This is a genomic window from Streptomyces chengmaiensis, from assembly GCF_029846775.1.
GTDB lineage: Bacteria > Actinomycetota > Actinomycetes > Streptomycetales > Streptomycetaceae > Streptomyces > Streptomyces chengmaiensis.
This window is the reverse complement of record NZ_JARWBG010000048.1, coordinates 1-50924: the sequence shown is the minus strand read 5'-3', so window position 1 is coordinate 50924 and position 50924 is coordinate 1. Positions and strand designations below refer to the sequence as shown.

Genomic DNA, 50924 nt, shown 5'->3' with positions numbered 1-50924 from the left:
CCGACGCCGCAGGCCGCCGCCTCCGAGCGCGGCCGGGCCGCCGCCGTCCGCGCCGCAGGGCCGGGCCGCGGCCGGGGCCGCCGGCGGTTCAGGTCTCGTCGTGGGCCACGATGTCGCCGTATGCCTCGACGAGCCGCTCGCGGGAGTCGTCGAGATACTCGATCAGCAGACGTTCCGCGGCTGTGGGCTCACCGGCGCGCAGAGCCTCCAGGATTGCCCTGTTTCGAACCAGAAAAGGCTGGTGCAGTCGACGGGGATCGTCCACGACGTGGAAGGCGAGCCGCAGTTCCGCGAGGACCCCGCGCATCAGCTCGTCGGTGCGGGCGCTCCCTGCCAGCGCGACCAGTTCGCGGTGGAAGTGGATATTGGCGGTCGAGACGCCTTTCCAGTCGCGCTCCCGCGCCGACCGCTCGCCGTCCGCGACGGCCGCGTCGAGTTCGTCCAGCACGTACGGAGGTTCGCCGAGGCCCTGGACGACGGCGCACTCGACAAGACGCCTCGTCCGGTAGATGTCCTCCACGTCCTGGACCGCGAGCATGCGGACGAACACGCCGCGGTTGAGTTCGTGCACCAGCAGCCGCTCGTGGGTGAGCAGGCGGAACGCCTCGCGCAGGGTGTTGCGCGAGACGCCGAGGGCCTTGCCGATGGCGTCCTCGGACAGCCGCTCGCCGGGCGGGAAGTAGCCCTCGGCGATCCGTGTGCGCAGGATGTCCGCGACGCGTTCCGCGGTGCTGGTGCGGCCCAGCAGCGGCCGGTCGTCCGCCAGCCCGCCGATACCCGACTCTGTCGCCCCCACAGCGTCCTCTCTCCCTCGTCGGCCGCTGCCGCCGCCGACGTGTGCAGGTACTCGGCAGGAATCCTAGAAGCCGCCGACGAGCAGACGCGTGGAACGTCTTTCCACAGCCCTTGTCGGATCGTTCAACAATCCTCTACCTTGGCGAATCCGCACGGTCTCAGCGGCACCCCTCCCCTTCGACTGCGAGGTGCAGATGAGTACGACCCGGACCCAGGCCGACCACGGCCGACTGCCGGACGACACAGGCGCGTTCGCGTGGCTGCGGGCCCTCGGACCGCGAGGGCGGCGCGCCTTCGCGGGGGCGTTCGGCGGATTCGCCCTCGACTCCTACGACTACTTCACCCTGCCGCTGAGCATGGTGGCGATCTCGGCGTATTTCAGCCTGGACAACGGCCAGACGGGCCTGCTGACCACCGTCACGCTGGTCGTCTCCGCCATCGGCGGCGCGCTCGCCGGGATCCTGGCCGACCGGATCGGCCGGGTGAAAGCCCTGATGGTCACGGTGACCACCTATGCGGTGTTCACCGTCGCGTGCGGATTCGCCCCCAACTACGAGACCCTGCTGGTCTTCCGCGCCCTCCAGGGACTCGGCTTCGGCGGCGAGTGGGCGGTGGGCGCGATCCTGGTCGCCGAGTACGCCACCGCCAAGCACCGCGGCCGGACTCTCGGAGCAGTGCAGAGTTCCTGGGCGGCCGGCTGGGCGCTCGCCGTCATCGTCTACACCGTGGTGTTCCACTTCCTGGACCCGGACACCGCCTGGCGTGTGATGTTCTGGACGGGCGCCCTGCCCGCCCTGCTGATCGTCTACGTCCGACGGAACGTCAGCGACGCACCCGAGGCGGAGAAGCGCCGCGCCTCCAGCGGCGAACGGGGCTCCTTCTCCATGATCTTCCGGGGCGAACTGCTGCGCGTCACCGTCTTCGCCACACTGCTCTCCACCGGAGTGCAGGGCGGCTACTACACCCTGGCGACCTGGGTGCCGACCTATCTGAAGACCGAGCGCGGTCTGACCGTCGTCGGCACGGGCGGCTACCTCGCCTTCCTGATCTCGGGCGCGTTCATCGGATATCTCACGGGCGGCTACCTCACGGACCGAATAGGCCGAAAGCGGAACATCACGCTCTTCGCGGCGCTGTCGGCGGCCGGAATCCTGGCGTACACCAACATCCCGGAGGGGTCGAACGGGCTGCTGCTCGTCCTCGGCTTCCCACTCGGTTTCTGCATGTCGGCCATCTTCAGCGGGTTCGGCTCCTTCCTCAGCGAGCTCTACCCGGCCGCGGTGCGCGGGACGGGCCAGGGATTCACCTACAACAGCGGACGCGCGGTCGGCGCTTTCCTGCCGACGCTCGTGGGGTTCCTCTCCGACAGCTGGGGAGTGGGCGGAGCGCTGGTCTTCGGAGCGGCGGGGTACGGACTTGCGGCGGCGGCTCTGTCCGGGCTGCCCGAGACACGTGGCAGGGAGCTGCTGTGACACCGGTCTCCATCGATCTCAACGCCGACCTCGGCGAAGGCTTCGGCCGCTGGCGGCTGACCGATGACGACCAGCTGCTGTCGGTCGTCACCAGCGCCAATGTGGCGTGCGGCTTCCACGCCGGGGACGCGGCCACCATGCGCCGGGTCTGCGGCGCCGCAGCCGAGCGGGGGGTGCGGATCGGCGCCCAGGTGGCGTACCGGGACCTGGCCGGCTTCGGGCGGCGCGCGATGGATGTGCCGCGGGACGAGCTGGCCGCCGAAGTCGCCTATCAGATAGGGGCGCTGGAGGTGTTCGCTCGGGCCGCCGGGTCCGCCGTCTCCTATGTCAAACCGCATGGCGCGCTCTACAACCGCGTCGTCCATGACGAGCAGCAGGCCGCTGCCGTCGTCGAGGGGGTCGAACTGACCGGCCTGCGACTGCCGCTGCTCTGTCTGCCCGGATCGGCGCTGCACGCCCTGGCGGAGAAGGCCGGTCTTCCCGTCGTCGCCGAGGCGTTCACCGACCGCGCCTACACGGCCGAGGGCACGCTCGTCCCCAGGGCATCGGACGGTGCGGTCATCCACGACCCGGCGGAGGTCGTGGAGCGCTCCGTCTCGCTGGCCCGCTTCAAGGTCCTCACCTCCCACTGCGGCCGGCCGGTCTCGATCCGGGCACGCTCGCTGTGCCTCCACGGCGACACCCCGGGCGCGGTCGGACTCGCCCGGCTTATACGGGCCAGGCTGGAGGGCGCGGGCGTGCGGGTGGAGGCGTTCGCATGAAGGTGCTGCCCGTGGGGGACCGGGCTCTGCTCGTCGAGTTGGCGGACGCCCCGGAGGCTCAGGCCCTCCACGCCGAGCTGCTGCGCCGGCGCGCCGCCGGATCGCTGCCTCCCGTGCGCGAGATCGTGCCAGCGGCGCGGACCGTCCTGCTCGACGGCCTCGACGCCCCCGCCGCGCTGGCGCGGCAGCTCCCCCAGTGGACGGTTCCGCCGCTTCCGCCACGCGCCCAGGACGTGATCGAGATCCCCGTCCGCTACGACGGGCCGGATCTGGCCGAGGTCGCGGCGCACTGGCGGACGTCCGAGGAGGAGGCGGTACGCATCCACACGGCCACCGAGTACCGGGTCGCGTTCTGTGGATTCGCACCGGGCTTTGGCTATCTGACCGGGCTGCCCGAGCAGTTCGCAGTCGAGCGCCGCGCCTCCCCGCGCACTTCCGTCCCGCAGGGCTCACTGGCCCTCGCCGGTCCGTACACAGGGCTGTATCCGCGCTCCTCCCCCGGCGGATGGCAGCTGATCGGGACGACGGACACGGTGCTGTGGGACGCGACGCGGGAGCCTGCCGCCCTGCTCACGCCGGGCGCCCGGGTGCGGTTCACGGTGGAGCGCCGATGACCGACCGGGCCCTCGCCGTCGTACGGGCAGGGGCGCTGACCACCGTGCAGGACCTGGGGCGGCCCGGCCACGCACACCTCGGAGTGCCGCGTTCCGGCGCTCTGGACCCGTCGGCGGCCCGTCTCGTCAACCGCCTCGTGGGCAACGCGGACGGCACGGCCGTGCTGGAAACCACGCTCAGCGGGTGTGCGGTGCGGCCCCGTTGCGCGGTGACGGCAGTCGTGGGCGGCGCGCCCTGTGCCGTGACCGTCGACGGACGGCCGGCGGCCTGGGGCGCGCCGGTGCACGTCCCCGCGGGTTCGGTGCTGGAGGCGGGGCCCGCCGTCAGCGGCCTGCGGAGCTATCTGGGCTTCGCCGGGGGGATCGCGGTCGACGCGGTGCTGGGCAGCCGCTCGGCCGATCTGCTGTCAGGGCTCGGGCCGCCGCCGCTGACCGAGGGCATGGTGCTGCCGCTCGGCGGGCCGCAAGGCCCGCTGCCCGCGCAGCCGGTCGCGGCCCCCTGGCCGCGGCCGCCGGCCGAGCTGGTGCTGCGGATCCGATTCGGGCCGCGCGACGACTGGTTCACGCCCGAAGCCCCGGCGACGCTCGCCTCAGGGGCGTACCGCGTCTCGTCGGCGAGCAACCGCATCGGGCTGCGCCTCGAAGGCCCCCCGCTGCGGCGGGCGGTCACGGCGGAGCTGCCCAGCGAGGGGATGGTGCTGGGGGCGGTGCAGGTGCCGCCGGACGGCCGGCCGGCGGTGTTTCTGGCCGACCATCCCACGACCGGCGGCTATCCGGTCGTGGCGGTGGTCGACGAGCGCGATCTCCCGGCAGCGGCCCAGGCGCTGCCCGGCACCCCGGTGCGGTTTGCGCCGGCGGGGCGGCCGGGGCAGGGCTCCGGCCCGACTACGGCTCCGGAGTGCCGTAACCCCCGCCGCCCGGGGTGGTGATGACCAGGACGTCTCCCGTGCCGACCTCCGCCGTGTCGACACCGAGCAGTTCGTCGACGGCGCCGTCGGCGCGCTCCACGCGGTTGCCGCCGAGTGCGCCGGCTGCGCCGCCCGCCATGCCGTACGGCGGGATGCGACGGTGTCCGGTGAGCAGGGCCGCCGTCATCGGCTCGAGGAACCGGATGCGGCGGACGACGCCGCAGCCGCCGCGCCAGCGGCCGCGCCCGCCGCTGCCTTCCCGGATCGCGAAGGCGTCCACGCGCACCGGGTAGCGCCACTCGAGCACTTCGGGGTCGGTGAGGCGGGAGTTGGTCATATGGGTCTGCACGGCATCCGCTCCGTCGAAGCCGTCGCCCGCGCCCGAGCCGCTGGCGACGGTCTCGTAGTACTGGACGCGGTCGTTGCCGAAGGTGACGTTGTTCATCGTGCCGGAGCCCTCCGCCTGCACGCCCAGGGCCGAGTACAGGGCGCCGGTGACGGCCTGCGAGGTCTCCACATTGCCGGCGACCGTGGCCGCGGGATACACGGGCGCGAGCATCGAGCCGTCCGGCACTCGCACCTCCAGGGGTTCGAGGCAGCCGCTGTTGAGCGGGATGTCGTCGGCGACGAGCGTCCGGAAGACGTAGAGGACGGCGGCCATGACGACGGACTTGGGGGCGTTGAAGTTCCCCGGCTGCTGCGGCGAGGTGCCGCTGAAGTCCAGTACGGCGCTGCGGGCCTCGCGGTTCACCCGCAGCGCGACCTGGATCACGGCCCCGGCGTCTGTCTCGTAGCGGCAGTCGCCGTCGTGGAGTTCGGCGAGGATGCGGCGGACCGACTCCTCCGCGTTGTCGCGGACGTGGCCCATATAGGCCTGTACGACGTCCAGTCCGAACTGGTCGGTCATCCGGGCCAGTTCGGCGATGCCCTTCTCATTGGCGGCGATCTGGGCGCGCAGGTCGGCGATGTTGACGTCGGGGGCCCTGGAGGGGTGGCGTGCGGCAGTGAGCAGTTCGCGGGTCTCCTTCTCCCGCAGCCGGCCGTCGCGCACCAGAAGCCAGTTGTCGAAGAGGACGCCTTCCTCGTCGATCGTCCGGCTGAAGGCCGGCATGGAGCCCGGGGTGATGCCGCCGATCTCGGCGTGGTGGCCGCGGGAGGCGACCAGGAAGCGCAGTTCCCCTCCCTCGTAGACGGGGGTCACCACCGTCACGTCCGGCAGATGGGTGCCGCCGTGGTACGGGTCGTTGACCGCGTAGACGTCGCCCGGGCGCATCCTGCCTTCGTTGCGGCGCAGCACCTCCTTGATCGATTCGCCCATGGAGCCCAGGTGTACGGGGATGTGGGGCGCGTTGGCGATGAGGTTGCCCGTGGAGTCGAACAGGGCGCAGGAGAAGTCGAGCCGCTCCTTGATGTTGACGGAGTGGGCGGTGTTCTCCAGCCGGACGCCCATCTGCTCGGCGATGGACATGAAGAGGTTGTTGAAGACCTCCAGCAGGACGGGGTCGACATCGGTGCCGACGGCGATGCGGCTCGGTCGGGGACGTACCCGTGTCAGCAGCAGATGCCCGCCGTCGCCGGCCGCCGCGCTCCAGCCGGGGTCGACGACGGTGGTCGCGTCGGCCTCGGCGATGACGGCGGGGCCTTCGACGGTGTCCCCCGGGCGCAGGTCGCCGCGGTGGTGCAGCGGGGTGTCGTGCCGCTCCCCGTCCACGAACATCTGCACGACGGCGCGGGGGGTCAGCCGGGCGCCCGCGCTCCGGGCCGTGCCGCCGGGGGCGGCGTCGTCGGCGATGACCGGGCCGAGGGGACCCGCCCGGCCCACCGCCTCCACCGAGACCGCCTCCGCGACGACCGGCTTGTCCATGGTGAAGGCGTAGCGTGCGCGATGGGCCGACTCGAAGGCCTTCCGCATCGCGGCAACGCCGTCCAGCGAGACCGCAAGGCTCGCGTCGGTTCCCGCGTAGCGCAGCAGCACCCGGGCATGGGTGGTGATCGCGTCGTCCGGCACTGCGTCGGCGCGCAGCTCGGCGCGGGTGCGGGCGGCGAGGTCGGCGCACAGCTCGTGGACCCGCCGCCCCGTGGTCTCGTTCAGCTCCGCCTCGACGGACTGCTCCCGCATGGCGGTGGCGTCGGCAAGTCCGATGCCGTACGCGGAGAGCACTCCGGCCAGCGGCGGCACGATCACCGTGTCGACGCCGAGGGCGTCGGCGACGGCGCAGGCGTGCTGTCCGCCCGCGCCGCCGAACGAGGTGAGAGCGTAGCGGGTGACGTCGTGTCCGCGCTGTACGGAGATCTTCTTCACGGCGTTGGCCATGTTGAGGACGGCGATCTCCAGGAAACCGGCCGCGACCTGTTCGGGTGTGCGGTCGACTCCGCTCTCCACGCGGACGCGTTCGGCCAGCTCCGCGAAGCGGTCGGCGACGGTACGGGCGTCCAGCGGCTGGTCGCCGCCGGGCCCGAAGACGGCCGGGAACCAGTCGGGCTGGATGCGGCCGAGCATCACATTGGCGTCGGTGACCGTCAGGGGGCCGCCGCCCCGGTAGCAGGCGGGCCCGGGTTCGGCGCCCGCGGAGTCGGGTCCCACCCGGTAGCGGCGGCCGTCGAAGTGGAGGACGGAGCCGCCGCCGGCCGCGACGGTGTGGATGTTCATCATGGGGGCGCGCATGCGCACGCCCGCGACCTGGGTGCCCAGTTCCCGCTCGAACTCTCCCGCGTAGTGGGAGACGTCGGTGGAGGTGCCGCCCATGTCGAAGCCGATGACCCGGTCGTGGCCGGCCTGTTCGGAGGTGCGGGCCATGCCGACGACGCCGCCCGCGGGCCCGGACAGGACGGCGTCCTTGCCGCGGAAGTGGGCGGCTTCGCGCAGTCCGCCGTTGGACTGCATGAACATCAGCCGGATGCCGTCGAGTTCGCCGGCCACCTCCTCCACGTAGCGGCGCAGGATCGGCGAGAGGTAGGCGTCCACGACGGTGGTGTCGCCGCGGGGCACGAGTTTGATCAGGGGGCTGACCTCGTGCGAACAGCTCACTTGCATGAATCCGGCACTGCGGGCGGCCTCGGCGACGGCCTTCTCGTGGTCGGGATGGCGGTAGCCGTGCATCAGCACCACGGCGGCGCTGCGGAAGCCGTCCTCGTACGCCGCCTGCAACTGCTCCGCCACGGCGTCGGATTCCAGGGGGCGCACCATCTCGCCGTGCGCGCCGATCCGCTCGGGGACCTCGATGACGCGGTCGTACACCGCTTCGGGCAGGACGATGTGGCGGTCGAAGATCCGGGGCCGGTTCTGGTAGGCGATGCGCAGGGCGTCGCGGAAGCCTTCGGTGATGACGAGGACGGTCGGCTCGCCGCGCCGCTCCAGCAGGGCGTTGGTGGCGACGGTGGTGCCCATCTTGACGCAGGCGACGCGCTGCGCGGGCACCGGTTCGTCCGGACCGAGGCCGAGCAGCAGCCGGATGCCGGCCACGGCGGCGTCCCGGTAGCGGTCGGGGTTGTGGGACAGCAGTTTGCGGGTGGCGAGCCGTCCGTCGGGCCTGCGGCCCACGATGTCGGTGAAGGTGCCGCCACGGTCGATCCAGAACTCCCAGCGCCCGCTCATTCCCCCATTCTGGCAAGAGGAGCGTCCAGGGACACGGCGGCGAGGGCGGCGGACAGCGCGTGTTCGGCGCTGCGGTCCAGGCGGGGGCTGGTGCCCCGCGCCCAGTGGCGTACCTCGGATCCGGCCAGCCGCAGCAGCTGCGGCAGCAGATCGGTGCAGCGGCGTGCGACCCAGCCGGTGCCCGCGGTGGCGAGCCACAGGGCGGTGTCGGCGCGAGTGGGGGCGGGCTGGTCCGGCGTCAGGGAGGGGGCGGGCCCGTGGGCCAGTCCGCGCTGGGCGAGCAGTTCATGGAAGCGCAGCGCGATCGTCCGGTGCCCGCGCTCCGAGGGGTGCAGCCGGTCGGCGCTCCACATGGCGCGGTCGGCTGTCCACGCGGCGTCGGCGGCGTGCAGATGGACCGCCCCGTAACGCGCGGAGACCGCGTGCACGACGGCGTTGACGGCCCGCTGACGTCTCGCCAGGGGGCGGGCGAGCGGCGCGGGGAGCGCCAGCATGCTGCCGGGGTCGGGGAGGCAGGCGGTGAGGACGACGGCGCCGGCCGCCGTGAGCTGCTCGCATACGGCGTCGAGCCGGCGGGCCAGCGCCGCGATGTCGAAGGTCCGGCGGAGTGTGTCGTTGACTCCGACGAGTACGGAGGCGACATCGGGGCGGCAGGCGAGGGCCTCGGGGGTCTGGTGCTCGGCGACGTCCCCGCTGAGCGCCCCGCTGACGGCGAGGTTCCGGAAGTCGGCGGGTGCGCCGGACCGCCCCAGGCCTTCGGCGAGCAGCGCGGCCCAGCCGCGCCAGCCGTCTCCGACGCGATCGCCGACGCCTTCGGTGAGCGAGTCGCCGAGCGCGACGAACCGCAGCGGGCGGCGGTGCGGTTCGGGTTCGCCCGGGCGTCGGCCGAGCCGGTGGTGTGCGCCGCCGGCGGTGGCGCCCCCGCAGCGGCCGTGGCTCTGTCGGTGCGGGTGAACAGCGGCTGCGCGGCCGACGGCTGCCTCAGCGGTGCGGTCCGGCTGACGCCGGGCCTCCGGGGCGCTGCCCCACACCTCTTGTGCCGCCTCCGGTCGAGCGGCTGCGGCCGACGACACGGCCGGTGCGGTCCCTGGGCCGGGTGCGTCGGGGGCTCCCGTGCGCATCGGACAGTCCGCGCCGTGGCCAGGGCCGCGCGGCTCGGGAGTACGTCTGCCGTCGGCCCCGGCGGCGTTCGAGCGTCCTCGACCCGGCGCGCAGGTCATGTCGTCACCTCCGAGGGAGACGTCGCAGCGGGCCGGCGCCCGGCAGGCCGTGCTTCAGCGGGGGGCGCCCCGGCCGGCGGCCTCCCGGCTCCGGGCGGGGACGCGTCGGCATGGGTTTCGGCGCGCCGGGCCTGGACGAGATGGGCCTGGACGAGATGGGCCTGGGCGAGATGAGCTTGGGCGGGGCGGACCCCAGCCGGGCCGGCCTCAACCGGGCCGGCCTCAACCGGGCCGGCGTCTACCCGGCAGACCTCAACAGGGCCGGCCTCAACCGGGCCGGCGTCTACCCGGCGGGACTCGGCAGACCCGGCCGTGACCGCAGCAGCATCCGCGCGGCGGGGCTGAGCCAGGCGAGCCCCGGCGGAGCGCGGCTCGGCGGGGCGGACCGGCGGGGCGTCGTGGGCGGCGAGGAACGCGGCCACCGAATGCTGCCAGTCGAAGAGTTCGGCCCGCGCCCGCGCCGCCGCGCGCCGCGCCCGCTCCGGCCGGGCGAGCAGGCCCTGCACGGCGTCTGCGAAGTCCTCGGCGGTGTCGGCAGCGGCCGCGCCCGCGTCGCCGATGATCTCGGGCAGGGCCGAGGAGGCACTGGCGACGACGGGTGTGCCGCAGGCGAGCGCCTCCAGGGCGGACAGGCCGAACGTCTCCGCGGGCCCCGGCGCGAGACACAGGTCCGCCGCGGCCTGCAGGTCGGCCACCGTCTCGCGGTCGGAGACATGGCCGAGGAACTCCACCGGCAGCCGCTCCGCAAGCGCCCGGCGGATCAGCGAGAGCTTGAGCGGACCTTCGCCCGCGACGACGAGCGCGGCCTTCACCCCCCGCTCCCGCAGCTCGGCGAGTGCGTCCAGTGCCATGCCGGGGCGCTTCTCCACGGAGAGACGGGAGCACATCAGCAGCAGCACCCGCGCGCCCGCGGCGTGCTTGGCACGCAGCACCGTGCTGCGCCGGCCCGGACGGCAGCGCTCCAGATCGACCCCGAGCGGCGCGCGCACCACATTGCGCGCGCCGATCCGGACGAACTCGCGCTCGGCCCACTCGGTGGTGCACACGATGCGCGAATACGACCAGGCGCTGCGCCGGTTGAGTCGGTCGGCGGCGCGCTCCGCGGCCTTCGCGGGCACCCCCCAGGTCCGCAGCACTCCGTCCGCCGTCTCGTGCGAGACCATGATCGACGGAATGCGGCGGCGGCGCGCCCACTCGCCGGTCCAGCGCAGCGTGGTGCGGTCGGACACCTCGAGCCGGTCGGGATCGAGGCTCTCCAGCACCTCCCGCAGCCGCCGCCGCGCGGCGAGCACCCGGTATCCGCCGGTGCCGGGGATCTCGGGTCCGGGCAATGTGATGATCCGCCCCTGCGGGGTCTGCCGGTCGCTTTCCAGGTCGCCGGGGACGATGAGCACGGGTTCATGGCCCGCTGCCAGGTATCCCGCGCCGAGCTCGCGCAGCGCCGTGCGCAGTCCGCCGGAGGACGGCGTGACGAAGTTCGCCAGCCGTACGATGCGCAGGCTCCGGTCGTCGTGCGCGCCGGTCATGCCGCCACCGCCGTCGTGCGCGCGCCCAGCACCTCGGCGTAGTGGTCGATCAGCAGATCTCCGATGACGGCCCAGGTCCTGCCCTCGACGGCGGTCCGCGCGGCCCGTCCGTACGCGGCCCTCAGAGCCGGGTCGGCGGCGAGCCGGCGCACCGCGTCGCGCACCGCGTCCGCGTCGCCCGGTGGTACGAGCAGCCCGGTGCGCCCGTGGTCGACCAGGTCGAGGGGGCCGCCCGCGGCGGGCGCGACGACCGGCACTCCGCCGGCCATGGCCTCCTGCACTGTCTGGCAGAACGTCTCGTACGGGCCGGTGTGGGCGAACACGTCCAGCGATGCGAAGACACGGGCGAGGTCGTCGCCCGTTCTGCGTCCCAGGAACGCGGCCTTGGGCAGCGCCGTGCGCAGGGCCGCCTCGCTGGGCCCGTCGCCGACGACCACGACCCGTACGCCGGGGAGCTCGCAGACGCCGGACAGCAGTTCCACATGCTTCTCGGGGGCGAGCCGTCCGACGTAGCCGACGATCACTTCGCCGCCGGGGGCGAGCTCGCGCCGCAGCGCCTCGTCGCGCAGGTCGGGGCGGAAGCGGGCCGTGTCGACGCCGCGCGGCCACAGCCGCACCCGCTCCACGCCGTGCTGCTCCAGGTCGTGCAGGGCGGCGGTCGAAGGGGCGAGCGTGCGGTCCGCGGCGCTGTGCACCGCCCGGATGCGCCGCCAGGCCGCCCCCTCGCCCGCGCCCACGTATGTGCGGGCGTATCCGGCCAGATCCGTCTGGTAGACGGCGACGGCCGGCAGTCCGAGCCGGGCCGCCGCCGCCATGCCGCGCACACCCAGCACGAAGGGGCTGGCGAGGTGGACCAGGTCGGCCCGGTGGGCGGTGATGGCCGCCGCGACCCGGCGGCTCGGCAGAGCCACCCGGACCTGCGGATATCCGGGCAGCGGAAGCGAGGGGACGCGTACGACGGGACACGGCGCGGTCCGGTCGCAGTCATCTGCCGCGGTCGCGGTCGGCGCTATGACGAGCGGTTCATGACCGCGTACGGCCAGGTGCCGGGCGGTCTGCAGGGCGCAGTGCGCCACACCATTGACGTCTGGCGGGAAGGATTCGGTGACGATGACGACACGCATATCCGTGTTCTCGTCGCGCCCGGGGTGGCTGTGCCTACGTGGATCTTTCCGCCCGTGAAACGTCCCATGAGCGTTTGTCGCCGCTGCTGGCCCATCTCAAGACGAATGGCCACACAGCGGCCACCCGAGCCACAACCACCACAAGGGACACGAAGATCGCAGGCGCGTCAGAGGGCCGGTGTGTCGGGGCCGATTCTGCTCCGTACGGCGGTCTGCACCTCGGCCTCCTCGACGGGGTCGGCGGCGAGTCTGCGCAGACGCTCGGCGACGCGCACATCGCCGGTCTCGGCGTGCAGCGCGGCGACCTCGCGTGTCGTCTCCTCGCAGTCCCACAGGCACTCCACGGCGAACCCCGTGGGGAACGAGGGATCGGTGGCGGCCAGGGCACGGGCTGCGCGGCCGCGCAGCTGCGAGGAGGCGGTCTCCCGGTACACGTGGCGCAGCACGGGCGCGGCGCATTCGATGCCGAGGCGGCCCGCGCCGTCGACGAGTGACCACAGCAGGGGTGCGTCGGGGCCTTCGGCGCGCACGGTCTCGCGGAGCGCGCCGAGGACGAGGCCGGCGTCGCGGGCCTCACCTCGGCAGGCGAGGACTCCGGCGGCGGACCCACCGAGGGCGTCGGGGCGGTGGACCCAGCGGCGGGCGCGCTCCACCGCGTCGTCGCCGCACATCCGCTCGAAGGCGGAGACGGCGGCTTCGGCGACCGTGCGGGAGGGGCTGAGCGCGGCCGCCTCGACGAGGTCGAGGACGACGGGGTCGCGGGATTCGGCGAGATAGTGCAGGGCCGCGCAGCGTGCGCCGTCCGGGCCGGAGCGCGCGGCCTCGACGATGGCGGGGCGGTCCTCGGGCCCGGCGACGGCCGTGAGGCAGCGGGCGGCGGGCACATGGAGGACGCTGCCGCGCTGGAGGCCCCGCTCGGCCCAGTCGAAGACGGCCTGCACGCTCCATCCGGGGCGCGGCCCGGCGGGGCGCAGCTGGCGCTGCCAGCGGTCGAACGAGCCGGCTTCCCGGGCGGCGCGGACCCGTGCGCCGATGGCGTGGCGCTGGTCCTCGGCCCACAGCCGCCAGGGGCGGGGCTCGAAGGCGTTGCGCATGGCGAGGGCGAGTTCGGCGTCGCCCTCCGGGGTGGCGGGGAAGCGGGCGAGGACGGAGGCGGCGAGCGAGCGCAGCCCGGCGTCGGTGTCGCGCAGGGCCAGCTCGTCCAGGGCCCAGGCCCAGTTCGACCCGGCGGCCGCGTAGCGGCGCAGCAGGGCGAGGGCGTCGCCTCTGCCGTACGAGGCGAGGTGGCCGAGCACCGCGAGCGCGAGGCCGGTCCTGGCCTCGTCGGTGTCGAGGAGGTCGTCGGCGTCGCACAGGTGGCGCTCGATCTCCTCGAGGCTGCCGTGGAGATCCAGATAGAGGCGTGCGTAGAAGAGGGAGCGGTTCTCGACCTGCCAGTCGTGGCGGGGGTCGTGGAGCACGCAGTGGTTGAGGGCGGCGAGCGCTTCGGCGCGTGGGGCGGCGAGCGCGTGCAGGGTGCCGTCGCCGCGCCCTCTCTGCAGCAGGCCGAGGAGCGTGCCGCTCGGCGCTATGACTGGATCGAACATGGAAAGAGCCTCACATCAAGCTGTCGACGCGACCGGGGGTGGGGATGCCAAGGGGGCACTAGCCGCTAGGCCGCGCGGCAACATGCTGGGCCGCCCGTCGTCTTCCGCTTGGTGTAGACCATCTTCCTGCCTCTCGTCGGTGGCCCCAGGGGGACGCCCGGATGAAGTCCGGGGTAGGGCCCGACGTCATGATGACCCACCCATATCGCCACCGCGACCACATTTACGGCAGCCCCCTCGCCGCGGTGACGTGGACTTTCCCGGAAACTGCCGCACGGCGTCCCAACTGCCGTTCAGCGATTGCCGAACAGTTCCAGAAGGTCTGTCTTCCCAAACATCCGCGCTGTATCCATCGCGGACGGAGTACCTGCCTCCGGATCGGCGCCGCCGGCCAGCAGGGCGTGGATCACCGCGTCCTCGCCCTTGAAGACGGCCCCGGCGAGCGGGGTCTGGCCCCGGTCGTTGGGCCGGTCCGGCTCGGCGCCGCGCTCGAGGAGGGACCGCACGGCGTCGGCGTGCCCGTGGTAGGCGGCGAGCATGACGAGCGTGTCGCCCTTGTCGTTGGCGAGGTTCGCCGGGACACCCGCGTCGACGTAGGCGGCGAGCGCCTCCGCCTCCCCCCTGCGCGCCAGGTCGAAGACCTTGGCCGCGAGCTCGATCACCTCGGGGTCGGGTGCTTCGCTCATCAGGGGACCGCCTTTCAACCGCTTCACATGCCGACTGGAGTGAACCGACAGGGTACTGCCCGCGCGCCGCCTTGACGATCAACGAGCCGACCGTCTGCCAGCCGAGTGAAACCCATGATTTTTCACCCATTCGCACCTTTTGTCGCATAGATACTTGCTGTGAGCCTGGAACAACTCATGGTGACTGTCCCCACAACCAGGAGAACACTCATGATTCTGTCGATCTCCGGTGTCGTGCTGCTCGGCATCATCGTCTTCCTGTTCTTCCGAAAGGACGGGCTCAAGGCGTCCCACGCCCTGGTCTGCGCGCTCTTCGGCTTCTATCTGGCGGGCACCGCGATCGCCCCGAGCATCACGGCGGGCGGCGCGAGTCTGGCCAGCCTGCTGGGCGGAATCCAGTTCTGACGTGGCACGTCGAACGCTCTCCCGCGCCCTTGGCTTCCGGTTCCCCGGCAACCGGATCCTCGGCAGCCGCATCGTCAGCGGCGGCAGTGCGCAGATCGCCCGCAGCCGGGAGATCGCGCGCACTGCCGCGGACGGCGCGGCGGATGTGCTCCACCCGCTGATCACGATCAGTCGCGGGCTGCGCCGGCTGGCCGGGACGGCGCGCCGGCGATGGGCCGACACCCCGACGGAGCGGCGTGGTCCCGCCCTGTTCCTGGCCGCCGGCAGCCTGCTGCTGATCGCGCTCATCCCGTACGGGCCGCTTCTCGCGCTGGTCTCGGTGATGGGCGCGGCCGCATGGCAGGGCCGGGAGCTCACTGCGGCGCCGAGCGGCCCCGACCCCGCTGAGAGCCGCAGGCTGCAGGCGTTGTACGAGGCCCTGGTGCCGTACTTCTCGGCGGCCGAGGACCCCGCTCCGCTGTTCCGGCACGGCGGGGAGTGGAGCGCCGCGTTCAGCGAGTGCGCCTTTGACGCGGACGGGCGGCTGACCAGGCTGCGGGTGAACTACCCCGCGTACTTCACAGACGGCGAGCCGCAGGCACGCACCCGTATCGAGCAACTGCTGCACGCCAAGTCGGGACGCGGCTGCGAGCACCTCTTCACCTGGGAGGAGGAGGCCAATGAAATGCTGATGACCGCGCTCCCCGCGCTGCCGGCCACGATCTCCGCACAGCGGTTCGTCACCGTCCCCGGGGAGACCGTGCTCGGCTTCACCGATCCGGACGCGGTACAGCGCACGGTGCCGGTGACCGATGCCGAGGGGGCGACACGGGACGCGCCGCCGGTCGTCTGGCGCACGGGGGCGCGGTCGACCGAGCCGCATCTGCTGGCCGTCGGGACGCCCGGCAGCGGCACCTCCACACTGCTCCGATCCATCGCGCTGCAGGCGCTCCAGCACGGGGACGTACTCATCATCGAGGGCGGAGGCACCGGCGAGTACGCGTGTCTGACCGGGCGCAAGGGCGTGCTGGCGGTGGAGTGCGGGCTGGCCGGCGCGCTGGCAGGCCTGGAGTGGGCGGCACATGAGACGGAACGCCGGCTGATCGCGGCGAACCGTTCACGGCAGACGGGGCATCCCACGCCCGAGGACGTTCGCCGCCCGCTGTGGATCCTGCTCGACCGACCGAGCGTCCTCGGTCATCTCGCGGCGGCCGAGGGGCGCACCGACCCTCAGCAACTGCTCTCCGTGCCGCTGCGACACGGCAGGGCGGCGCAGGTGACGGTGGCCGTGGCAGAGCAGTTCGACGGGCTGGAGTCACTGGCCGAGGCGGTGCGCACGCATACGCGTGCGCGGGTGGTCCTCGGGCCGGTCTCCTGCGAGGAGGCAACGTCCGTGCTCGGCGTCCCGCCGCACACGACACCGGTCCCGGCAGTGCCGCCCGGCCGGGGGTACGCCCGGCTGGGTGCGGCGCCCGTGGTCCGGCTGCAGGTGCCCTCGACGCCGGACCCGTACGACGACGCCACGGCCGAATCCCACCGGCGGGCGGTGCTGGCGCTGCTGCCGGAGCGGGAGGACCACGGGGCGCCGGACCCGGTGCGGGAGGACCACGGGGCGCCGGACCCGGTGCGGGAGGACCACGGGGTGCCGGACCCGGTGCGGGAGGACGTCGGGGCGACGGAGCCGGTGCGGGACGCGGTCAAGGCGGACGGCTGACGTGCGCGGCCGACGGCTCTCCCCCTCCCCGTCTCCTCCCGAAACCGGGCCTGACCCCGGCCCCCTCGCCCGGTAGCCGCCGGAGGCGGACGGCCGCTGTCCAGCGGGCCGTTCGCCCGGGCGCTCGCCCGACCCGCTGGACCGCGAGGGCACGGACGGCGCGCCCGGCGGCTCAGGCGACGAAGGTGCGCGGAGACTCCGCACCCGTCGTCGCGCCCGTCTCGACCAGGCGGGCCGCGGCGGCAAGACGGGTGGCCGCCTCGTCGGCGACGGGGCCGCCGACGGTGAAGGGGAGGCGGACGTACCCCTCGAACGCGCCGTCGACTCCGAAGCGCGGTCCCGAGGGGACGCGGACGCCCACGCGTTCCCCGGCCTCGGCGAGGCGGGAGCCGGAGAGTCCCCCGGTGCGGACCCAGAGGGTCAGCCCTCCGCGGGGCACCCGGAACTCCCAGCCAGGCAGCTCCCTGCGCACCGCGGCGACCAGCGCGTCGCGGTTCTCCCGTGCCTGGGTCCGGCGCACCGCGACCGCCTGCTCCCAGCCGCCCGTCCGCATCAGCCAGTTGACGCCGAGCTGCTCCAGCACGGGCGTGCCGAGGTCCGCGTAGGCGCGGGCCGCCACCAGGGAGCGGATCACGTCGGGCGCGGCCCGGACCCAGCCGATCCGCATGCCCGCCCAGAACGCCTTGCTGGCCGACCCCACCGTGAGGACCGTGCTGCCCGCCGGGTCGAACGCGCAGACCGGCCGGGGCATGTCGATGTCATCGTCGAGGTGGAGCTCCGACATGGTCTCGTCGACGACGAGCACCGTCCCGGCCGAACGTGCCGCGTCCACCATCGCCCGCCGCTGGTCCTCGTCGGCCAGCGCACCCGTGGGGTTGTGGAAGTCGGCGACCACATACGCCAGCCGCGGCGCCGCCTCCCGCAGCACCTGCCGCCAGCGCGGCAGATCCCAGCCCGCCAGCCCCTCGGCCATGGCGACCGGCACCAGCCTGGCCCCGGCCTCGCGCATCAGCTGGAGGATGTTGGCGTAGGAGGGCGACTCGACGGCGATGCGCTCGCCGCGCCCGGCGAACAGATGACAGATCGCGTCGATCGCCCCCATGGCGCCCGTGGTGACCATGAGCTGCTCAGGCATGGTCGGAATGCCCCGCTCGGTGTAACGGTCCGCCAGCATCCGCCGCAGGGCGGGCAGTCCCGCCGGATAGTCGCCGTGGGTGTGCGCATACGGGGGAAGCTCCTCCAACGCCCCCTGGATGGCGCGGGTCAGCCATGGTTCGGGCGCGGGCAGCGCCGCACAGCCCAGGTCGATCATCGAGCCGAGGGACTCCGGCGGCAGCGGCTCCAGGCCGCGGGCGGGCAGCGGGTTGCCGGCGGGGACGGCCGTCCAGCTCCCGGCGCCCCTCCTCGACTCGAGGAAGCCCTCGCCACGCAGTGCCTCGTACGCGGCGGCGACCGTCGTGCGGCTCACCGAGAGGGCCAGCGCCAGCTCCCGCTCGGCGGGCAGGCGGGCGGCGACGGGCACCCTGCCTTCGAGGACGAGCAGTCTGATCCCGTCGGCCAGCGCACGGTACGCGGGGAGCTTGCGCGCTCCCGGTCCACCCGGCCGCGGCTGCTGGGCGCCGAGCTGACGGGCGAGCTGCGCCGCCCCCACCGCCGAGGTCCACTGCGTCATGGAAGTCAGTCCACCTTCCGTAAATTGGCCATGGCTGGCATTCATTCCATGGCCACAGGGTGTCATGCATCAGTCCACGACGACACCCTGGGGGGTCACACATGTCTTCTGCCTCTGCCCATCTGCCGCGCCGGCTGCTGCAGCTGTACGCCGGTTTGACGCTGTACGGGGCGAGTTCGGCGCTGCTGGTGCGTGCGGGGCTCGGGCTGGAGCCCTGGAACGTGCTCCATCAGGGTCTTGCGGAGCTGACCGGCCTGACCATCGGCGTGGTGTCGATCATCGTGGGCGCCGCGGTGCTGCTGGCCTGGATTCCGCTGCGGCAGCGCCCGGGGCTCGGCACGGTCTCCAATGTCTTCGTCGTCGGCCTCGCCATGGACGCGACGCTGGCGGTCGTGCCGGACGCCCGCACGCTCCCCGTGCAGATCCTCGTGATGACCACGGGGATCGTGCTGAACGGCGCGGCGACCGGACTGTACATCGCGGCCCGATTCGGACCGGGGCCGCGCGACGGCCTGATGACCGGACTGCACCGGCGGACCGGCCGTTCGATCCGGCTGATGCGCACCCTGATCGAGGTGGCGGTGGTGGCCACGGGATTCCTGCTCGGCGGGTCGCTGGGCATCGGCACGGTGGCGTACGCGCTGGCGATCGGCCCGCTCGCCCAGCTGTTCCTGCGCGTCTTCGCCATCTGCGGACCAGGCGAATGCAGTACGGCGGTCGCCGGGCGGACACCGGGGCGGGTGATACTGCCGAGGTGACACGCGTACGCCATCCCTATCTGGACCATCCGGCCACGCTCGCCTTCGCGCACCGGGGCGGGGCGGCCGACGGGCTCGAGAACACCGCCGCCGCCTTCCGCCGCGCCGCCGAGGCCGGCTACCGCTACTTCGAGACGGACGTGCACACCACCGCCGACGGCAGGCTCGTCGCCTTCCACGACACGACGCTGGACCGGGTGACGGACACGCGCGGCCGGATCGCCGACCTCCCCTGGAGCGAGGTGCGCCGGGCGCGGGTGGCGGGCCGGGAGCCGCTGCCGCTCTTCGAGGAACTGCTGGAGGAGTTCCCGGAGGCGCGCTGGAACGTCGACATAAAGGCGGAGTCGGCACTGGCGCCGCTGGTCGATCTGATCCGGGGGACCGGCGCCTGGGACCGCGTCTGCGTGGGCTCCTTCTCGGAGGGGAGGGTGGCCAGGGCCGCCCGTCTCGCCGGGCCGCGGCTGGCGACGTCGTACGGCGTGCGCGGGGTGCTGGGGCTGCGGATGCGCTCGCTGGGCATTCCGGCGGCGGTGCGGATGGGCGCGGTGTGCGCGCAGGTCCCGCAGTCCCAGAACGGCATCCCTGTGGTGGACCGCCGCTTCGTCCGCGAGGCGCACGCCCGCGGGCTTCAGGTGCACGTCTGGACGGTGAACGACGCGGATCGGATGGCGGCGCTGCTGGACCTCGGGGTGGATGGCATCATGACCGATCATCTGGAGACGCTGCGCACGGTGCTGACCGACCGGGGAGTCTGGATCTGACCCCCGGCCCTTCCGCCCCGCACGTCTGACGGCGGACGAGCGAGAGGGCGCGGCGTGACTGCGGACACCGCGGACCGGGCGGCCGGCCCGCACGGTCCAGGCCATCCGGAAGACCGGATACGCGAGCAGCGGGGCTGGTACTTCTACGACTTCGCCTGTTCGGTCTACTCGACGAGCGTGCTCACCGTCTTCCTCGGGCCGTATCTGACGTCCGTGGCCAAGGCCGCGGCGGACGCCGATGGGTTTGTCCACCCGCTGGGCGTCCCGGTGCGGGCCGGGGCGGTGTTCCCGTACGCGGTGTCGGTGTCCGTGGTGCTGGCGGTGCTGGTGATGCCACTGGCGGGTGCGGCGGCCGACCGTTCGGGGCGAAAGAAGCCTCTGCTGGCGGCTGCCGCGTACCTCGGGGCGGCGGCGACCACGGGCATGTTCTTCCTGGACGGCGACCGCTATCTGCTGGGCGCGCTGCTGCTGATCGTCGCCAACGCCTCCCTCGCGGTGTCGATGGTCCTCTACAACGCGTATCTGCCGCAGATCGCGAAGCCCGACGAGCGGGACGCGGTCTCGTCGCGTGGCTGGGCGTTCGGCTATACGTCGGGCGCGCTGGTGCTCCTGCTCAATCTCGCCCTCTACACGGGGCATGACTCCTTCGGCCTGTCGGAGGCCGAGGCGGTGCGGATCTGTCTGGCGTCGGCCGGTCTGTGGTGGGGGGCGTTCACCCTGGTGCCGCTGCGCCGACTGCGTGACCGGCGGGCTGCGCCGGACGGCGAGGGGGCGGTGGGCTCCGGCTGGCGGCAGCTCCTGGCGACGCTCCGGGACATGCGGCGCCATCCGCTCACCCTCTCCTTCCTGCTGGCGTATCTCGTCTACAACGACGGGGTCCAGACGGTGATCTCCCAGGCGTCGATCTACGGCTCCGAGGAGCTGGGGCTCGACCAGACCACGCTGATCACCGCGGTGCTGCTGGTGCAGGTGCTGGCGGTGGCGGGCGCGCTGGCGATGGGACGGCTGGCCCGGAGCTACGGGGCGAAGCACACGATCCTGGGGTCTCTGGGGGTGTGGACGCTGATCCTCGCCGTCGGCTACTTCCTGCCTGCGGGGCGGCCGATGTGGTTCTTCGTCCTCGCCGGTGCGATCGGGCTCGTCCTCGGCGGCAGCCAGGCGCTGTCGCGTTCGCTCTTCTCGCATCTGGTGCCGCGCGGCAAGGAGGCGGAGTACTTCTCCGCGTACGAGATGAGCGATCGCGGACTGAGCTGGCTGGGGCCTCTGGTCTTTGGCCTGGCGTACCAGCTGACCGGCAGCTACCGGGACGCGATCATCTCCCTGGTGGCGTTCTTCGCCCTCGGGTTCCTGCTGCTGGCGCGGGTGCCGGTACGGGAGGCGGCGGCCGCCGCGGGCAATCCGGTGCCCGACCGGATTTAGACGTTGAAGTGAAAGGGCGGTAGTGTACGCCTTTGGCCTGCCAGGCGGACCGTTACTGCGCGCGGAAGAAGTGAAATCACGGGGTGACACTTTCTGTCAGATGTGACAAACCGGGCACTGGTGGGTACCCCCATACATTGGGAAAGCAGCGGCACGACGGGCGACGCATGACCCGGAACGGGAATCTTTACCGCCGACCGGACGTTGACCGGATGACGACGACAGCGACACCTGTCCTGTGGGCGACAAGCCCGGGAGGCACGATTCATGAGTGAGCGAGCTCTCCGCGGCACGCGGCTCGTGGTTACCAGCTACGAGACGGACCGCGGCATCGATCTGGCCCCGCGCCAGGCCGTGGAGTACGCATGCCAGAACGGACATCGTTTCGAGATGCCGTTCTCGGTTGAGGCGGAGATTCCGCCGGAGTGGGAGTGCAAGGCGTGCGGCGCCCAGGCACTCCTGGTGGACGGGGACGGCCCCGAGGAGAAGAAGGGCAAGCCGGCGCGGACGCACTGGGACATGCTCATGGAGAGGCGCACCCGTGAGGAACTGGAGGAGGTGCTGGCCGAGAGGCTGGCGGTCCTGCGGTCAGGGGCGATGAACATCGCGGTGCATCCGCGGGACAGCCGGAAGTCCGCGTGATCGTGTGATCGCGTAGCTTCGAGTCACCGCGAGCCGCGGGGGCGGACCACATCAGGTGGTCCGCCCCCGCGGCTTTGCCGTGCTCGGGCAGGTGTGCGGGGCGTCACTTCGTCAGGGGCGGGCGGGGAGGGTCCTCGTCCTCGCTCCGGGGCGGGTCGTCGCGGATGACCTCGCCCTGGACGACCTTGCCGTCCGGTCGGCGCATCCGGGCCTGCTCGTACGCGTCACCGAGCGGGCCCGGCACGGCCGCCCGCCGCACACGCCGGCTCAGGCTCTTCCGCAGCGGCGGGATCAGCAGCAGCAGCCCCGCCGCGTCGGAGATCAGCCCGGGCAGCATCAGCAGCAGCCCGGCAAGCATCAGAAAGCCGTTGCCCGGGTTGCCGCCGGGCTGCGGCGCCACCGCCGAAGACGGGGACTGCAGCGTCTCCGTCAGCGCCGTGAACGCCCTGCGGCCCGCCCGCTTCATGACCGCCGCGCCCAGCACCGCCCCGCCGACCAGCAGCAGGAGCACCGTGAGCCCGCCGGCTACCCGGCCGACGACCATCAGCAGCCAGATCTCCAGCACCAGCCAGGCGGCGATGGCGAGAGGAAGCAGGGAGCGGGGGCGGGAACGCTTCTGGGCCGTCGGTGTCGGTGCGCCGGTCGTCATGCTCCCAGTGTGCCTGGGAGCGGGGCGAAGCGACGATCAGCCCCTGCCGCGGCCGAGGAGACGATTCGCCCGACCCGCCACACCCCACGCGGTGACCCGCCACAGCGCCTCGACGACGATGTCCCGGCTCATCTTGGAGTCGCCGAGCTCGCGCTCGACGAAGGTGATCGGGACCTCCACCACGTGGTATCCCGCCGCGACGGCCCGCCGGGCGAGATCGACCTGGAAGCAGTAGCCCTGGGAGGCCACGTCACCGAGACCGAGACCCTTCAGGGTGTCGGCGTGGAAGGCCCGGAATCCGCCCGTGACGTCCCGGATCGGAACCCCGAGCAGCAGCCGCGAGTAGGTGCTGCCGCCGCGGGAGAGGAACTCCCGGTACTTGGGCCAGTTGACGACCCGTCCGCCCGGCACCCAGCGCGACCCGAGGACCAGGTCCGCCCCCTTGAGAGCGGTGAGCAGCCGGGGCAGTTCCTCGGGCTGGTGGGAGCCGTCCGCGTCCATCTCGACCAGCACGTCGTAGCCGTGCTCGATGCCCCACGCGAACCCGGCGAGGTACGCCGCGCCGAGCCCTTCCTTGCCCTTGCGGTGCAGCACATGGACATGCTCGTCCTCGGCGGAGAGCTCATCGGCGAACTTGCCGGTGCCGTCGGGGCTGTTGTCGTCGGCGACGAGGACGTCCGCGTCGGGCACTGCGGCGCGCACCCGGGCGACGATCGGCCCGATGTTCTCCGCCTCGTTGTAGGTCGGGATGATCACCAAGGCCCTGCCGAGCGGCGCATACCGCCTTACCTGGGCTTCTCCCCCGGGAACCCCACCACCGTTTGTCACTGCTGCCCCTTTGTTTCGTACGCAGAGACCAACCATAGCGAGCGCCTGCGCCCGGCCTGCGGACCAGGACCCGGCGTCCTTCGGGCCGACCTGGTACCCGCTGGCTGCGGATCGACCGAGAGCCGTTGTCTACTGAACGCCGGGCCCCACCCGAGTCACACCTGCCGACCGGCTGAAACCTTCCCTCGCCCCCGAGGCGCGGTCGCTGAACCTGGCTCCCAGCGGCAGTGCCCGGTGCGGTGCGCTGCCCCATGGCCCAGCGGCGTTCGACGACTGCGTGGGGGTCTGCCGGCCGGACGTCCCGTGGTGGACTCGGCCGAACCTACCCGCCGGTGGGCGCTGGCTGTCAACACTCCCCCGACCTGCGGTGTTGCACCTCGTCACCAGGTCAGCGACGAAGATCCGCAGGTCGCGGGGCGAGCGTGGGCCCCCAGTCGGCGACCGCGCGAAATGTCCGCACGTCACTCATTCGGCCGGTCGAAGACCGTTTGTCCGAAGACAACGGTGCGCAGGCAGACGGGGAGGTCGGCGCCAGGGCTGAGATCGGGCAGCCCCGGGGTGCCCGAGCGGGGATCGGTCGACCAGCGGGCCACGCGGTCGTCGGGGGCCTGAACCACGAGTTCCGCGGTGCGCCAGACCGCGTAGTCGGCAGGGGCTCCGGGGACCAGGACGCCGGCGTCGTCCCGGCCGACGGCCCGCCAGCCGCCGCGCGTATGGGCGGTGAACGCGGCACGCACGGAGATCCGGTGCTCCGGGGTGCGGTGGAACGCCGCGGCGCGGACGGCACCCCACGGATCCAGCGGCGTGACCGGACTGTCGGAGCCGAAGGCGAGCGGGACTCCGGCGCGCAGCAGCGCCGCGTACGGGTTGAGGGTGCGGGCCCGCTCCACGCCCAGACGCTGTGCGTACATGCCGGAGTCGCCGCCCCAGGCCGCGTCGAAGGCGGGCTGAACGGAGGCGGTGAGACCGAGCTCCGCGAAGGCGGCGACGGTCTCGGGGGTGAGTGCCTCCGCGTGCTCGACGCGGTGCCTGGCGGCGCGGACCCGGGCGAGGCCCAGTCGCTCGGACGCGGTCCGCACTCCCTCGACGACGGCGCTGAGCGCGGCGTCGCCGATGGCGTGGAAGCCGGCCTGCAGCCCGGCCTCGGTGCAGGCCGTCACATGCGCGGCCACGGCCGCCGCGTCGAGGTATGCGGCGCCGGTGTGCGGGGCGTCGGCGTACGGCTCGTGCAGCCAGGCCGTGTGGGAGCCGAGGGCGCCGTCGACGAAGAGGTCTCCCGCCGCGCCGATCGCACCGAGTTCGCGAATGCGCCGGGCGTCCTCCGCGGATGCGACCTCCTGGGCCCAGTAGCCGAGGACGCGCGGGCCGGGCTCCGCCGCCGCGAGGTTCAACAGGGCGGTGAAGTCGTCCTCGTCGCTGATGGCCGGGCCCGCGCACTCGTGGACGGCGCCGATGCCGAGGGAGGCCGCGCGGGCGAGGGCCGCCCGCTGGGCGGCGGCGCGCTGCGCCGGGGTGACCGCGGCGTGGGCGGCGGCCCGCACGGCGTGGTGGGCGGCGCGGGTGAGCGGACCCTCGGGGTGGTATCCGTCGAGGTCGGTGACGTCGGGGACGAGGTCCAGCAGTGCGCTTGTGACGACCGCCGAGTGGACGTCCACGCGGGGCAGGTAGGCGGGCCTTCCGCCGGCGGCCTGGTCGAGTTCGAGGCGGGAGGGAGGCCGCTGCTCGGGCCAGCGCGAAGCGTCCCAGCCGTGGCCGAGGAGGACCCGGTGCTCCGGGTGGGCGGCGCTGTGGGCCCGCAGCAGGGCCAGCGCCTCGCTCAGGCTGCCGGCGGCGGACAGATCGAGCCCGGTCAGCGCAAGACCGGCGCTCGTGGTGTGCACATGCGCGTCGGTGAACGCCGGAGTGACCAGGGCCCCTTCGAGGTCGACCACCTCGTCGGCTCCGGAGGCGAAGGCGTCGGCGGCGCCTTCGGAGCCCACCCAGGCGATATGCCCCTTCTCGACGACCATCGCGGTGGCGAAGGGATCGGCGGGGCTGTGGACTTCTCCGCGGCGCAGCAGCACGGTGCGGTGTGCGCGCTCGTCGCCTTCGGGGGCGGAGGCGGGACTTTCGGTGGTCATGGCACCAGCCTAGAGACGGGCCGGCTCAGCCCTCCCACGGGGCGGGCCTCGCCGGGAGCACGGCAGCGCAGCCTGCCGGGCCCGGCGGCCCGGCGCTAAATCCGGGGCGGTCGCGCCTCGTACGGCGTGGACAGCACGACCGTGGTGCGGGTGGAGACTCCGGAGAGCGAGCGGATGCGGGTCAGGAGGTTCTCCAGCTCGTGCGGGGTCGACACCCTCACCTTGAGGATGTAGTTCTCGTCCCCGGCCACGCTGTGGCAGGCCTCGATCTCCGGGACGTCGGCAAGCCGGTCAGCGATGTCGTCCGGGGCGCTGGGGTCGAAGGGTTTGACCGAGATGAACGCGGTCAGCGGCAGTCCCACGGCCTCGGGGTCGACGACGGCGGCATAGCCGCGGATGACTCCGCGCTGCTCGAGGCGGCGTACGCGCTGGTGCACGGCCGAGGTGGACAGGCCGGTGGCCTTGCCCAGGTCCGTGTAGCTCATACGCCCGTCTTTCACGAGCAACTCAACGATCTGGCGATCCAGCTCCTCCATGCGGATCAACCTATTGCCCCGGGCGCGTTCCGGCACAGTCGGAACGCGTCGAGGGCGCCCGTGGAACGCCTCACGGGGCGGCAGCCCCGGCCCGCACGGCTGCTGCTGCGGCACCTGCGCCGGGCATGTGACGAATGCCACAGCGCACCCGTCGAGTGGATCGTGACCCGGCGGTTACCCGCCTGGCTCGAGGGGAATTGCTTGCTGTGGCCGAGGCCGCATGTGCCCGATCGGCCCACGTGAGGGGGAGATTCTCCATGCAAAGCACCAAGAACACCGGACGCACCGAACCGGAGCCTGTTGATCCGGCCGGTCCTCTCGATCGCGTCGATCCGCATGAACAGCTCGACCAGGACGAGCCGGACGCCTACGACACCTACGAGATGTACCGGGTGATCTGCCCGGACTGCGCCCAGCCGATTGCACTGCTGGCGGACGAGGACGTCCTTCCGGAGCATGCGCTGTGCCCCACTCCGTGGAACCCGTTCGGGTTGACGGTGTGCGCCGGCACCGGCCGCGCGGCGGCCTCGGCCCGCCCCGCCGACGACACGCGCCGGGCCCAGGAGCAGGACACGGCCCTGCTGCTGACGCTGCCTCAGGGGCTCGACTGGCGGACACAGCCCTTCTCCCATGTGGGCGGGCCCGCATCCCGCCCGCTCAAGGCCCCGGTGACGCCGCGGCAGCGCCGCGCGGCCTAGCCCGGCCCTGGGCCCTCTTCGCCGCGGCGCGGACGCACGGGCGGTCCGACGGCACTGGGTAAGGTGCGAACTGGCACTCGGTTCGCACCTCCGGTAACCCGCCCGGGATACCGGGCGTTGGCCGGACATGACCCTGCTCTACTCCACGACCGGTTACACCAGTGCCACACCGGCGGGAGCCGCACCCGCCCCGTCGCATCACGCACCCGCCGAAGAATCGCTTCGTCACTCGGCCGCCGCCCATCCGCGGCCGCCTGATCCGCCCATCTATGCCGAGCTGCTGCGGCTGTGGGCGAGCCAGGGCAGAACCCTGCCGGGGCGTCGCGACCCCGAATGGAGCAGGCTTGCGACGCCCCCGCAGTGGAGAGGACGGATCAGCGGCTCTCCGGCCCCGCCAGATGGCGGGCGATGACCATGCGCTGGATCTGGTTGGTGCCCTCGACGATCTGCAGCACCTTGGCCTCGCGCATCAGACGCTCGACCGGGAAGTCCTGCGTGTAGCCGTAGCCGCCGAGCACCTGGACCGCATCGGTGGTGACGCTCATGGCGGCGTCCGTGCAGAACAGCTTGGCCATCGCGGCCTGCTGGGAGAAGGGCAGTCCGGCGTCGCGCCGCCGGGCGGCGGCCAGGTACAGGGCGCGGCCCGCCTCAATGCGGGTGGCCATGTCGGCGAGCATGAAGCGCAGCCCCTGGAAGTCCGCGATCGGCCGGCCGAACTGCTGCCGGCCGGTGGCGTAGGAGACGGCTTCGTCAAGCGCGGCCTGGGCCACGCCGACGGCGCAGGCTGCGATGCCCAGGCGGCCCGAGTCGAGGGCGGAGAGCGCGATGGAGAAGCCCTGCCCCTCCTCGCCGATCCGCCGGGTGTCGGGGATGCGGACCCCGTCGAAGTTGACCACAGCGGTGGGCGAGCCCTTCATGCCCATCTTCCTCTCCGGGGCCCCTGCGCTCAGGCCCGGAGCATCGCCCGGCACGAGGAAAGCAGTGATGCCGCGGGCGCCCTCCTGGCCGGTGCGGGCCATCACCGTGTAGAAGTCCGCCACACCGCCGTGGGTGATCCATGCCTTGGTGCCGTTGACGACCCAGTCGTCGCCGTCGCGCACGGCCTTGGTGCGCAGTGAGGCGGCGTCGGAACCGGACGCGGGCTCGGAGAGGCAGTACGCGCCGAGCAGCCCGCCGCCGAGCATGGCGGGCAGATGCTCGCTCTGCTGCTCCTTGGCGCCGTATCCGGCCAGGGCGTGGCAGGACAGGGAGTGGACGCTGACGCCGAGGCCCACGGTGAGGCGGGCGGCGGCCAGCTCTTCGAGCACCTGGAGATAGACCTCGTACGGCTGGTCGCCGCCTCCGTATTCGGAGTCGTACGGAAGACCGAGCAGCCCGGACTCGGACAGCAGGGAGAAGATCTCGCGCGGGAAGCGGCCCGCGTCCTCCTCCTCGGCGGCCCGGGGAGCGATCTCCCGCTGGACGATGTCGCGCACCAGGGCGATCAGATCCCTGGACTCCTCGGTGGGCAGCTGACGTTCCACCGGCTGCGGGACGCGGTCGGACATTGCGGCGCTCTCCTCCCTGTCGGGCGCGGCGGCGACGCGCACTGAGGGTGAGGGCGCGCCGCCGGGTCTCTCTGCCAGGCCGATGCTGCCCTTCCGGGTCGCGGAAGGGTCTCGGCGGCGGCTGTGGCGCGTTGAGTATGCCCGATCAGCGGACTTCCGTCACGGGCTGTGGACGGCGGTGGGCGCCACACCGGGATGCGGCCCCGGGTACGGCTCGGGCGGCGGCGCGGGGCACTCGGGGGCGAACTCCTCGATCGTGTGCAAAGTGGCCCGCAGCTGCCGGATGAGCAGGGCGCAGACGGAGGCGCGCGGCAGTTCGGGGTGGTCCAGCCACTCCAGGGTGACCCCCTCCACGCCGCTCAGCCAGCCGAGGAGGGCGAGCCGGGCGAGCAGCGGGATCTCGCGCCGTCCGTAGGCGCCGTGCGCGAGGGCGGCGATCAGTTCCTCGCGCACCGCGTCGCGTATCGAGTGCACCTGGGGGTCGAAGCCGACGCCGCCGGTGACGATGGTGCGGTAGGCGGCCTGGTGGGACTGTGCGTAGCGGAGGTATCCGTCGACCGTGCGGTGCACCCGCTCGGCGCGGGGCAGCCCCGTGTCGCCGGCGGCGCGTGCGACGAGTTCCGCCACGGCGTCCTCGATGATCGCCAGGTAGTAGCCCCGCTTGCTCTTGAAGTAGTAGTAGATCAGCCCTTTGGCGACTCCCGCGTGCCGGGCGATGTCGTCCATCGACAGCGCGTCGTAGGAGGTGTCGGCGAACAACTTCCTCCCGATGGCGATGAGTTCAAGGCGACGCGCCTTGGATCGCCCGGTCACGCCCGGCTGCTGGCTGCTGTTCACATCCGGCCCTCGGTCCAACGGCTGCCACGGATGGCCGGAAGTATGGCAGCCCCGGCCGTGGACGGGCACGGCCGGGCGGCGCTGGCTGCTGGCTGCTGGCTGCTGGCTGCTGGCCGCTCGCCGCTCGCCGAGGCTCCGGCCGGGTGCTGCGGGCCGCCGGCCGCTGGCCGGAGGTCGCTCAGCGGATGCCGACGGTCGCCAGGGCATGGCGCTGGGCGGGGCTGGGGAAGGCCGGCCAGAAGACGTAGCAGACACCGCCCGTACCGCTTCTGACCTTGCCGTTTGCGTCGTAGCGCTTGGTGCGCAGCCAGATCTGTTCCCACTCGGCGCGCCGGTAGACCCGCCGCACGGCCTCGTTGCCCGGCGATGCCGGGTCATTGGCGATCACATCGCCCGTCTCGGTGAAGCCGATGACCGTCATCAGGTGCCCGGCCGTGCCGTAGCCCGCACCGGTCAGCTCCTCCTCCAGGAAGGACTGGGAAGTGATCACCGGGATGCCGGCGCGGATCAGGGTCTCGACGTCGGACAGCGTGTGCAGCCGGGTGACGACGGCGCTCATGTCCCGGTAGGAGGCGGCGTAGGCGGCGTTGAAGGGCCAGTTGCCGCAGCCTTCGTACTGGTAGTCGTAGGTGAGCCGGGCGGCGTGGCAGACCTGGGGGTCGTCGAATTCCGGGTTCACCCAGGCGAGATCCTCGGCTGTGGGTCTGCGGCCCCAGTATTCGATGATCATCTGGGAGGAGGTGGGGCTGCACCAGGCCTCGCCGCCGTTGTCGTACTCCGGGTACCGGCCGATGTGCGTGTTCTGCGAGTACCGGGGAACCTGCAGCTCCCGGGAGACGCACGGCAGGGACTCCGGGACGCCGAAGCGGTCCGGGATGTCTGATGCCATCGCGCCCAGCCGCCGAACGGTGGGAGTCAGCCGGGTGCCCGGGGTGCGGAAGAGCCTGATCCGGAGCTGGTACGACTCCAGGCGCAGCCCGCTCGCCGGGTCGTCGACGGCGAGGGTGTCCGTCCAGACGGTCGCCCTGCCGTCGCTCTGGCCGTCCGCCGAGGTGCGGCGGATGTCTCCGTCGCCGGCGGCCCAACGGCCCATGGTGAACCAGGGCGTCAGGGCGCCGTCGGAGTAGCGGCCGCGCAGTTCGGTCTCGATCCAGGTGCCGGCCGGGGTGTCGGCGTTCCACGAGGCGATCGCCTCGGTCGCGGGGACGCTGGAGCGGTGGACCGGGGAGGTCCAGGTGGCGTACTCCCACGCGGAGGTCCGCCCGGTGTGCGGGTCGGTGTACTCCGTGCGGCCCGCGGGAGCGGCGATGACGAGCCCGGGTCGGCGGCCGCCGACCGGACGGGTGCCGGCCCGCTCACCGCAGCGCCAGTCGGTGTACGAGGTCCAGAAGCGGTTGTCGACCAGCGGCGCGGCGTACGGCGACCGTCGCCCGCGCGCGACGGTCCCGCGGGCGACGGTCCCGCGGGCGGCGGTCCCGCGGGCGGCGGCCCCGGTAGCCGCGGTCGCGGTCTCCGCCGAGGTCAGCGGCAGGGCTCCGGCTCCTGCCGCGGCGGCAGCGGCTCCGAGCAGGGTGCGGCGGGTCGCATGTCGGGTCATGGCTCCCCCAGGAAGCGGGTGCAGAGGTCAGGTGCACGTCAGTGACACAACTATCCGGGCTGTGGACGCACTTCTGCCAGAAGCGGCGCGACGCGTCGCGTTTTCGTCCCCCGCTTAGGCTGGCGGCATGGACGAGACCCCCGGGCACGCGGCGGAGCTGCACCGCCTTGCCCCCTCCTGCGGCCCAGTGCGGCTGATCGCCGTGGACGGGCACGCCGGATCGGGCAAGAGCACCTTCGCCGCGCATCTGGCCACGGCCCTCGGCGCGGTCGGCGAGGACTCCGCGGGCCCGGCGCCGGTGCTGCACCTGGACGACCTCGCCACCCACGAGGAGTTGTTCTCCTGGACCGAGCGGCTGCGGGACCAGGTGATCGGCCCGCTCTCCCGCGGGGAGTGCGCGCACTACGCCCCGTACGACTGGATCCGGCGGAGCTTCGGCGCACCGCGGCCGCTGCCCGCCGCGCCCGTCGTGATCGTCGAAGGTGTGGGCGCGGGCAGACGCGCGCTGCGCCCGCACCTCGCACGGCTGCTGTGGATGGAGCACGGGCCGGAGAGGTCCTGGGAGCGCGGTCGGCAGCGCGACGGAATCGGACTTTCCGCCTTCTGGGACGAGTGGACCGTGGCGGAGACCCGCCATTTCGCAGCGGATCCCTCGCGTCCGTTCGCCGATGCACTGGTGTATGAGCGCCGCGAGGGATACGAGTGGCTTCCGGGACCTGCGACGTCAGCACGATCGAACCATGCCGTCACATTGGGTGATGAATCCCGTCGCGTGCGCTGAGCGGCCGGAAACGACGGCTCAAGTGTGCCTCAACCCTGCTTGACCGAGAGGGCGCGGAGGTCTTACGTTCTCAATGTGCGGCTTTCCGAAGCCGCCGCATACACGAAGCCCCCGGTTGTTCCCCCGTGATCGGGGGCTTCGTTCTGCCCTCACACCGGCCTCCCTCCACTGCCCCGCACTCCGCTCGCCCGATCCATTCACCCAGGGTGACCTTCACCGGATCGGTCGCGGCGGTCTTCGTAGCGCGCCCTTTGCGCAGGTACGATGCACCTCGGCGGGGTGAAGTCCCGTCCACGGCAGGGTGGTTCAGCACTCGGCCGGCGGGCCCGCCCGGCGGGACGAGATCCGGTGCACAGTTTGTGGGGGGATATGGGCAGCCCTATGGACAGCGGCACTCAAGGCGTGCACGCCCCCGCCGACCTCGCCTGGGTGCGTGGCGTCGACGCATACACCATGGGCGCCTATCCGCAGGCCGAGGAGGAGTTCCGGACCGCTGTGCGGCTGGATCCCCAGATGGCGGACGGCTGGCTCGGACTGCACGCCCTGCGCGTCGACACCTCCACCGCGCTGCTGCGCATGTACGCCGCACGTGACCGCTTCGGCGAGCAGCGCGCCCGCCACCGCCGCACCCTGAACTCCTGGTACTGGCTGGGGTGGTGGGTGCAGCCGGTGTTGGAGAGCCCCCGCGATCTTCTGCTCGCCCATGCCTCACACTGGCTCGACGGCCGCCATGTCCCGGAGCTGGACCGTGCGCTCGCCGCGCTCCCTCCGGTCGACGCCGACCCCCAGGTGCGCTTTCTGCACGCCTGCCGGGCCTATCTGGTCAAGGACTGGGAGCAGCTCGTACACCATACGGAGCCGCTGGTCGACGATCCCGTGCTGGGGATCGAGGCCGGGCTGTTCGGCGGCATGGCACGGGTCAGGCTGGAGATGTACGGGCAGGCGGAACCGCTGCTCTCGGCCGCGCTGATGCGCTGCCGCAGCGAGCAGCCGCAGCGCAAGGAGCTGCGGTACTGGCTGGCGCGGGCGCACGAGGGCACGGGCCGCAGCGCGGCGGCGCTGCCGCTGTACCGGGCCGTGCACAAGATCGACCCGGCGTTCATGGACACCTCCGCCAGGCTCGCCGCGATCGCGGAGTACGACGCCGGCATCGACGGGGTCGAGGGGGCCGACGCCTTCGACGGCTTCGCCGGGCCCGCCGGGCTGGCGAGCGTGTCGCTGGCGGGGATCGGCCCGGAGGCGCCGGATACGCAGTCGGAGGGCGAGTCGTTCCCGGCCGAGGCCAGGCCGGGGCCCGACGTCCAGCCGCCGCTGCCGGGGGCGCCCGTGCCCACCCCCTCCGGGGGTTTACACCGCAGGGCGAGCGTGCCGCAGCAGCCGGCTCCCCCGCCCTTCCCGGCCGGGCCCACCGACCCGTCGGCGCTGGAGCAGGCGCTGGCGGAGCTGGAGCGGATGGTCGGTCTGGAGCCGGTGAAGCGCCAGGTCAAGGCGTTGTCGGCGCAGTTGAGGATGGCGCGGCTGAGAGCGGGGCAGGGACTTCCCGTCCAGCCGCCGAAACGTCACTTTGTCTTCTCCGGTCCCTCGGGCACCGGCAAGACCACGGTAGCGCGGATTCTCGGCCGGGTGTTCTACGCCCTCGGGCTGCTGCACGGCGACCATCTGGTGGAAGCCCAGCGGGCCGATCTGGTGGGCGAGTTCCTCGGCCAGACGGCGGTGAAGGCGAACGAACTGATCGACTCGGCGCTGGGCGGGGTGCTGTTCGTGGACGAGGCGTACAGCCTGTCCAACTCCGGCTACGGCAAGGGCGACGCCTACGGCGACGAGGCGCTCCAGGTCCTTCTCAAGCGGGCCGAGGACAACCGCGACCATCTGGTGGTCATCCTGGCCGGCTATCCGGAGGGCATGGACCGGCTGCTGGCCGCCAATCCGGGGCTGTCGTCCCGTTTCACGACCCGCGTGGACTTCCCTTCGTACCGCCCGCTCGAACTGACCGCGATCGGCCGGGTGCTGGCGGCCGACAGCGGCGATGTGTGGGACGAGGAGGCGGTCGACGAGCTGCGTTCCATCAGCGGCCATGTGGTCGACCAGGGCTGGATCGACGAACTGGGCAACGGCCGCTTTCTGCGCACCCTGTACGAGAAGAGCTGCGCCTACCGGGATCTGCGGCTGTCCGGGTACGCGGGCACGCCCACACGGGAGGACCTGGCGACGCTGCGGCTGCCGGATCTGATGCAGGCGTATGGCGAGGTCCTGTCGGGCCGGGGCCCGCGGGATCCGTAACCGCGGGGGCTCCGCCCCCGGACCCCGTTTACTAGGGCTCCGCCCCGGACCTCCGCGCCTCAAACGCCGGCGGGGCTGGATGTGCGCGTCAAGCGCCGGCGGGGCTCGTTTCTGTCCGCGAGGACGAATCAGCTCTGCTTGCTCGTGCCCCGTTCCTCCGCCAGGGCCCGCAGCGCGCGGGCGTCGCGGATGGCGTGCTCCTTGGCGATGCCGGGCTGGATGCCGAGGGCGGGCAGGCTGGTGCCGTCGCTGAGGTCGAGGAAGACCCAGGGGTCGCCGGGCCGCAGATTGACCCGGAGGATCTCCGCCCAGTCGAGACGGCGTGTGCGGGTGAGGTTGACGACGGTGACGCCCGTCTCGTCGGCGACGACCTTGGGCCGGCTGAGCAGCGCCAGCACGCCGAAGAAGAGCAGCGCGGTGACGACGAAGCTGACCCGTTCCCCCGGGTTGAGGCGCTCCAGTGTCACGGCCACGGCGGTGATCACCGCGAACATCACCGTGCCCACGGAGAGCAGGACGACGCGGGTGCGGGTCGGCCGGAAGGTGACCGGGAGCGCGGGTGTGCGAGGGTCAGAGGCGGCGGTCATGGCGTCGGGAGCATCCTGGAGTGAGCGGCCCGGCAGCCGCCGTGGGACGGCCGCCGGGACCGGGGGCGGTCGGGTTCAGAGGCGGCAGGCGTGGATGGCCGTGGTGAGGATGGCCCGGGCGCCCAGCGCATACAGATCGTCCATGATCCGCTGTGCTTCCTTCGCCTCGACCATGGAGCGCACCGCGACCCAGCCCTCGTGGTGGAGCGGGGAGATGGTCGGGGACTCCAGGCCGGGGGTGAGGGCGACGGCCTTCTCCAGGTGCTCGACCCGGCAGTCGTAGTCCATCATCACGTAGCTGCGGGCCACCAGGACGCCTTGGAGCCTACGGAGGAACTGCTGCACCTGGTGGTTCTCGGCATCGGCGCCGGTGCGCCGGATGACCACCGCCTCGGAGGTGAGGATCGGCTCGCCGACGATCTCCAGGCCCGCGTTGCGCAGGCTGGTGCCGGTCTCCACGACGTCCGCGATGACCTGGGCGACGCCCAGCTCGATGGCGGTCTCGACCGCTCCGTCGAGGTGCACGACAGAGGCCTCGATGCCCTGGTCGGCGAGGTGTTTGGCGACGACGCCCTCGTAGGAGGTGGCGATCGTCATCCCCCGGAAGTCCGCCGGGCCGTCGGCCGTGCCGGGCTTGGCGGCATAGCGGAACGTCGAGCGGGCGAAGCCGAGCTGAAGGATCTCCTCCGCGTTGGCGCCGGAGTCCAGCAGCAGATCCCGGCCGGTGATGCCGATGTCGAGCTTGCCGGAGCTGACGTAGATCGCGATGTCGCGGGGACGGAGGTAGAAGAACTCGACCTCGTTCTCCGGGTCGACCAGGACGAGTTCCTTGGACTCCTTGCGCTGCTGATAGCCCGCCTCATGGAGCATCGCCGACGCAGGTCCGGACAGTGAACCCTTGTTGGGGACGGCGATGCGCAACATGAGACGGGCTTCCTTTGCTCTTCGGTGAGGTGATGCGGGATGTGAGGGCGGGCGTTTCAGAGGTGGGCGTAGACGTCGTCGAGGGAGATCCCGCGGGCGACCATCATCACCTGAACGTGGTAGAGGAGCTGGGAGATCTCCTCGGCCGCGGCCTCCTTGCCCTCGTACTCGGCGGCCATCCACACTTCGGCGGCCTCCTCTACGACCTTCTTGCCGATGGCATGGACGCCCTTGTCGACCAGCTCGGCGGTGCGGGAGGTGGCGGGGTCGCCGTGGGCGGCCTTGTGCTGGAGCTCGGTGAAGAGCTCCTCGAACGTCTTCTTGGACATGGTGCTCCCACCCTACGCGGAACCGTCCGCTCCTCAGCGCCAGGGTTCAGATACTGAGCGCAGGGTTGCCGCGGTGGCGACGGCGGCGGTCACCGCCTCGTGGCCCTTGTCCTCGCTGGAGCCCTCGATGCCCGCACGGTCCAGCGCCTGCTCCTCGGTGTCGCAGGTCAGTACGCCGAAGCCGACGGGGACGCCGGTGTCCACGCTGACCTGGGTGAGCCCCTGGGCAACGCCCTGGCACACATAGTCGAAGTGCGGGGTGCCGCCGCGGATGACAACGCCGAGCGCCACGATCGCGTCATAGCCGCGGCCGGCCAGCACCTTGGCGACGACGGGCAGCTCGAAGCTGCCCGGAACGCGCAGCAGCGTGGGCTCGTCGATGCCCAGCTCGTGCAGGGCGCGCAGGGCGCCGTCGACCAGTCCGTCCATCACTTTCTCGTGCCACTGCGCCGCGATCACCGCGACCCGCAGGTCGCCGCAGTTGCGTACGGACAGTTCGGGTGCGCCCTTGCCGCTCACGTTGCTCTTGCTCCTTGTGATCTGGTGATCCGGGTGATCTGGTGGTGCTCTGGATGGTCTGTCTCTGCCGGTTCTTACTGGTTGCCGCAGGCGGCCGCCGGGGCGGCGTCGAGCCAGGGCAGGTCATGGCCCATGCGGTCCCGCTTGGTGCGCAGGTACCGCAGATTGTGCTCGCCGACCTGGGCGGGCATCGGCTCACGGCCGAGGACGGTCAGCCCATGGCGGGTGAGTGCGGAGATCTTCTCGGGGTTGTTGGTCATCAGCCGCAGGCTGCGTACGCCGAGATCGGCGAGGATCTGCGCCCCGGCCGCGTAGTCGCGGGCGTCGGCGGGCAGGCCCAGCTCGAGATTGGCGTCCAGGGTGTCGCGGCCTCGCTCCTGGAGCTCGTATGCGCGCAGCTTGGACAGCAGGCCGATGCCGCGTCCCTCGTGACCGCGCAGATAGACGACCACGCCGCGCCCGGTCTCGGTGATATGCCGCATGGACGCGTGCAGCTGGGGGCCGCAGTCGCAGCGCAGGGAGTGGAACACATCGCCGGTCAGGCACTCGGAGTGGACGCGGACGAGCAGGTCCTCGCCGTCGCCGAGGTCGCCGTGGACGAGGGCGACATGCTCGACGCCGTCGACCGTGGAGCGGTAGCCGTAGGCGGTGAACCGGCCGTGGGCGGTCGGCAGGTCGACCTCGGCCTCGCGCCGTACGGCAGGCTCGCTGGAGCGGCGGTAGGCGATCAGGTCCTCGATGGAGATGATCGTCAGTCCGTACTTGCGGGCGAAGGGGACCAGTTCGGGCAGGCGCAGCATGACCCCGTCCTCGCCGGCGATCTCGACGATCGCGCCGGCGGGGCGCAGCCCGGCGAGCCGGGCGAGGTCGACGGCGGCTTCGGTGTGGCCGTTGCGCACCAGCACTCCGCCGGGCTTGGCGCGCAGCGGGAAGATATGGCCGGGCCGTACGAAGTCGGACGGCTGGGCGACCCCGCTCGCCAGGAGCTGCAGGGTGGCGGCGCGGTCGGCGGCGGAGATGCCGGTCGTGACGCCGTGGGCGGGGCCCGCGTCGACGGAGACCGTGAAGGCGGTCTTCATGGACTCGGTGTTGTGCTCCACCATCTGCGGCAGCTGGAGGCGTTCCAGCTCGTCGCCCTCCATGGGGGCGCAGATCAGTCCGCGGCACTCGCTCATCATGAAGGCGACGATCTCGGGGGTGGCCTTCTCGGCGGCGATGACGAGGTCGCCTTCGTTCTCGCGGTCCTCGTCGTCGACGACCACGACGGGCCGCCCGAGGGCGATGTCGCGGATGGCCTGCTCGACCGGGTCGAGGGAGAGGTCCTCGTCGTCGGTGGGGTACCAGGTGGGCAGTGCGCTTGTCATGCCGCCGCTCCTTCCAGGACGGGCTTGGCGCTCCCGCGGGAGCGGAGCCACCAGTCGCGCATGCCCCACAGGACGAGCGCGAAGTAGATCACATAGACGATGCCGGAGAACGCGAGGTCGCTGCGGAACGCCAGCGGTACGCCGACGATGTCGACGAGCAGCCAGGCGAACCAGAATTCGACGAGTCCGCGGGCCTGGGCGACCATCGCGACGAGCGTGCCGACGAAGATGTAGGCGTCCGCCCAGGGGCTCCAGGACAGCGAGGGGTAGAGGGTGAACAGCCCGCCGACGGCGAGGGTGCCGAGGACCGCGGCGGCGGCCAGCCCGGCGCGCTCGCGCCAGGTGGCGAAGCGGACGGCGACGGAGCCGTCGCGGGCCTGGCGGCGGCCGCGGGTCCACTGCCGCCAGCCCCACACCGCGACGCCGATGACCAGCAGTTGCTTGCCGACGCCGCCGGAGAGCTGGGCGGAGGCGTAGGCGCCGACGAGGATGACGCCGGAGAGCAGCTGGGCGGGCCAGGTGAGGACGGAGCGCCGCCAGCCGAGCGCCAGGGCGGCCAGCCCGATCACATTGCCGATCATGTCGGACCATTTGATCTGCTGGTCGAAGGCCGTGAAGGCCTCGGTGTTCAGCCAGGACAGCGCGCTCACCGGGCGGTCCCTTCGGCTGTGCGGTCGCCCGGGGCGCGGTGGCCGAGCATCCGCTCGACGTACTTGGCGATGATGTCGACTTCGAGGTTGACCGGGTCGCCGGGGCTTTTGACGCCGAGGGTGGTCAGGGCGAGCGTGGTGGGGATGAGGCTGACGGTGAAGTAGTCGGGGCCGGCGTCGACGACGGTGAGGCTGACGCCGTCGACGGTGATCGAGCCCTTCTCCACGACGTACCGGGCGAGGTCCGCGGGGAGGGAGATCTTGACGATCTCCCAGTTCTCGGAGGGCTTGCGCTCCAGGACTTCGCCGACGGAATCGACGTGTCCCTGGACGATGTGCCCGCCGAGGCGGTCGCCGACCGCCGTGGGCCGCTCCAGGTTGACGCGGGACCCGGCGTCCAGTGCGCCGAGGCTGGAGCGGTTCAGGGTCTCGGCCATCACATCGGCGGTGAACTCGCCGTCGGCGGTGTCCACGACGGTGAGGCAGACGCCGTTGACGGCGATGGAGTCGCCGTGCTTCGCACCGTCGGTGACGACGGGTCCGCGCAGTCGGAAGCGGCACGCGTCGCCGAGCTTCTCGACGGCGGTGACCTCGCCCAGCTCTTCGACGATTCCGGTGAACACGCTCAGCGCTCCTTGGGGGTGGCAGTGATGCGGAGATCGGGGCCGATGCGGACCGTCTCGGTGATGTCGAGCCGTGCGGCCTCGTCGATCGTGGTGATGGAGGCGTCGGCGAGGGCGGCGGGGCCCGCGCCGAGGAGTACGGGGGCGAGATAGCCGACGACCCTGTCGACGGCTCCCGCGGCGAGGAAGCCTCCGGCGAGCGTCGCTCCGCCTTCGAGGAGCACGGAGCGGACGTCACGCTCGTACAGGGCGCGCAGCAGCGCGGGGACGGACAGACCGCGGTCCGCCCTCGGCAGCCGTACGACGTCGACGCCGCCGGGCGGTTGGCCGGCGGCGTCCTCGGCGACCGCGATCAGGGTGGGCGCCGCGTCGTCGAGGATGCGCGCGCCGGGCTTGACGGCCGTGGCCTCGCTGTCGACGACGACGCGCAGCGGCTGGACGGCCGCTGCGCCGGCGTCGGCGACGGTGCGCACGGCCAGGTGCGGGTCGTCCGCGCGGGCGGTGCCGGAGCCGACGATCACGGCGTCGGCGAGGGCGCGCAGCCGGTGGACGTCGGCGCGGGACTCGGCGGAGGTGATCCAGCGGCTGGTGCCGTCCTGTGCGGCGATCCGGCCGTCGAGGCTCGCGGCGTACTTCCATGTCACATGGGGGCGGCCGAGGCGTACGGCGGTGAGCCAGGCGGCGTTGCCGGCCGCGGCCTCGTCTTGGAGGAGGCCGGAGGCGACCTGGACCCCGGCGGCGCGCAGGGTGTCCGCGCCGCCCGCCGCCTGCCGGTTCGGGTCTCCGACCGCATAGAAGACTCGGCGGACTCCGGCGTCGATCAGCGCCTGGGCGCAGGGGCCGGTGCGGCCGGTGTGGTTGCAGGGTTCGAGGGTGACGTATGCGGTGCCGCCGCGGGCGCGCTCGCCCGCGGCACGCAGGGCGTGGACCTCGGCGTGCGGTCCGCCGGTGCGCTGATGGAAGCCCTCGCCGACGACGGCGCCGTCGGGGTCTGCGATGACACATCCGACGACGGGGTTGGGGCTGGTCGCGCCGAGTCCGCGGGCGGCGAGCGCGATGGCTCGGCGCATGGCGTCGATGTCGGCTGCGGTGGCCACCGGGTCCTCCTGCCTGTCGGGCACGGACTCCGGGGCCTGTCGATCGGTGAACGACAGAGAGCGGAAACGGCTCGGCACACGAGGACGCCGGACCCGAAACGCCCGCCCGCCTGCATACGGCGAACGGCGCGTACGGCCGGCGAATCGTGCCGACTCGCCCGCCGCGCACTGCCTCCCATCCGGACTTTCACCGTCGGTCCAGGAATTTCACCTGGTCAACCGGCCGCTGGCTGCGGACGGGTCGCGGACTGTAACCGCCGGTTCGGAATTGCACCGACCCCGGAGTGCGCTGCTGCTGATACAGGGCAAGTGTGCCATGCCTGATCCGCAGTCATGCTCGAGAACGGCTGTGGCCTGACTCACACACCCGTCCGGCGATACGACCGCGAACGACAACTCCAGAGTATTAGTCCAGACCTATTGACTGACTGGTCTAGTCCTCTTAATCTCTGCGTCACCTCCGAGGAGGCGGCCCGTCGGCGTGCGCACGCCCGGGCCCAACACGACCCACCTTTACCGCCAGTTGTGTTCCGCCGATCCCTCCCCAGGAGGCTGACCGTGCACTCCCCCACCCCGCTCGCACGCCTCGGCCGCGCGAGATCCGCGCTGCTCGCATCCGCGGCCGCGCTGCTGTACGTCGGCCCGAACGCCTCACTGTTCGACGCCGACGCCCGGCCCGACGCCGGGTGAGTGCGCCGCCCCGCGTGGGACGCCTCGACCGCGTACACGGCGACACGACCGTCTCCCACGACGGGCACAACTGGAAGTCCAGGTGGTGGACCCGCGCAGAGGAACCCGGCACCACGGGCGAGTGGGGCGTCTGGCAGGACCTCGGGATCTGCTGACACCCTGGCTGACCGGCCCGGCGGCGCGTCCCGGCCCTTGCCGCCGCCGGGCCCCTGCCATCCTGGCCGTATGACGTCGACGCTGGTGACCGGCGGCACGGGCACCCTGGGGCGCCGGGTGACCGGCCTGTTGAGCGAACGCGGCCACGAGGTGCGGGTACTGAGCCGCCATGCGCGGCCGTACGCGGTCGATCTGCTCGACGCCCGCGACGAGCCTGCTCTGCTTGCGGCGCTCGACGGCGTCGGGACCGTCGTCCACTGCGCCACCGGCCCGCGCGGCGACGACGTGGCGGCGGGCCGGCTCCTCGCGGCCGCGCGACGGGCCGGGGTCGGGCACCTGGTCTATATCTCCATCGTCGGGGTGGACCGGGTGCCGCTCGGCTACTACCGCGTCAAAGAGCGGGTCGAGCGGCTGATCGAGGAGGCGGCCGCCTCGGGCGGCCCGGACTGCACCATCCTGCGCACCACCCAGTTCCACGACCTGGTGCTGCGGGTGCTGGCCGGGGCCGCCCGGGCGCCCTTCGTGCTGCCCGTGCCCGCGGGAGTCAGCGTCCAGCCGGTCGACGTCTCGGAGGTCGCCGCCCGGCTGGCCGACCTGGCTGGCTCCGCCCCGGCGGGCCGCGTCCCGGACATGGGCGGCCCCGAGATCCGCTCCTTCCCCTCCCTCGCCCACGCCTACCTCGACGCCGCCGCACGCCGTCGCCGGGTCCTCTCCGTCCCCCTCGCCGGCAAGGCGTACGCGGCCTTCCGCGCGGGCGGCCACCTCACGCCGGAACGGGCGGTGGGGACGGTGCGGTTCGAGGACTTCCTCGCGGCGCGGCGCCCGAGAGTCCCGGCCGGTCCGGTCAGCCCGGAACGCCGAGGTCCAGGCGGTCGGCGAGGCCCGCGGCGGTGAACGCGGCCGCCAACTCGTCACGGCCTTCGGTGAAGTGGGCCCAGCTGTCGTAGTGGACGGCGACGACCCGGCGGGCGCCGAGGATCGCCGCCGCCTCGGCAGCCTGGGCGCTGTCGAGGACGAGGCACGCGCCGTCGAAGACGACGGGGATGCGGGGAGCCCCGGCGAACAGCAGGGCGGTGTCGACCGGTCCGAAGCGGTCGGCGATCTCCTTGACCGCGTCGAGGGAGGCGTTGTCCCCGCTGACGTAGACGGTGGGCAGACCGTCCCCGGTCAGGACGAAACCGACGACCTGGCCGGCTATCGCCTCGACCTCTTCGCGCGTGCCGGGCCCGTGGACGGCGGGCACGCCCGTCACGGTGACCGTGCCGCCGCCGGGCCGGTCGAGGTCGATCGCCTCCCAGTCGGCCAGTCCCCTGGCCCCGTCCCCCAGGCGCCGCCCGCCGCCGGGCGTGGTGAGAGTGAGCGGGACGTCAGCGAGCAGGGCCCGGCCGGAGTTGTCGAGATTGTCGGCGTGCTCGTCGTGCGAGAGCAGGACCACATCGACGCGTCCGAGGTCGGCGGGGCTGCCGGCGGAGGGCGCGGTCTTGGTCAGGAGCGGTCGGCCCGGCTTCTGGTAGCCGCCTGGCGCGTCGAACGTCGGGTCGGTCAGGAAGCGCAGGCCGCCGTACTCGAAGAGGGCGGTCGGGCCGCCGAAGACGCGGACGGGGAACTGTGCGGTCACGGTGCCGGTGGAGGCCATGAAAATGAAGCTCCTCACGGATGAAGGATGGTTTACCCGTGAGAAGACAGTACGGGCTACTCACGGATGAAGGCAAGCCGTACCATGAGATCCATGGAGGAGACCGTGACCGCAGAGCCCGCCCTGTCCCCCGCGCCGGGCGCGGAGCAGTACCCCGCTCTCGACTTCGCCAACAGCGCGGTCGCCCTGCCCGGCGGCCAGTTCAGCGACCTTCTCGGCACGCCCGCGTCGGCGAACCGGTGGCTGTCCGAACACGGGCTGGCCCCGGCCGACGCCGGGCTGCGGGAGATGTGCACAGCACAACTGCGGTCGCTGCGCGAACAGGTACGGGCACTGCTGGCCTCCCGCGTCGCCGGCCTTCCCGCGCTGCCCGCGGCGCTGTCCGCCGTCAATGACGCGCTGACCAGGGTTCCCACGGCCGCGCTGCTGCAGTGGGACGAGAAGACCGGCCCCTATCGCGCGACGCCGCACCCGACCACCGAGATCCTCGACCACGCCCTGGCCGCCCTCGCCGCCGACGCGGCCGACCTGCTCACCGGCCCCGACGCCGAACGTCTCACCGCCTGCGGCTCCGCCCCCTGCAACCGCTATCTGCTGCGCCACGGCCGCCGCCACTGGTGCTCGACCCGCTGCGGCGACCGCGCCCGCGCGGCCCGCGCCTACGCCCGGCGCACCCGGTCCACGCCGGACTGACGCGCACGCGCACCCGACGCGCCGGGCATGCACGCCGGGGGCACGCCACGCCGCGGACGTGCCGTGACCGGCGGCACCGGCCGGCCCGTCAAGGACCGCCGTCCTGCGCTTGAGAGCGCCCTCCCAGGCCCGAAGGGCTGCGATGAAGGACGCGCGCCGGGCGGCACGCCGCACCGTCAGGGGCTCAGGCTCCCGGCGTGAACAGGTCCTGCTGGGCCGCGCCGCGGGCGGCGAGGAGCGCGCTGGTGAGGATGGCCGCGCCGCCGAGGGACGCCGGGCGGATCTCCGTGCGGAGCGGGGAGAGCCGGGCGAGCCGGTCCTCGACGCAGCGGGCCAGGGGCTCGCCGCCCGCATGTCCGATCTCGCCGCCGAGGACCACGCAGCCGTTTAATGACTGCTGCGACACTTCCGGGGGAGGACCACCCGCATGACGATCGAGACGGCCTCAGCACCGGCCCGGCTGAAAAGGGCGAGACACGCCGTCGCCGTGGTCTTCTGCGTACATGGGGCGGTCACCGGCAGCTTCGCCACCCGCATCCCGTGGATCCAGGACCACACCGGGGTGAGCGCGGGGCAGCTCGGACTCGCCCTGGCCTTCCCGGCCGTCGGCGCTTCGCTGGCGATGCCGCTGGCCGCCGCGGTCGGCCATCGCTTCGGCGCGCGCGCGGCGCTGCGCGGACTGCTCGCCCTGTGGACGCTGTCCCTGACGCTGCCCGCCCTCGCCGTCGATCTGCCGTCCCTCTGCGGGGCGCTGTTCGTGTTCGGCGCCACGGCCGGCATGTCCGACGTCACGATGAACGCCCTCGGCGTCGAGGTGGAGAACCGGATGGGCCGTTCCATCATGTCCTCCCTGCACGGCATGTGGAGTACGGGCGCGCTCCTCGGCTCCGCGGGCGGCACGCTCGCCGCCCATCTGGGCGGCGACGCCCGGCTGCACCACGCGCTCGCGGCCGCCGCCCTCACCGTGTGCGGACTGATTGCCTGTCAGGGGGTGCCCGATCTGCGCAGCGCGCCGGAGGACGACCCCCCGCCGCGGTTCGCGCTGCCGCCGAGGTCAGCGGTGCTCATCGGCGCGGTGGGCTTCTGCGCGGTGTTCGCCGAAGGCGCCAGCCTGGACTGGTCCGCGGTCTATCTCCGCGATGTGATGGACGCGTCGGCGGGGCTCGCCGCCGCCTCCACCACCGCGTTCGCGCTGACCATGGCGGCAGCGCGGCTGGCCGGAGACCGTGTGGTGGACCGGTTCGGCACGGTGCGCACCGTGCGTACGGGCGGCGTGCTGGCCACGGCGGGCGGTCTGCTGGTGGTGGCGGGCCCGCACGCGGCGGCGGTCATGGCCGGGTTCGGGCTGATCGGCCTCGGGGTCTCGGTCGTCGTGCCGCTCGCCTTCGCGGCGGCGGGGCGCAGCGGCCCCAACCCCAGCCAGGCCATCGCCGGAGTCGCCACCATCACCTACACCTCCGGGCTGATCGCACCCTCGGCGATCGGCGCGGTCGCCGATGCGACGAGCCTCGTGGTGTCCTTCGCGCTGGTGACCGCGCTGGCTCTGGGGCTGACGGCAGGCGCCGGTGTGCTGCGCTCCGCGGGGCGGGAGTCAGTGCGGTCCACCGCGACGCAGGAGCCGGCGGGTGAGATGAGCAGCTGAGGCGCACGGGGTTTCGGGGCGGCGACGGATGTCCCGCCATTCCCCCGTTCCGGGCATGACGCCGACAGCCTATGGCCGCTTCCGCCGTACCCTGGGACGCTGCCTGCATGGCGCGGACGGAGCACTTCACAGCACTCTCGATGGACGGCGTCGTGGAGCGGATGCGGCTGCTGCGCGGCGGCCTGCCCGCCTCGGACGGGGTCGCGGTCTTCAACCGCGTCTATCTGGCGGTCACCGAGGAGGTCGGCCGGCGCATCGAGCGGGGCGAGTTCCCGGACCGGGCGGCGGCCGTCACCCTGGACGTCCTGTTCGCGGACCGCTTTCTGTCGGCCGTCGGCACGGCGGAGGCGGGCGGCCGGCCCCCCGCCTGCTGGCGGCCGCTGTTCCAGTACCGCCGCCACCCCGGGCTGCGGCCCGTGCAGTTCGCGCTCTCCGGGATCAACGCGCACATCGGGCACGATCTGGCGCTCGCCGTGGTGGACGCATGCCGGGCTCTCGGCTGCGTGCCCGGCGATCTGGAGGACGAGTTCGAGCGCGTCGGCGACATCCTCGTCCTCCTGGAGGAGCACATCCGCGAGGAGTTGATGCCGGGGCCCGACCTGCTGGAGGTCGCCGATCCGCTGACCCATCTGCTGGGCTCCTGGAGCCTGGAGCGCGCCCGGGACGCCGCCTGGTCGGCGGCGCGGCTGCTGTGGGGCATGCGGGAGATGGACGGTCTGGCAGAGGAGTTCACCGAGCGGCTGGACACCGGGGTCGGACTGGTCGGCCGGTGTCTGCTGACGCCCCTGCCGCGGGCGCGCTGAGTGCGGCCGGGCCGTGCTCCAAGGTCCGTCGGGCACACGGCGGTGCGGTCGCGGCGGTGCGGGCGCACGGCGGTGCGGGCGCACGGCCTGCCGTGAGGGAGACGCCCTGCCCGGGCTGCCCGGCGGACAGGGAAGTGCCCGGCCCGGGTCGCCCGGCGGACAGGGAGGAGGCCGGGCATGGCTGCACCCTGGGGCGGCCGGATCGCGGCCGCCCCAGGGCGGGTCCAGGGGACCGGGCTGCGTCCCGGTCAGTCCTCCGGCAGTTCGACCGGGGCGATCTCGTCGTACAGATCGCCGGGACCCGGGTTGGACGGGTCGGCGGCCCCGCCGAACTGGTGCATGACGCCCCACACGGCGTTCAGCGCGGTCTGCACGGCCCCTTCGGCCCAGCCGGCCGTCCAGGAGATGTCGTCGCCCGCGAGGAAGATCCCGCGCTTGTCCTCGGGCAGCCGGTCCTGCATGAAGTGGGTGAACAGCCGCCGCTGGTAGCGGTAGTGGCCGGGCAGGTTCGCCTTGAACGCGCCCATGAAGTACGGCTCGTTCTCCCAGGACACGGTCACCGGGTTGCCGATGATGTGCTTGCGGATGTCGACATGGGGATAGATCTCCCCCAGCGACTTCAGCATGACCTCCATCCGCTCGTTCGCGGACAGCGGCAGCCACTTCAGGCTGTCGTCGCACCAGGTGTACGAGAGGCAGATGACGGCCGGCTTGTCCGGGCCGTCATCCAGCAGATACGTGCCGCGGGTCATCCGGTCGGTGAGCGTCATCGACATGGTGTCGCGCCCCGTGGCCTCGTCCTTGTCCAGCCAGAAGGGCCGGTCCACGGGCACGAAGAGCTTCGACGACTCCATGTAGTGCGTGCGCTCGATCGCCGTCCAGTGGTCGATGGGGAAGAGCGAGTCATCGCACTCGATCTTGGACAGCAGCATCCAGGACTGCGCGGTGAAGATCGCCGCCCGGTAGGTGCGGATGTCGCCGGCGGCGTCGGTGACGGTGATGCGGTTGCCCGCGGTGCGGTGCAGCCGCGTCACGGCCGGGCGCGGATCGCCGTCGTGCAGGGACTTCAGCGAGGTGCCCTGCGCCCAGTGCACGATCTTCGCGGGCTCGCGCTCCCACAGCCGCAGCGGGAGCTGCTGCGAGCCGCCCACGATGCCACGGTGGTGGTCGTCCGCCTCGGTGTAGACGACGCGGAGGATCTCCAGGATCGAGTTGGGGAAGTCGGTGTCCCAGCCACCCGTGCCGAAGCCGACCTGACCGAAGATCTCGCGGTGGCGGAACGACGCAAAGGCCTCGGACTCGCACAGGAAGCCGTAGAAGGTCTGGTTGTCCAGCTTCTCGACGAGCCGCGCCCAGATCTCCCGGATGCGCGGCACATCGCGCTCGCGCAGGGCACGGTTCATGTCGGAGAAGTCCGCGCCCTCCTCCAGGCAGGCGTTCCACGCCTGGGCCACATCCCGGTAGACCTGCGGCAGGTCGTCGATGGTCTCGGCGTAGTGCGACTCGCCCTTGAGGTCGACCACGGTCGACGGCGTCGCCTCGGCCAGCGGGTTGGGGAACGCCTTGGTGGTCAGCCCCACCAGGTCGATGTAGTGCTGCAGTGCGGTGGACGACGGCGGGAAGCGCATCGCGCCCATCTCGGCGGACAGCGAGGGGTCGCAGCCCTCGAAGCCGACCGTGCGCAGCCGGCCGCCGATCCGGTCCGCCTCGTACACGACGGGCTTGAGGCCCATCTTCATCAGCTCGTACGCGGCGACGATCCCGGAGAGTCCGCCGCCGATCACCGCGACCTCGGCGCCGTGCTCGGTCGCGGGTATCTGGCCGAGGCCCGCCGGATGGGCGAGGAAGTCGTCGTAGGCGTAGGGGAAGTCCGGGCCGAACATGGTGATCGGCGGCTGCTGCGCGTCGGTGTGCTGGACGGCGTTGGGCACCGTGGACGTCATGGGGCGGGGACTCCTGGTCGTGCGGGCCGCCGGGGAAGGGGCGGGCAGGCGGGGGTCGGCAGGTCGGGCGGGTCCGGCGGGTCCGGCTCCGGTTCGGGCGGGCTGGCGGCTCAGGTGAGGGAGCCGTAGAGGCCGGGACGGCGGTCGCGCAGATAGGTGTTCTCGGCACGGGAGGCGGCCAGCAGAGCGGGGTCCGCCTCGCCGGTGATCAGCTCTTCGCCTCGTCCGGCGCGGGCGCGCACCGCCCCGTCGGGGGAGGCGAGGCAGCTGAGCCCGGTGAAGTCGAACTCGCCTTCCCGGCCGGTCCTGTTGGCGTACGCGACATACATCTGGTTCTCGAAGGCGCGCACCGGCACCAGCTTCTCGGCGACGAACGGGAAGGGGTGCATCAGGGCGGTGGGCACCGCGAGGAGGTCGGTGCCGGCCAGCGCGTGGGCGCGGACGTTCTCCGGGAACTCCACGTCGTAGCAGATGGTGATGCCGATCCGCAGTCCGCCGAGCTCCGCCTGGACGACCGGCTCCTCGCCGGGTGTGAAGTGCCGCTGCTCGAAGGGGCCGAAGAGATGCGTCTTGCGGTAGTCGGCGAGACGACTGCCGTCCGGGCCGACGAGCTGTGCCGCGTTGTGGACGAAGTCGCCGTTGCGCTCGGGGTAGCCGTAGAGGACTGCCAGGCCGCGGCGGCGGGCGATGTCGCCGACGGCGCGGGAAGAAGCTCCGTCGGCCGGTTCGGCGAGGCGGGGGACGTCGTCGCCGACGGCGTACCCGGTCAGGAACATCTCGGGGCAGACGAGCAGCCCGGCCCCCGCGTCGGCGGCCTGGGCCGCATAGGCGTCGAGGATCTCGAGGTTCTTCGCCACGTCGCCGGGAATGCCGGAGCTCTGGAGCAGGGCGGTGCGCAGCGGCGGCATGGGCATACCTCGCGAAGGGGGTGTTCGGGGGACGCATCGAAGGTACGGTCCGCTGATCGTCCGGGACAAGGCTCGACCGTTGCGCAGGGACCGGCGATCTGTTGCGCATTGCGGGGCGGTCCCGGCGATTCATTGCGCGCTCGGGGTTTCCGCTGGTCGGGCGGGGCGGGGGCCGCGCGGGTTCCCCCTCTTGGGGGAGGCGGATCCCTCTGGGGTCGCAGGGGCGCGGCGGGGCTCTGCTTCCTCGGGGGGAGCGAAGTGCCTCCTGCCGAATGATGCGGCGCGGGGGCCCGCTGGGCGAGGCTGCTGCCCGCGGGCCGCGCACGGGGGTCGCGGCCCGCGCCGCCGCAGGCGGGGACGCTACGCGGGCGAGCCGGAGGAGAAGCGCCGCAGCAGCGGTGAGAGCACCAGGACCGACTTGGTGCGCTCCACGAACGGCTCGCCCGCGATGCGCTCCAGCACCCGCTCGAAGTGGCGCATGTCGGAGGCGAAGACCTGGACGATCGCATCCGCCTCACCGGTGACGGTGGAAGCGGACGCGATCTCCGGGTAGCGCTTGAGGCCGCGCTCGATCGCCTCGGGAGAGGTGTTGCTGCGGCAGTAGATCTCGATGAAGCCCTCGGTCTCCCAGCCGAGCGCGGCCGGGTCCACCCGTACGGTGAAGCCGGTGATCGCGCCCTCGGCGCGCAGCCGGTCCACACGCCGCTTCACGGCGGGCGCGGACAGGCCGACCGTCGCGCCGATGTCCGCGTAGGAGCGTCGCGCGTCCTCGGCCAGGGCGTGGACGATGCGTTCGTCGAGGTCGTTCAGTCGCACGGAGGGTGGATCACTTCTCTGCTGTGGCCAGTCGGGAGCGGCGCATGCCGTACAGGAAGTAGAACATGAGCCCGGCGGTCGTCCAGGCAGCGAAGGCGACTCCGGTGAACCTATGAGCCCCTCGCCGCACGGGTAGTGCGGGGTTGGGCCGCTTCCGCGGATGATCATTGCGCGGTGCACGCGGCACCGGGAATCACCGCGCACCGCCGACGGTCCGTTGACGCTGCTTAGAACGGCCCGCCGAACGCCCGGCCTACAGCGCCCGCAACCGGTCGACGATCTCGCGCAGCAGCTCCGGATCGTGCCGCGCCGCCTCGCCGGACGCCGGGGGCGCGGCCGTGACCAGCCCCGCCTCGACGAGATCGGCGAGCAGGACGCGCACCACGGTCAGCGGCAGATCCGCGTCGGCGGCGGCCTCCGCGACGGTGCACGGGCCGCCGCGCACCTGTGCCAGCAGCGAGCTGCGGGCATGGTCGAGCCGCGGCTCGACGCCGGGAGGAAGGTCCTCCACGGCGACGGCTGCGAGCCGCGACATCAGATCGAGGCTGTGCGCGGCGGCAGGGCGGGTCCTGCCGCGGGTGACCGTATACGGCCGCACCATCGGCCCGGTCTCGTCCTCGTACCAGGTCTCGCTCACGACGGCCTAGACGTCGCCCTTCCCGTCCGCGGCGCGGGCGGACACGGCCATATGGCGGCCCACCCGCCTGACCAGCAGGGCCATCTCGTGGGCGAGCTGTCCGACATCGGTCTCGACGCCGGACAGCACGGCGAGGCGGCTGCCGTCCCCGGCCGGGGTGACGAACAGGAAGGCGTCGTCGAGCATCACCATGGTCTGGCGGACGTCCCCGGCCTTGAAGCGGGCGCCGGTCTCCCTGGCAAGGCTGTGGAAGCCGGCGCAGACGGCGGACAGATGCTCGACGTCCTTGGTGGCCATGCCCTCGGAGGAGCAGATGGCGATGCCGTCGGCGGTCAGCAGCACGGCTTGGCGGACATGGTCGGTCCTGGCCAGCAGATCGTCCAACAGCCAGCCGAGGTCCGCCTGTTCGCCGCCGGTGGTTGCCTCAGCCGTCATGCTCTGTCCCTTCGTCGGTGGTGCGGGCCTCGCCGGTGCGGCCGCGGTCGAGGCCGCGCTGGAAGGACCCGAAGATCGAACGCATCTGCTCGGGTGTGACCTCTCGCGCGGCGCCCTCCCGCCGGGCGGGCGGCGCAGCGCGCAACGGCTCTGCGAGCGAGGCCTGCCGCACCCGCCGCGGCAGCGCGGCGGACGGCCGCGTGGCGTCCGGATCGTCGGCGGCGCGCGCCTGCTCGAAGAGCCCGCCGCCGTCAGCCGCGGCGCGGCTTGCCGTACCCGGGTCCCGGGATGCCCCGCGCGCGCCGCCGTGCGCCGCCGCATCCCCGGGGCGGGGGTCTCGTCGCGTCCGCTGCGGCAACGCGGCCGGGGACTCCGCGGGCACGGCTCCGGACAGTCCGTCACCGCGAGCTGCCGCATCCCCGGGGCGGGGCTCCCGCGGCGGCGGCGCGGCCGTCGGCTCCGTCGGCCCGGACTCGCCGCGCACGGGTGCGGGCGAAGTGCCGGTGCCCCGCCGGGCGGACCCGGAACCGTCGGCGACCGGCGGCACACCCTGGTGAGGGGCGGACGCGGACTCCACACACTCCGCCGGGCCGTGTGCCGGCTCGACGGAGCCGTCGCCGACCACATCGGCACCGGCAACCGCCGCCGGGCGAGCCCCCGCCCGTACGCGCAGCGGAAGCTCTCCGTCACCGGGCCGGGCGGACCCGCCGCCGCGGCCGGCCGCCGGTGCGTCTGCCCCGCGGCCATGCGCGGGAGCCGCGGGCCCTGCGTCGCCTCCTGGGTTGTCGCCCCGCGCCGCGGGTCGTGTGCCGGCTCGTCGGGGCAGCCGGCCCGGTGACTCCCCTGCGTCCGGATCGGCCGGGCCGTGCAGCTCCCCGGACAGCGCGCCGCCGTCCGGTGCGGCCTCGACTGCCGCTTGCGTGGGGCGGCGCTCCGCGCGCGCGTCGCGTGCGGGCGGGGCG

General features: G+C 72.7%; 48 protein-coding genes, 2 pseudogenes and 1 riboswitch. Of the genes and pseudogenes, 19 read left to right on the top strand and 31 right to left on the bottom strand.

Going from position 1 to position 50924, the window contains the following annotated elements; translation table 11 throughout:
- Positions 1-88: 88 nt before the first annotated feature.
- Positions 89-796, bottom strand: a complete 708-nt coding sequence (locus tag QCN29_RS29320; RefSeq protein ID WP_240138602.1) for a GntR family transcriptional regulator — start codon at positions 794-796, stop codon at positions 89-91.
- Between the two features lie 193 nt (positions 797-989).
- Between QCN29_RS29320 and QCN29_RS29315 the strand changes: the two genes are divergently transcribed.
- The 4 genes from QCN29_RS29315 to QCN29_RS29300 are packed head-to-tail and all read left to right on the top strand — an operon-like array spanning position 990 to position 4571.
- Positions 990-2267 carry an MFS transporter gene (locus tag QCN29_RS29315; RefSeq protein WP_279931953.1) on the top strand — a complete coding sequence of 426 codons (1278 nt, stop codon included), beginning with the start codon at positions 990-992 and terminating at the stop codon, positions 2265-2267.
- Entirely contained in the window at positions 2264-3028 is a 765-nt protein-coding gene (locus QCN29_RS29310) for a LamB/YcsF family protein (RefSeq protein ID WP_279931952.1), read from the top strand. Before QCN29_RS29315 ends, QCN29_RS29310 begins: the two co-directional genes overlap by 4 nt.
- Positions 3025-3642 (top strand): 5-oxoprolinase subunit PxpB, encoded by a 618-nt coding sequence (pxpB, locus tag QCN29_RS29305; protein ID WP_279931951.1) that lies wholly within the window; start codon positions 3025-3027, stop codon positions 3640-3642. The genes QCN29_RS29310 and pxpB overlap by 4 nt, the downstream gene beginning before the upstream one ends.
- Positions 3639-4571: a 5-oxoprolinase subunit C family protein gene (locus tag QCN29_RS29300; protein WP_279931950.1), complete on the top strand. Its 933-nt coding sequence runs from the start codon at positions 3639-3641 to the stop codon at positions 4569-4571. Before pxpB ends, QCN29_RS29300 begins: the two co-directional genes overlap by 4 nt.
- Here QCN29_RS29300 and QCN29_RS29295 read toward each other — a convergent pair.
- The 6 genes and pseudogenes from QCN29_RS29295 to QCN29_RS29270 all read right to left on the bottom strand — a co-directional run bounded on the left by QCN29_RS29295 (position 4528) and on the right by QCN29_RS29270 (position 14287).
- Entirely contained in the window at positions 4528-8145 is a 3618-nt protein-coding gene (locus QCN29_RS29295) for a hydantoinase B/oxoprolinase family protein (protein WP_279931949.1), read from the bottom strand. The two genes, QCN29_RS29300 and QCN29_RS29295, sit on opposite strands and share 44 nt — an antisense overlap.
- A complete protein-coding gene (locus tag QCN29_RS29290) occupies positions 8142-8993 on the bottom strand; it encodes an SGNH/GDSL hydrolase family protein (RefSeq protein ID WP_279931961.1) in 852 nt (283 codons plus the stop codon). Before QCN29_RS29290 ends, QCN29_RS29295 begins: the two co-directional genes overlap by 4 nt.
- Before the next feature lie 758 nt (positions 8994-9751).
- A pseudogene (locus QCN29_RS29285) lies at positions 9752-10891 on the bottom strand (glycosyltransferase); the annotation flags it as partial.
- The gene (locus tag QCN29_RS29280; RefSeq protein ID WP_279931947.1) at positions 10888-12015 is read right to left on the bottom strand and encodes a glycosyltransferase family 4 protein; all 1128 of its coding nucleotides are present in this window, start codon (positions 12013-12015) and stop codon (positions 10888-10890) included. The pseudogene QCN29_RS29285 and the gene QCN29_RS29280, both read right to left, overlap by 4 nt.
- A gap of 167 nt (positions 12016-12182) precedes the next feature.
- On the bottom strand, positions 12183-13601 hold the full coding sequence (locus QCN29_RS29275; RefSeq protein ID WP_279931945.1) for a HEAT repeat domain-containing protein: 1419 nt from the start codon (positions 13599-13601) through the stop codon (positions 12183-12185).
- A 293-nt stretch (positions 13602-13894) separates the two neighbouring features.
- Entirely contained in the window at positions 13895-14287 is a 393-nt protein-coding gene (locus QCN29_RS29270) for an ankyrin repeat domain-containing protein (RefSeq protein WP_240138610.1), read from the bottom strand.
- A gap of 210 nt (positions 14288-14497) precedes the next feature.
- Between QCN29_RS29270 and QCN29_RS29265 the strand changes: the two genes are divergently transcribed.
- Positions 14498-14692 carry a hypothetical protein gene (locus QCN29_RS29265; protein WP_240138611.1) on the top strand — a complete coding sequence of 65 codons (195 nt, stop codon included), beginning with the start codon at positions 14498-14500 and terminating at the stop codon, positions 14690-14692.
- 55 nt (positions 14693-14747) lie between these two features.
- On the top strand, positions 14748-16385 hold the full coding sequence (locus QCN29_RS29260; protein WP_279931959.1) for a hypothetical protein: 1638 nt from the start codon (positions 14748-14750) through the stop codon (positions 16383-16385).
- Positions 16386-16557: 172 nt separating this feature from the next.
- On the opposite strand, the gene QCN29_RS29255 is transcribed toward QCN29_RS29260, so the two are convergent.
- Positions 16558-18057, bottom strand: a complete 1500-nt coding sequence (locus QCN29_RS29255; RefSeq protein WP_279931941.1) for an SCO1417 family MocR-like transcription factor — start codon at positions 18055-18057, stop codon at positions 16558-16560.
- A 101-nt stretch (positions 18058-18158) separates the two neighbouring features.
- On the opposite strand from QCN29_RS29255, the gene yczE reads away from it, so the two are divergent.
- The 4 genes from yczE (at position 18159) to QCN29_RS29235 (ending at position 21637) form a co-directional block, all read left to right on the top strand.
- Positions 18159-18815 (top strand): membrane protein YczE, encoded by a 657-nt coding sequence (gene yczE, locus QCN29_RS29250; RefSeq protein ID WP_279931939.1) that lies wholly within the window; start codon positions 18159-18161, stop codon positions 18813-18815.
- Positions 18812-19576, top strand: coding sequence for a glycerophosphodiester phosphodiesterase family protein (locus tag QCN29_RS29245; RefSeq protein WP_240138614.1), 765 nt, complete (start codon positions 18812-18814; stop codon positions 19574-19576). The genes yczE and QCN29_RS29245 overlap by 4 nt, the downstream gene beginning before the upstream one ends.
- Before the next feature lie 54 nt (positions 19577-19630).
- Positions 19631-20995 carry an MFS transporter gene (locus QCN29_RS29240; RefSeq protein WP_279931938.1) on the top strand — a complete coding sequence of 455 codons (1365 nt, stop codon included), beginning with the start codon at positions 19631-19633 and terminating at the stop codon, positions 20993-20995.
- A 267-nt stretch (positions 20996-21262) separates the two neighbouring features.
- Positions 21263-21637, top strand: coding sequence for an RNA polymerase-binding protein RbpA (locus QCN29_RS29235; RefSeq protein WP_003959706.1), 375 nt, complete (start codon positions 21263-21265; stop codon positions 21635-21637).
- 103 nt (positions 21638-21740) lie between these two features.
- Here QCN29_RS29235 and fxsA read toward each other — a convergent pair whose 3' ends face one another.
- The 4 genes from fxsA to QCN29_RS29215 form a co-directional block, all read right to left on the bottom strand.
- Entirely contained in the window at positions 21741-22286 is a 546-nt protein-coding gene (fxsA, locus tag QCN29_RS29230) for an FxsA family membrane protein (protein WP_279931936.1), read from the bottom strand.
- A 36-nt stretch (positions 22287-22322) separates the two neighbouring features.
- The gene (locus QCN29_RS29225; protein ID WP_279931934.1) at positions 22323-23150 is read right to left on the bottom strand and encodes a polyprenol monophosphomannose synthase; all 828 of its coding nucleotides are present in this window, start codon (positions 23148-23150) and stop codon (positions 22323-22325) included.
- Between the two features lie 425 nt (positions 23151-23575).
- Complete coding sequence (locus tag QCN29_RS29220) at positions 23576-25234, bottom strand: amidohydrolase (RefSeq protein WP_279931933.1); 1659 nt, start codon at positions 25232-25234, stop codon at positions 23576-23578.
- A 95-nt stretch (positions 25235-25329) separates the two neighbouring features.
- Entirely contained in the window at positions 25330-25770 is a 441-nt protein-coding gene (locus QCN29_RS29215) for an Lrp/AsnC family transcriptional regulator (RefSeq protein ID WP_240138619.1), read from the bottom strand.
- A gap of 257 nt (positions 25771-26027) precedes the next feature.
- Here QCN29_RS29215 and QCN29_RS29210 point away from each other — a divergent pair, with 257 nt between their 5' ends.
- Positions 26028-26468 (top strand): hypothetical protein, encoded by a 441-nt coding sequence (locus QCN29_RS29210; RefSeq protein WP_279931932.1) that lies wholly within the window; start codon positions 26028-26030, stop codon positions 26466-26468.
- Between the two features lie 374 nt (positions 26469-26842).
- On the opposite strand, the gene QCN29_RS29205 is transcribed toward QCN29_RS29210, so the two are convergent.
- The 3 genes from QCN29_RS29205 to QCN29_RS29195 form a co-directional block, all read right to left on the bottom strand.
- The gene (locus tag QCN29_RS29205) at positions 26843-28015 is read right to left on the bottom strand and encodes an acyl-CoA dehydrogenase family protein (protein WP_279931930.1); all 1173 of its coding nucleotides are present in this window, start codon (positions 28013-28015) and stop codon (positions 26843-26845) included.
- Positions 28016-28174: 159 nt separating this feature from the next.
- Positions 28175-28852, bottom strand: a complete 678-nt coding sequence (locus tag QCN29_RS29200) for a TetR/AcrR family transcriptional regulator (RefSeq protein ID WP_279931929.1) — start codon at positions 28850-28852, stop codon at positions 28175-28177.
- A 178-nt stretch (positions 28853-29030) separates the two neighbouring features.
- Complete coding sequence (locus tag QCN29_RS29195; RefSeq protein ID WP_279931928.1) at positions 29031-30449, bottom strand: peptidase C39 family protein; 1419 nt, start codon at positions 30447-30449, stop codon at positions 29031-29033.
- 127 nt (positions 30450-30576) lie between these two features.
- Between QCN29_RS29195 and QCN29_RS29190 the strand changes: the two genes are divergently transcribed.
- Together QCN29_RS29190 and QCN29_RS29185 are read left to right on the top strand one after the other, a co-directional pair.
- Positions 30577-31230: a uridine kinase family protein gene (locus QCN29_RS29190; RefSeq protein WP_279931926.1), complete on the top strand. Its 654-nt coding sequence runs from the start codon at positions 30577-30579 to the stop codon at positions 31228-31230.
- Between the two features lie 381 nt (positions 31231-31611).
- Entirely contained in the window at positions 31612-33510 is a 1899-nt protein-coding gene (locus tag QCN29_RS29185; protein WP_279931957.1) for an AAA family ATPase, read from the top strand.
- 128 nt (positions 33511-33638) lie between these two features.
- Here the strand turns inward: QCN29_RS29185 and QCN29_RS29180 are convergent, their stop codons facing one another.
- From QCN29_RS29180 to ribD, 8 genes are all read right to left on the bottom strand, one after another.
- On the bottom strand, positions 33639-34097 hold the full coding sequence (locus QCN29_RS29180; RefSeq protein ID WP_279931924.1) for a PH domain-containing protein: 459 nt from the start codon (positions 34095-34097) through the stop codon (positions 33639-33641).
- Between the two features lie 75 nt (positions 34098-34172).
- Positions 34173-35021, bottom strand: coding sequence for an ATP phosphoribosyltransferase (hisG, locus tag QCN29_RS29175; RefSeq protein WP_279931922.1), 849 nt, complete (start codon positions 35019-35021; stop codon positions 34173-34175).
- Positions 35022-35077: 56 nt separating this feature from the next.
- On the bottom strand, positions 35078-35350 hold the full coding sequence (locus tag QCN29_RS29170) for a phosphoribosyl-ATP diphosphatase (protein ID WP_004990764.1): 273 nt from the start codon (positions 35348-35350) through the stop codon (positions 35078-35080).
- A 33-nt stretch (positions 35351-35383) separates the two neighbouring features.
- A complete protein-coding gene (gene ribH, locus QCN29_RS29165) occupies positions 35384-35869 on the bottom strand; it encodes a 6,7-dimethyl-8-ribityllumazine synthase (RefSeq protein WP_240138628.1) in 486 nt (161 codons plus the stop codon).
- Between the two features lie 74 nt (positions 35870-35943).
- Positions 35944-37233: a bifunctional 3,4-dihydroxy-2-butanone-4-phosphate synthase/GTP cyclohydrolase II gene (locus QCN29_RS29160; protein WP_279931920.1), complete on the bottom strand. Its 1290-nt coding sequence runs from the start codon at positions 37231-37233 to the stop codon at positions 35944-35946.
- Positions 37230-37883, bottom strand: coding sequence for a nicotinamide mononucleotide transporter family protein (locus QCN29_RS29155; RefSeq protein WP_279931919.1), 654 nt, complete (start codon positions 37881-37883; stop codon positions 37230-37232). Before QCN29_RS29155 ends, QCN29_RS29160 begins: the two co-directional genes overlap by 4 nt.
- Entirely contained in the window at positions 37880-38506 is a 627-nt protein-coding gene (locus tag QCN29_RS29150; RefSeq protein WP_279931918.1) for a riboflavin synthase, read from the bottom strand. Before QCN29_RS29150 ends, QCN29_RS29155 begins: the two co-directional genes overlap by 4 nt.
- Positions 38507-38508: 2 nt before the next feature.
- On the bottom strand, positions 38509-39603 hold the full coding sequence (ribD, locus tag QCN29_RS29145; RefSeq protein ID WP_279931916.1) for a bifunctional diaminohydroxyphosphoribosylaminopyrimidine deaminase/5-amino-6-(5-phosphoribosylamino)uracil reductase RibD: 1095 nt from the start codon (positions 39601-39603) through the stop codon (positions 38509-38511).
- Positions 39604-39764: 161 nt separating this feature from the next.
- A riboswitch (FMN riboswitch) is annotated at positions 39765-39895 on the bottom strand.
- Positions 39896-40161: 266 nt separating this feature from the next.
- On the opposite strand from ribD, the gene QCN29_RS29140 reads away from it, so the two are divergent.
- The 3 genes from QCN29_RS29140 to QCN29_RS29130 all read left to right on the top strand — a co-directional run bounded on the left by QCN29_RS29140 (position 40162) and on the right by QCN29_RS29130 (position 41343).
- Complete coding sequence (locus tag QCN29_RS29140) at positions 40162-40293, top strand: hypothetical protein (protein WP_279931915.1); 132 nt, start codon at positions 40162-40164, stop codon at positions 40291-40293.
- A 14-nt stretch (positions 40294-40307) separates the two neighbouring features.
- Positions 40308-40448, top strand: coding sequence for a carbohydrate-binding protein (locus tag QCN29_RS29135; protein ID WP_279931914.1), 141 nt, complete (start codon positions 40308-40310; stop codon positions 40446-40448).
- A 70-nt stretch (positions 40449-40518) separates the two neighbouring features.
- The gene (locus tag QCN29_RS29130; protein ID WP_279931913.1) at positions 40519-41343 is read left to right on the top strand and encodes an SDR family oxidoreductase; all 825 of its coding nucleotides are present in this window, start codon (positions 40519-40521) and stop codon (positions 41341-41343) included.
- Here the strand turns inward: QCN29_RS29130 and QCN29_RS29125 are convergent.
- A complete protein-coding gene (locus tag QCN29_RS29125; RefSeq protein ID WP_279931956.1) occupies positions 41294-42085 on the bottom strand; it encodes an MBL fold metallo-hydrolase in 792 nt (263 codons plus the stop codon). The genes QCN29_RS29130 and QCN29_RS29125 overlap by 50 nt on opposite strands.
- Positions 42086-42178: 93 nt before the next feature.
- Here QCN29_RS29125 and QCN29_RS29120 point away from each other — a divergent pair, with 93 nt between their 5' ends.
- Positions 42179-42778, top strand: a complete 600-nt coding sequence (locus QCN29_RS29120) for a CGNR zinc finger domain-containing protein (protein ID WP_279931911.1) — start codon at positions 42179-42181, stop codon at positions 42776-42778.
- A 184-nt stretch (positions 42779-42962) separates the two neighbouring features.
- Here the strand turns inward: QCN29_RS29120 and QCN29_RS29115 are convergent, their stop codons facing one another.
- Entirely contained in the window at positions 42963-43184 is a 222-nt protein-coding gene (locus QCN29_RS29115) for a hypothetical protein (RefSeq protein WP_318036749.1), read from the bottom strand.
- A 21-nt stretch (positions 43185-43205) separates the two neighbouring features.
- On the opposite strand from QCN29_RS29115, the gene QCN29_RS29110 reads away from it, so the two are divergent.
- A complete protein-coding gene (locus QCN29_RS29110) occupies positions 43206-44420 on the top strand; it encodes an MFS transporter (protein WP_279931909.1) in 1215 nt (404 codons plus the stop codon).
- A gap of 107 nt (positions 44421-44527) precedes the next feature.
- Complete coding sequence (locus QCN29_RS29105; RefSeq protein ID WP_279931907.1) at positions 44528-45223, top strand: DUF5995 family protein; 696 nt, start codon at positions 44528-44530, stop codon at positions 45221-45223.
- A 248-nt stretch (positions 45224-45471) separates the two neighbouring features.
- On the opposite strand, the gene QCN29_RS29100 is transcribed toward QCN29_RS29105, so the two are convergent.
- From QCN29_RS29100 to QCN29_RS29075, 6 genes and pseudogenes are all read right to left on the bottom strand, one after another.
- Positions 45472-47166 (bottom strand): flavin monoamine oxidase family protein, encoded by a 1695-nt coding sequence (locus tag QCN29_RS29100; protein WP_240138638.1) that lies wholly within the window; start codon positions 47164-47166, stop codon positions 45472-45474.
- Between the two features lie 110 nt (positions 47167-47276).
- Entirely contained in the window at positions 47277-48074 is a 798-nt protein-coding gene (locus QCN29_RS29095) for a carbon-nitrogen hydrolase family protein (protein ID WP_279931905.1), read from the bottom strand.
- A 360-nt stretch (positions 48075-48434) separates the two neighbouring features.
- Positions 48435-48890: an Lrp/AsnC family transcriptional regulator gene (locus QCN29_RS29090; protein WP_279931903.1), complete on the bottom strand. Its 456-nt coding sequence runs from the start codon at positions 48888-48890 to the stop codon at positions 48435-48437.
- 253 nt (positions 48891-49143) lie between these two features.
- Complete coding sequence (locus QCN29_RS29085; protein ID WP_240138641.1) at positions 49144-49527, bottom strand: DUF742 domain-containing protein; 384 nt, start codon at positions 49525-49527, stop codon at positions 49144-49146.
- Between the two features lie 6 nt (positions 49528-49533).
- Positions 49534-49962, bottom strand: a complete 429-nt coding sequence (locus QCN29_RS29080; protein WP_279931900.1) for a roadblock/LC7 domain-containing protein — start codon at positions 49960-49962, stop codon at positions 49534-49536.
- Positions 49952-50924: pseudogene (locus tag QCN29_RS29075) on the bottom strand (hypothetical protein); the annotation flags it as partial. The gene QCN29_RS29080 and the pseudogene QCN29_RS29075, both read right to left, overlap by 11 nt.

Coding starts and splice junctions, on each gene's coding strand:
- QCN29_RS29295 (WP_279931949.1), bottom strand. CDS start 8,145: ATGAGCGGGCGCTGGGAGTTCTGGATCGACCGTGGCGGCACCTTCACC.
- QCN29_RS29225 (WP_279931934.1), bottom strand. CDS start 23,150: ATGGTTGGTCTCTGCGTACGAAACAAAGGGGCAGCAGTGACAAACGGT.
- QCN29_RS29220 (WP_279931933.1), bottom strand. CDS start 25,234: ATGACCACCGAAAGTCCCGCCTCCGCCCCCGAAGGCGACGAGCGCGCA.
- hisG (WP_279931922.1), bottom strand. CDS start 35,021: ATGTTGCGCATCGCCGTCCCCAACAAGGGTTCACTGTCCGGACCTGCG.
- QCN29_RS29300 (WP_279931950.1), top strand. CDS start 3,639: ATGACCGACCGGGCCCTCGCCGTCGTACGGGCAGGGGCGCTGACCACC.
- QCN29_RS29105 (WP_279931907.1), top strand. CDS start 44,528: ATGGCGCGGACGGAGCACTTCACAGCACTCTCGATGGACGGCGTCGTG.
- QCN29_RS29270 (WP_240138610.1), bottom strand. CDS start 14,287: ATGAGCGAAGCACCCGACCCCGAGGTGATCGAGCTCGCGGCCAAGGTC.
- QCN29_RS29255 (WP_279931941.1), bottom strand. CDS start 18,057: ATGACGCAGTGGACCTCGGCGGTGGGGGCGGCGCAGCTCGCCCGTCAG.
- QCN29_RS29205 (WP_279931930.1), bottom strand. CDS start 28,015: ATGTCCGACCGCGTCCCGCAGCCGGTGGAACGTCAGCTGCCCACCGAG.
- QCN29_RS29275 (WP_279931945.1), bottom strand. CDS start 13,601: ATGTTCGATCCAGTCATAGCGCCGAGCGGCACGCTCCTCGGCCTGCTG.
- QCN29_RS29170 (WP_004990764.1), bottom strand. CDS start 35,350: ATGTCCAAGAAGACGTTCGAGGAGCTCTTCACCGAGCTCCAGCACAAG.
- fxsA (WP_279931936.1), bottom strand. CDS start 22,286: ATGACGACCGGCGCACCGACACCGACGGCCCAGAAGCGTTCCCGCCCC.
- QCN29_RS29280 (WP_279931947.1), bottom strand. CDS start 12,015: ATGCGTGTCGTCATCGTCACCGAATCCTTCCCGCCAGACGTCAATGGT.
- QCN29_RS29265 (WP_240138611.1), top strand. CDS start 14,498: ATGATTCTGTCGATCTCCGGTGTCGTGCTGCTCGGCATCATCGTCTTC.
- QCN29_RS29095 (WP_279931905.1), bottom strand. CDS start 48,074: ATGCCGCCGCTGCGCACCGCCCTGCTCCAGAGCTCCGGCATTCCCGGC.
- yczE (WP_279931939.1), top strand. CDS start 18,159: ATGTCTTCTGCCTCTGCCCATCTGCCGCGCCGGCTGCTGCAGCTGTAC.
- QCN29_RS29180 (WP_279931924.1), bottom strand. CDS start 34,097: ATGACCGCCGCCTCTGACCCTCGCACACCCGCGCTCCCGGTCACCTTC.
- QCN29_RS29120 (WP_279931911.1), top strand. CDS start 42,179: ATGGAGGAGACCGTGACCGCAGAGCCCGCCCTGTCCCCCGCGCCGGGC.
- QCN29_RS29185 (WP_279931957.1), top strand. CDS start 31,612: ATGGACAGCGGCACTCAAGGCGTGCACGCCCCCGCCGACCTCGCCTGG.
- QCN29_RS29080 (WP_279931900.1), bottom strand. CDS start 49,962: ATGACGGCTGAGGCAACCACCGGCGGCGAACAGGCGGACCTCGGCTGG.
- QCN29_RS29160 (WP_279931920.1), bottom strand. CDS start 37,233: ATGACAAGCGCACTGCCCACCTGGTACCCCACCGACGACGAGGACCTC.
- QCN29_RS29235 (WP_003959706.1), top strand. CDS start 21,263: ATGAGTGAGCGAGCTCTCCGCGGCACGCGGCTCGTGGTTACCAGCTAC.
- QCN29_RS29190 (WP_279931926.1), top strand. CDS start 30,577: ATGGACGAGACCCCCGGGCACGCGGCGGAGCTGCACCGCCTTGCCCCC.
- QCN29_RS29125 (WP_279931956.1), bottom strand. CDS start 42,085: ATGGCCTCCACCGGCACCGTGACCGCACAGTTCCCCGTCCGCGTCTTC.
- QCN29_RS29195 (WP_279931928.1), bottom strand. CDS start 30,449: ATGACCCGACATGCGACCCGCCGCACCCTGCTCGGAGCCGCTGCCGCC.
- QCN29_RS29100 (WP_240138638.1), bottom strand. CDS start 47,166: ATGACGTCCACGGTGCCCAACGCCGTCCAGCACACCGACGCGCAGCAG.
- QCN29_RS29130 (WP_279931913.1), top strand. CDS start 40,519: ATGACGTCGACGCTGGTGACCGGCGGCACGGGCACCCTGGGGCGCCGG.
- QCN29_RS29315 (WP_279931953.1), top strand. CDS start 990: ATGAGTACGACCCGGACCCAGGCCGACCACGGCCGACTGCCGGACGAC.
- QCN29_RS29210 (WP_279931932.1), top strand. CDS start 26,028: ATGCAAAGCACCAAGAACACCGGACGCACCGAACCGGAGCCTGTTGAT.
- QCN29_RS29215 (WP_240138619.1), bottom strand. CDS start 25,770: ATGGAGGAGCTGGATCGCCAGATCGTTGAGTTGCTCGTGAAAGACGGG.
- QCN29_RS29110 (WP_279931909.1), top strand. CDS start 43,206: ATGACGATCGAGACGGCCTCAGCACCGGCCCGGCTGAAAAGGGCGAGA.
- pxpB (WP_279931951.1), top strand. CDS start 3,025: ATGAAGGTGCTGCCCGTGGGGGACCGGGCTCTGCTCGTCGAGTTGGCG.